This is a genomic window from Streptomyces sp. NPDC101181 (genome assembly GCF_044767975.1).
Lineage (GTDB): Bacteria > Actinomycetota > Actinomycetes > Streptomycetales > Streptomycetaceae > Streptomyces.
The window spans coordinates 1-46,067 of sequence record NZ_JBIWOX010000031.1 but is presented as its reverse complement, the minus strand read 5'-3'; the positions used below and the strand labels follow the sequence as shown (position 1 = coordinate 46,067).

At 73.1% G+C, this 46,067-nt stretch carries 37 protein-coding genes; 28 read left to right on the top strand and 9 right to left on the bottom strand.

Features of this window, described 5'->3' with window-relative positions; all coding sequences use genetic code 11:
* Window positions 1-195 precede the first annotated feature (195 nt).
* The 6 genes from ACIRRU_RS29640 to ACIRRU_RS29615 all read left to right on the top strand — a co-directional run bounded on the left by ACIRRU_RS29640 (window position 196) and on the right by ACIRRU_RS29615 (window position 5,318).
* On the top strand, window positions 196-1,455 hold the full coding sequence (locus tag ACIRRU_RS29640; protein ID WP_403685480.1) for a beta-ketoacyl-[acyl-carrier-protein] synthase family protein: 1,260 nt from the start codon (window positions 196-198) through the stop codon (window positions 1,453-1,455).
* A 104-nt stretch (window positions 1,456-1,559) separates the two neighbouring features.
* Window positions 1,560-1,955 carry a GntR family transcriptional regulator gene (locus ACIRRU_RS29635; protein WP_403685479.1) on the top strand — a complete coding sequence of 132 codons (396 nt, stop codon included), beginning with the start codon at window positions 1,560-1,562 and terminating at the stop codon, window positions 1,953-1,955.
* Window positions 1,952-2,839, top strand: coding sequence for an ATP-binding cassette domain-containing protein (locus ACIRRU_RS29630; RefSeq protein WP_403685477.1), 888 nt, complete (start codon window positions 1,952-1,954; stop codon window positions 2,837-2,839). Before ACIRRU_RS29635 ends, ACIRRU_RS29630 begins: the two co-directional genes overlap by 4 nt.
* A complete protein-coding gene (locus ACIRRU_RS29625) occupies window positions 2,836-3,552 on the top strand; it encodes a hypothetical protein (protein WP_403685476.1) in 717 nt (238 codons plus the stop codon). The genes ACIRRU_RS29630 and ACIRRU_RS29625 overlap by 4 nt, the downstream gene beginning before the upstream one ends.
* Window positions 3,553-3,633: 81 nt before the next feature.
* Entirely contained in the window at window positions 3,634-4,569 is a 936-nt protein-coding gene (locus tag ACIRRU_RS29620) for an ABC transporter ATP-binding protein (RefSeq protein ID WP_363205025.1), read from the top strand.
* Complete coding sequence (locus ACIRRU_RS29615) at window positions 4,566-5,318, top strand: ABC transporter permease (RefSeq protein WP_403685474.1); 753 nt, start codon at window positions 4,566-4,568, stop codon at window positions 5,316-5,318. Before ACIRRU_RS29620 ends, ACIRRU_RS29615 begins: the two co-directional genes overlap by 4 nt.
* Before the next feature lie 66 nt (window positions 5,319-5,384).
* Here ACIRRU_RS29615 and ACIRRU_RS29610 read toward each other — a convergent pair whose 3' ends face one another.
* Both ACIRRU_RS29610 and ACIRRU_RS29605 read right to left on the bottom strand, forming a co-directional pair.
* A complete protein-coding gene (locus tag ACIRRU_RS29610; protein ID WP_403685473.1) occupies window positions 5,385-6,611 on the bottom strand; it encodes a methyltransferase domain-containing protein in 1,227 nt (408 codons plus the stop codon).
* A 346-nt stretch (window positions 6,612-6,957) separates the two neighbouring features.
* The gene (locus ACIRRU_RS29605) at window positions 6,958-7,095 is read right to left on the bottom strand and encodes a hypothetical protein (protein ID WP_403685471.1); all 138 of its coding nucleotides are present in this window, start codon (window positions 7,093-7,095) and stop codon (window positions 6,958-6,960) included.
* A gap of 473 nt (window positions 7,096-7,568) precedes the next feature.
* Here ACIRRU_RS29605 and ACIRRU_RS29600 point away from each other — a divergent pair, with 473 nt between their 5' ends.
* Complete coding sequence (locus ACIRRU_RS29600; protein WP_403685470.1) at window positions 7,569-8,561, top strand: sigma-70 family RNA polymerase sigma factor; 993 nt, start codon at window positions 7,569-7,571, stop codon at window positions 8,559-8,561.
* Window positions 8,540-9,715: a hypothetical protein gene (locus tag ACIRRU_RS29595; protein ID WP_403685469.1), complete on the top strand. Its 1,176-nt coding sequence runs from the start codon at window positions 8,540-8,542 to the stop codon at window positions 9,713-9,715. The genes ACIRRU_RS29600 and ACIRRU_RS29595 overlap by 22 nt, the downstream gene beginning before the upstream one ends.
* Window positions 9,716-9,967: 252 nt before the next feature.
* Here ACIRRU_RS29595 and ACIRRU_RS29590 read toward each other — a convergent pair whose 3' ends face one another.
* On the bottom strand, window positions 9,968-10,882 hold the full coding sequence (locus ACIRRU_RS29590; protein WP_403685488.1) for a peptidoglycan-binding protein: 915 nt from the start codon (window positions 10,880-10,882) through the stop codon (window positions 9,968-9,970).
* A 433-nt stretch (window positions 10,883-11,315) separates the two neighbouring features.
* On the opposite strand from ACIRRU_RS29590, the gene leuE reads away from it, so the two are divergent.
* The 6 genes from leuE to ACIRRU_RS29560 all read left to right on the top strand — a co-directional run bounded on the left by leuE (window position 11,316) and on the right by ACIRRU_RS29560 (window position 19,966).
* Entirely contained in the window at window positions 11,316-11,981 is a 666-nt protein-coding gene (leuE, locus tag ACIRRU_RS29585) for a leucine efflux protein LeuE (protein ID WP_403685467.1), read from the top strand.
* 185 nt (window positions 11,982-12,166) lie between these two features.
* A complete protein-coding gene (locus ACIRRU_RS29580) occupies window positions 12,167-13,222 on the top strand; it encodes a glycosyltransferase family 2 protein (protein WP_403685466.1) in 1,056 nt (351 codons plus the stop codon).
* Window positions 13,223-13,225: 3 nt separating this feature from the next.
* Window positions 13,226-14,641: a polysialyltransferase family glycosyltransferase gene (locus ACIRRU_RS29575; RefSeq protein ID WP_403685465.1), complete on the top strand. Its 1,416-nt coding sequence runs from the start codon at window positions 13,226-13,228 to the stop codon at window positions 14,639-14,641.
* 50 nt (window positions 14,642-14,691) lie between these two features.
* On the top strand, window positions 14,692-16,227 hold the full coding sequence (locus tag ACIRRU_RS29570) for a tetratricopeptide repeat protein (protein ID WP_403685463.1): 1,536 nt from the start codon (window positions 14,692-14,694) through the stop codon (window positions 16,225-16,227).
* Window positions 16,224-18,815 (top strand): polysaccharide pyruvyl transferase family protein, encoded by a 2,592-nt coding sequence (locus ACIRRU_RS29565; protein ID WP_403685461.1) that lies wholly within the window; start codon window positions 16,224-16,226, stop codon window positions 18,813-18,815. Before ACIRRU_RS29570 ends, ACIRRU_RS29565 begins: the two co-directional genes overlap by 4 nt.
* Window positions 18,816-18,880: 65 nt before the next feature.
* Complete coding sequence (locus tag ACIRRU_RS29560; protein WP_403685459.1) at window positions 18,881-19,966, top strand: acyltransferase; 1,086 nt, start codon at window positions 18,881-18,883, stop codon at window positions 19,964-19,966.
* A gap of 155 nt (window positions 19,967-20,121) precedes the next feature.
* On the opposite strand, the gene ACIRRU_RS29555 is transcribed toward ACIRRU_RS29560, so the two are convergent.
* Both ACIRRU_RS29555 and ACIRRU_RS29550 read right to left on the bottom strand, forming a co-directional pair.
* Window positions 20,122-21,462 carry a polysialyltransferase family glycosyltransferase gene (locus ACIRRU_RS29555; protein WP_403685458.1) on the bottom strand — a complete coding sequence of 447 codons (1,341 nt, stop codon included), beginning with the start codon at window positions 21,460-21,462 and terminating at the stop codon, window positions 20,122-20,124.
* Window positions 21,459-22,442: a glycosyltransferase family 2 protein gene (locus ACIRRU_RS29550; protein ID WP_403685457.1), complete on the bottom strand. Its 984-nt coding sequence runs from the start codon at window positions 22,440-22,442 to the stop codon at window positions 21,459-21,461. Before ACIRRU_RS29550 ends, ACIRRU_RS29555 begins: the two co-directional genes overlap by 4 nt.
* A 208-nt stretch (window positions 22,443-22,650) precedes the next feature.
* On the opposite strand from ACIRRU_RS29550, the gene ACIRRU_RS29545 reads away from it, so the two are divergent.
* The 12 genes from ACIRRU_RS29545 (at window position 22,651) to ACIRRU_RS29490 (ending at window position 37,010) form a co-directional block, all read left to right on the top strand.
* The gene (locus tag ACIRRU_RS29545; RefSeq protein ID WP_363205004.1) at window positions 22,651-24,039 is read left to right on the top strand and encodes a DUF6716 putative glycosyltransferase; all 1,389 of its coding nucleotides are present in this window, start codon (window positions 22,651-22,653) and stop codon (window positions 24,037-24,039) included.
* Window positions 24,040-24,059: 20 nt separating this feature from the next.
* Complete coding sequence (locus tag ACIRRU_RS29540; RefSeq protein WP_403685456.1) at window positions 24,060-25,295, top strand: cytidylyltransferase domain-containing protein; 1,236 nt, start codon at window positions 24,060-24,062, stop codon at window positions 25,293-25,295.
* A 12-nt stretch (window positions 25,296-25,307) separates the two neighbouring features.
* A complete protein-coding gene (locus ACIRRU_RS29535) occupies window positions 25,308-26,237 on the top strand; it encodes an N-acetylneuraminate synthase family protein (protein ID WP_363205002.1) in 930 nt (309 codons plus the stop codon).
* A gap of 10 nt (window positions 26,238-26,247) precedes the next feature.
* Window positions 26,248-27,279, top strand: a complete 1,032-nt coding sequence (locus ACIRRU_RS29530; protein WP_403685454.1) for a hypothetical protein — start codon at window positions 26,248-26,250, stop codon at window positions 27,277-27,279.
* Between the two features lie 352 nt (window positions 27,280-27,631).
* On the top strand, window positions 27,632-28,876 hold the full coding sequence (locus ACIRRU_RS29525; RefSeq protein WP_363205032.1) for an amidohydrolase: 1,245 nt from the start codon (window positions 27,632-27,634) through the stop codon (window positions 28,874-28,876).
* A 181-nt stretch (window positions 28,877-29,057) separates the two neighbouring features.
* Window positions 29,058-30,104, top strand: coding sequence for a BMP family protein (locus ACIRRU_RS29520; protein ID WP_403685452.1), 1,047 nt, complete (start codon window positions 29,058-29,060; stop codon window positions 30,102-30,104).
* Window positions 30,105-30,540: 436 nt separating this feature from the next.
* Window positions 30,541-32,124 (top strand): ABC transporter ATP-binding protein, encoded by a 1,584-nt coding sequence (locus tag ACIRRU_RS29515; RefSeq protein ID WP_403685487.1) that lies wholly within the window; start codon window positions 30,541-30,543, stop codon window positions 32,122-32,124.
* Window positions 32,121-33,239: an ABC transporter permease gene (locus ACIRRU_RS29510; RefSeq protein WP_363204999.1), complete on the top strand. Its 1,119-nt coding sequence runs from the start codon at window positions 32,121-32,123 to the stop codon at window positions 33,237-33,239. Before ACIRRU_RS29515 ends, ACIRRU_RS29510 begins: the two co-directional genes overlap by 4 nt.
* A complete protein-coding gene (locus tag ACIRRU_RS29505; RefSeq protein WP_403685451.1) occupies window positions 33,236-34,501 on the top strand; it encodes an ABC transporter permease in 1,266 nt (421 codons plus the stop codon). The genes ACIRRU_RS29510 and ACIRRU_RS29505 overlap by 4 nt, the downstream gene beginning before the upstream one ends.
* Window positions 34,498-34,920, top strand: coding sequence for a cytidine deaminase (locus tag ACIRRU_RS29500; RefSeq protein ID WP_403685449.1), 423 nt, complete (start codon window positions 34,498-34,500; stop codon window positions 34,918-34,920). Before ACIRRU_RS29505 ends, ACIRRU_RS29500 begins: the two co-directional genes overlap by 4 nt.
* Window positions 34,921-35,043: 123 nt before the next feature.
* On the top strand, window positions 35,044-36,321 hold the full coding sequence (locus ACIRRU_RS29495) for a thymidine phosphorylase (RefSeq protein ID WP_403685448.1): 1,278 nt from the start codon (window positions 35,044-35,046) through the stop codon (window positions 36,319-36,321).
* Window positions 36,322-36,419: 98 nt separating this feature from the next.
* A complete protein-coding gene (locus ACIRRU_RS29490; RefSeq protein ID WP_403685486.1) occupies window positions 36,420-37,010 on the top strand; it encodes a Uma2 family endonuclease in 591 nt (196 codons plus the stop codon).
* A gap of 81 nt (window positions 37,011-37,091) precedes the next feature.
* On the opposite strand, the gene ACIRRU_RS29485 is transcribed toward ACIRRU_RS29490, so the two are convergent.
* Window positions 37,092-40,376, bottom strand: a complete 3,285-nt coding sequence (locus ACIRRU_RS29485) for a S8 family peptidase (RefSeq protein WP_403685484.1) — start codon at window positions 40,374-40,376, stop codon at window positions 37,092-37,094.
* A gap of 257 nt (window positions 40,377-40,633) precedes the next feature.
* Between ACIRRU_RS29485 and ACIRRU_RS29480 the strand changes: the two genes are divergently transcribed.
* Window positions 40,634-41,065, top strand: a complete 432-nt coding sequence (locus tag ACIRRU_RS29480) for an STAS domain-containing protein (protein ID WP_403685482.1) — start codon at window positions 40,634-40,636, stop codon at window positions 41,063-41,065.
* A gap of 267 nt (window positions 41,066-41,332) precedes the next feature.
* Here the strand turns inward: ACIRRU_RS29480 and ACIRRU_RS29475 are convergent, their stop codons facing one another.
* The 3 genes from ACIRRU_RS29475 to ACIRRU_RS29465 form a co-directional block, all read right to left on the bottom strand.
* The gene (locus ACIRRU_RS29475) at window positions 41,333-42,382 is read right to left on the bottom strand and encodes a sigma-70 family RNA polymerase sigma factor (protein WP_403685446.1); all 1,050 of its coding nucleotides are present in this window, start codon (window positions 42,380-42,382) and stop codon (window positions 41,333-41,335) included.
* A gap of 166 nt (window positions 42,383-42,548) precedes the next feature.
* On the bottom strand, window positions 42,549-43,265 hold the full coding sequence (locus tag ACIRRU_RS29470) for a L,D-transpeptidase family protein (protein ID WP_403685445.1): 717 nt from the start codon (window positions 43,263-43,265) through the stop codon (window positions 42,549-42,551).
* A gap of 257 nt (window positions 43,266-43,522) precedes the next feature.
* Window positions 43,523-44,827, bottom strand: coding sequence for an MFS transporter (locus ACIRRU_RS29465; RefSeq protein ID WP_403685444.1), 1,305 nt, complete (start codon window positions 44,825-44,827; stop codon window positions 43,523-43,525).
* Between the two features lie 62 nt (window positions 44,828-44,889).
* On the opposite strand from ACIRRU_RS29465, the gene ACIRRU_RS29460 reads away from it, so the two are divergent.
* On the top strand, window positions 44,890-45,843 hold the full coding sequence (locus ACIRRU_RS29460) for a LysR family transcriptional regulator (RefSeq protein ID WP_403685443.1): 954 nt from the start codon (window positions 44,890-44,892) through the stop codon (window positions 45,841-45,843).
* Window positions 45,844-46,067 lie beyond the last annotated feature (224 nt).

Genomic DNA, 46,067 nt, shown 5'->3' with positions numbered 1-46,067 from the left:
CTGGCGGACCCCTCGTTCACGGCCGGGGCCCGGCGGCTCCAGGCGGACCTGCACGCGATGCCCTCCCCGGCCGACGCCGTGCAGCGGATCGTCCACCTCACCGCACAGCACCGCGCGAGACCGGCCGCCGCGGCCTGACCCGGCGGAAGGACCCGGCCGAGGCGTGACAGGCAGAGAGCAGAGAGGGGACCAGCTGTGAACGGTGACCGGACGGACGGTGCGCACGGCCGGCGCGTGGTGGTGACGGGCCGGGGAGCGGTGACACCGCTCGGGCCCGACTGGGCGGCCACCTGGGAGGGGCTGCTCGCGGGCCGGAGCGGGGTCGGCGAGGTCACCGGCTTCGAGGTCGACGACCTGCCCGTGCGCATCGGGGCGGAGGTGCGCGGCTTCGACCCCCTCGCCCATGTGCCCCGGCCCACCGTGCGGCGTACCGACTGGACGATCCAGGCGGGGATCGCGGCGGCCCGTATGGCCCTGGCGGAGGCGGGACTCGAACTGGACGACGCGCTCGCCCCGCGCGTCGGGGTCGCGGTCGGCTCGATCATCGGCTCGACCCGTATCGCGTCCGGCAACGCGGCGGCGATGGCGGCGGAGGGGTACGGGGGAGTCAGCCCCCACGTGTTCCCGACGATGGGCATCAGCGCGGCCGCCGAACTCGCCCTCGCCCTCGGCGCCCGGGGGCCTTCCGCCGAGATGGTCGCCGCCTGCGCCACGGGCACCATGTGCCTGGGCGAGGCGGCCCGCTGGATCCGGGAGGGCCGGGCGGACGTGGCCGTCGCCGGGGGCATGGACGCCTTCGGGAGGCTGGAGCTGGCCGCCGCGGCCCGCGCCCGGGTGCTCTCCCGCCGCACCGGCGAACCCGCCGCCGCCTCCCGCCCCTTCGACCGGGACCGGGACGGGTTCGTCATCGGGGCCGGGGCGGGCGTGCTCGTCCTGGAGAGCGCGGAGCACGCCGTGCGGCGCGGCGCCCCCGTCCGCGCCGAAGTCGTGGGGTACGCCGCCACCACCGACGCCCACCACCTGACGGCCCCCGCGCCCGACGGGGCACAGATGGACCGCGCCATGCGGGAGTCGCTGGCGGCGGCCCGCCTGACCACCGCCGAGGTCGGGTACGTCAACGCGCACGGCACCGGGACCCAGCTCAACGACGCCAGTGAGGTGGCGGCGCTGCGCCGGGTCTACGGGGAGCGGGCCGGGCAGGTGCCGGTCAGCTCCACCAAGAGCATGACCGGCCACCTGCTCGCGGCGGGCGGGGCGGTGGAGGCGGCCGTGATCAGCGAGGTGCTGGGCACGGGCCTGGTGCCGCCGACCATCAACTGCGACGACCCCGAGTTCCCCGGGATCAACTTCGTACCGCACACGCCCCAGGAGCACCCCGTCGAGGTGGCGGTCAGTCACTCGTTCGGTTTCGGCGGCCACAACGCGGTCCTGGTGATGCGCCGATGGAACGGATGACCGACCGTCAGGCCGCCTGATCCGCGGTCCTCTTGACAGTGGGGCCACCCCCGTCCCTATGGTTCATTAGTCGAGTAGTGGACCACAGAGGTAGGGAGGGCGGCATGTTCGACGAGAGGTCACCGATCTACCTCCAGGTCGCCGAGCGCGTGCGCGCCGACATCGTCAACGGCGCGCTGAGCGACGACGAGCCGGTCACGTCCACCACGCAGTACGCCACGTTCCACCGGATCAACCCGGCGACGGTCGCCAAGGCGTACCAGCAGCTCGTGGACGAGGGCCTGCTCTACAAGAAGAGGGGAATCGGCATGTTCGTCACACCGGCCGCCCGGTCGGTCCTGCTGGGGCAGCGCCGGGAGCGTTTCTTCACCGAGGTCGTCGACGCGATGGTGGCGGAGGCGCGGACCATCGGCGTACCGCTCGACGAGGTCGTCGAGCGGCTGCGGCGGGCCGAGGACGCCGAAGCGGCGCACGGCGCCGCGCGGCGGGGCGAGAGATGAGCACCGCGGTCTCGGTGCGGGACCTGCGGCTCACCATCGGGCGCCGGGTGGTCCTGGACAACCTCTCGCTGCACCTGGGCGGGGGCCGGATCTACGGCCTGATCGGCCGCAACGGCTCGGGCAAGAGCAGCCTGATGTCCGTCCTGGCGGGGCTGCGCCGCCCCGACTCGGGCACCGTACGCGTCGGTGGCGAGCCGGTCTTCGAGAACGAGACCGCCGCGGCCAAGGTCTGCCTGGTGCGCGGCCGGTTCCACTTCCCCGACGAGCTGGGCCGGGTGCGGGACGCGCTGGGCTTCGCCTCCGCGTTACGCCCCGACTGGGACAGCGACTACGCCGAGCATCTGACCGAACGTTTCCGCATAGCCCCGGACAAGCGCATCAGGGCCCTCTCGGAAGGCGAGCGCGCCGCCGTCGGCGTCATCGCGGGACTCGCCTCCCAGGCCCCGGTGACCATGTTCGACGAGGTCCACGCCGTCATGGACGTCCCCGCCCGCCACGTCTTCTACGACGAACTGCTCGCCGACTACATGGCCCGCCCGCGCACCGTGATCGTCTCGACCCACCTGGTGGAGGAGCTCGGCTCCGTCTTCGAGGAGGTGGTGATGCTCGACGCGGGCAGGCTGGTGGCCCGCGGCGAGACCGAGGCGCTCCGGGCGCAGGGCTGCCAGGTCACCGGCCCCGCCGACCTGGTGGACACCTTCGTCCAGGGCCTCCAGGTCCTGGACGAGCGGCTGCTCGGCTACACCAAGTCGGTCGTGATCTTCGGGGAGCTGGGCGCCGACCGCCACGCCCGCGCCTGGTCCATGAACCTGGACCTGGGCCCCATCGGCCTCCAGGACCTCTTCAGCCACCTCATCCGTGACATGGGGGAGCGCGACCGATGAGCACCGCTCCCGCACCGCCCTGGCGGGGGACGGCGCTGCGCCTGCTCCTGCGCTACTGGACGCGGGTCAGCTGTGTCGCCTGGTGCGTGCTGAGCGTGGTGGTCCTCGCCATGACCATCTCGTCCGCGCTGCTGACCGAGCAGGGCCCGGACGCCGACGGCGTCATGCCCTCCTACGACGCCTGGGTACGGACGTACTGCCTGGTGATCGGCGCCCACCTGACGTGGCACAGCCTGCCGCTCTACGTGTCCAACTCCATAACCCGCAGGGCCTTCAGCCGGCAGGCGCTCGTGTTCGCGGTCGCCATCGCCGGCGTCACCGCGGCGCTGTTCACCGCCGGGCTCGGTCTGGAGGTCATGGTCTACACCGTGGCCGACCAGCCGCACGACTGGGGCTTCGGCTCCCTGCCCTCCTACCTGCTGGAGAGCTGGCTGGCGCACCTGGTGTGGCTGGTGGGCGGCGCGTTCGCCGCCGCCTGCGTCTACCGCTTCTCCGCCCGGGGCCTGCTGGTGGTGCCGTTCGCCACGCTGCTGATCTTCCCGGGGGACGTCCTGCTGGGCCGCGGCAGCGTCGCCCTCGGGGCCCTCCCGGCCTTCGCCGACCGACTGCCGCTCGCCTGGGCGGTCCTGGGCCTGCTGTGCATAGCCGCCGTCGGGGCGCTGCTGACCTGGTACCTGGTACGCGACGTCCCCATCCGCCCGCCGATCCGCTGACGCGCCACCCCACCCGGTGGCGGCCGGGCGGCCGTCGAAGCGTACGAACAACGACCGACAACGAGTGAGGAGAACGAGGCGATGGCCCTCATCGAAGTGGCCGGACTGACCAAGTCCTACGGCGCGACCCAGGCCGTGAAGGGAGTGGACTTCGAGGTGGCGGAGGGCGAGATCTTCGGCATCCTCGGTCCCAACGGCGCGGGCAAGACCACCACCGTCGAGTGTGTCGCGGGCATCCGCACCCCCGACGCGGGCCACGTCCGGGTCCTGGGACTCGACCCCCGCACCGAACGGACGGAACTGCGCCAGGTGCTCGGTGTCCAGTTGCAGGAGAGCAGACTCCCCGAACGCCTCCGGGTCGCCGAGGCACTGGACCTGTACGCCTCCTTCTACCGCGACCCCGCCGACCCCGGGCGGCTGCTGCACGACTTCGACCTGGAGGCCAAGCGCAAGACCGCCGTCAAGGCGCTCTCCGGCGGCCAGCAGCAGCGCCTGTCGATCGCCCTGGCCCTGGTGGGCAACCCGAAGGTCGCCATCCTCGACGAGCTCACCACCGGCCTCGACCCGCGGGCCCGCCGGGACACCTGGCAAGTGGTCGAGCAGGTCCGCGACCGGGGCGTCACGGTGGTGCTGGTCACCCACTTCATGGAGGAGGCCGAGCGCCTGTGCGACCGGATCGCCCTCATCGACCAGGGCCGGATCGCCGCGCTCGACACCCCGGCCGCCCTCATCTCCGACGTGTCCGGCGGCCGGCGGCTGCGCTTCCGCAGCGCCGACCCGGTGGACCGGGCGGCCCTGTCGGCCCTGGACGAGGTGGCCGACGTCGTCGTCGAGGGCCGGACGGTCACGGTCACCGGGCGCGACGGTCTCACCGGCGCGGTGGAGGCCGAGCTGGCACGCCAGGGCGTGAGCACCGACGGGGTACGGACCGAGGCCACGACCCTGGAGGACGCCTACCTCAGCCTGACCGGACGGCCGCTCGGGGGCCACCCCGACAGCGAAGGAGCGGACGCATGAGCAGCACGAACGGATTCATCCGGCTGACCAGGATGCAGGCACTGCTCGACCTGCGGGACAGCGCGCAGCTGCTGCTGCCGCTCGGCCTGCCGCTGCTGATCCTCACGATGAACGCCATGGGGGACTCGGCCGACCGGCCCTCCCGGGACCACAGCGGACGCTCCTTCCTGGACGTCACGCTGATGCCGATGACCCTGCTGATGATCGTCAGCATGCTGGCCCTGATCTTCCTGCCGACGAACATGGCCCAGTCTCGCCAGCTCGGCGTCCTGCGCCGCCTCTCGGTCACCCCGGTCCGGCCCATCGCCCTGCTCGTCGCGCAGACGGTGACCAACCTGCTGACCTCCGTCCTGGGCATTTGCCTGGCCCTGATCGTCGGGGCCACCGCGTTCGACGCGGGGATGCCCGAGAACGTCCTCACCTCGCTGCTGGTCTTCCTCCTGGTGGCGTTCGCCATGTACGGCGTGGGCCTGCTGGTGGCCGCCGTGGCCCCGTCGCCCAACGTGGTGGTCGCGGCGGGCTTCGTGCTGTTCTTCGGCACGATGGCCGTCGGGGGCGGCCTGGGCGACCCCGACAGCCTCCCGTCCGCCCTGCGGACCGTGGGGGAGTACCTGCCCTACGGAGCGGGCCTCAAGGCGCTGGGGGCGACCTGGGCCGGGGCGACCCCGGAACTGGCGCACCTGGTCAGCCTCCTGGTGGCGGGGGTGGCCGGTTCGGTGGTGGCCGCCCTCACCTTCCGCTGGGAGTGAGCGCGAAAGGGGGGCGCGGAGCCGGACACCGGCGCCGCGCCCCCCTCGCCGTCCGGCGAGCCGCCGTCACACCACGTGGACGCGGGGCACGTAACCGATCCACTGGCCGCCCGCGGCCCGGAACTCCTCCTCGTTCGCCATGATCTCCTCGGCGTGGTTCCAGGCGAAGAGCACCGCGTAGTCCGGGTAGCGGGAGCGGAACCGCTCGGGAGGCAGCACCGGGATGTGCGAACCGGGCGTCAGACGGCCCTGCTTGGCCGGGGTGCTGTCGCTGACGTACGCGAGCAGGTCCTCGCCGATCCCGCAGTAGTTCAGCACGGTGGCGCTCTTGGCCGTCGCCCCGTAGCCCACCACGTGGCGGCCCTCGTCCCGCAGTCGGCGCAGCAGGGCGACCAGTTCGTCCCGGCGCTCCTCCACCGCCGCGGCGAACCGCTCCAGGGTGGCGAACTCGGTCAGCCCCTGGGCGTCCTCCTCGGCGAGCAGCCGCGCCACCTCCGCGGACGGCTGCCGCGCCCCGGCCCTGGCCAGGGTGTACCGGACCTCGCCCCCGTGCACCGGCAGCCGCTCGGCGTCGACCAGTTCGAGGCCGTGCCGGGCGGCCATCGCGCGCACCGAGCGCAGGGTGAAGAAGTAGAAGTGCTCGTCGTAGATCTGGTCGAAGGACGTACGGGCCACGATGTCGGCGAAATAGGGGTCCTCGAAGACGAAGACACCGTCCGGCGCCAGCAGGGTGTGGACTCCGCGCAGCACGGAATCCATATAGGGGATGTGGCAGAGGGTGTTGGCGGCGTAAATGACATCCGCCGGACCTTCCTCGGACAGGATCGCGGCGGCCGTCGCGTCCTCGAAGAAGTCCTTACGGACCCGGATTCCACTGGCCGCGGCGACATCCGCGACACTCCCCGACGGCTCGACCCCCAGATGCCGGACCCCGGATGCGGAGACGGTCCTCAGCATGACTCCGTCATTGCACCCCAACTCCACGATGAAGGGGTCCGGTCCCTTCAGTTCCGTATCGAGGAACGTCCGGGCGACCTGAGTGAAATGCTCCTGCATCACCCGCGAACCGGAGGAGTGGTAGGGGTACTCCGCGTGGAACATCTCGTCCCGCGGCACCTCCTCCATGAGCTGCACCATCGTGCACTCCTCGCACATGCCCACGGCCAGCCGGTAGAAGAACTCCGGAGCCGCGGAACCGGGTGCGACGAAGCGGTCGGAGAGCGGCTGCCTGCCGAAGTCGAAGAACTCGCGGACGGTCCCGCCGCATATCTGACACAAAGGCTTCTGCTGCATTCTGGTCTCCTCGTCCGATGAACGGTTCGGTGGAAAGGGGCGGTCCGATCGGGCTGCGCACCTGGATGAAACCATGGGGCCGCCCCGCCCGCCGGGGAATGACTGCCGTCCCGAATTCTGTGACCGCGCGCGGAGGAAAGGGTGAGAACGTCCGCGCGTCAGCCCATGCCGGTCAGCGCGAAGTCTCTCTTCGCGCTGCGGAAAAGCCTGTTCCGAATCACCATGGCGACGGACGCGGAGCGGGCCGCGTGGATTCCTGGGATCGGACGCGAGTTTATACCGGATCCCCAATCGCCACTACGGGCCGGCGCGATTCGGCTCGCCACGCGGCGGGCGCGCGCCGCGGTCACGTCGAGACGATGGCCGGGGCGGCCGCTTCGGCGAGGCCGTCGGCGGCGACGCTGTCCAGCGCGTCGTCCAGCGCCTGGACGTCGTTGAGGTAGGCGGCCCACCGCCTCGCCGACACCTTCACCCGGCACGTCACAGCGGCCGGCTGACCTTCCGGGGGAGGCCGGTCCGTTACGGCGCGGCGGCCGGCCGCCGGTGTGCGTACGCGCGCAGTTCGCCGCGTGGACACGGCAGGTGAGCATGACGGCGGCGCGTTGAGCCGAGTCGATCGGGTGAACGCCCCGACGCGTTGGGCCCGCCGGTGGTCACATGGCGGTGCCGGGGTCGGGCATCCCTGGTGGGCGAGGGTGGAGAGGAGCGACGACCGGGGCCGCCACCCCCCACAGGAGAGGCCCCGGCCGTCTTCCACGGGGTCGCAGCACGACCCCGTACTCATCTCTGCGCCATGACTGCGTTTTCTGTCACACCGAGCGGCCGGAAACCGAATTGTTGCGAGTTGTACAAGTCATGGACGTGGCCCCCGCCGAGCACGTAGCGTGCTGAGGCGCGCAGAGTGGCGCAGCAGTGGTGACCAGCTGCGATGACGAAGACAGCAGGACGGGTTGGGGAGTGCTCGGGGACGACGCGGAGCTGACCGCCGCGGTGCTCGCGGCGCAGGACGGGGACGAGGACGCCTTCCGTGCTGTGTACCGCGCGGTGCAGCCACGGCTGTTGGGCTACATACGGACGCTGGTCGGGGACCCGGACGCCGAGGACGTGGCGTCCGAGGCGTGGCTGCAGATAGCCCGCGACCTCGGCCGGTTCAGCGGTGATGCCGACCGCTTCCGCGGCTGGGCCGCCCGTATCGCCCGCAACCGCGCTCTGGACCACCTGCGGATGCGCAGCCGCCGCCCCGCGATCGGCGGCGACGAGACCGAGCTGACCGGTCGGGCCGCCGAGTCGGACACCGCCGGCGACGCCATCGAGGCGCTGGCCACCGACCGCACCATGTCCCTCATCTCCCAGCTCCCCCAGGACCAGGCCGAGGCCGTCGTCCTGCGCGTGGTCGTCGGGCTCGACGCGAAGAGCGCGGCGCGGACCCTGGGCAAGCGCCCCGGCGCCGTACGCACCGCCGCCCACCGCGGCCTCAAGCGGCTGGCCGAACTCCTCGGCGCGGAGCACCCCCAGGAGTCCGTTCTCGTTCCCGTTCCGCTTCCCGGCGCCAGGGCAGGGGCTGTAGGAGCGGGAGGGGCCGGTGGCGCGGTCGTCCCGGACGGGGTGGCGCGAACGGAACGGGAAACGGAACCGGAACAGGCACCGGAAGTGGAACCCGAGCGGGTACGGGGGACGGAGCCCGAGCGGGCACGGCGCACGGAGCCCGAGCGGGTACGGGGCACGGAACCGAAGCGGGCGCGGGAGACCGAACCGGAGCGGGTGCCGGAGACGGGCCCCGTTCCCGGTCCCGTGTCGGGCGCGCTCGCGGGCCCCGGACAGGACGACGGCAGCGACGCCGGGCTCCGCGCCGTGCCCGCGCAGCGGCCCGGTCGGGGCGGTCCGGCGGCGGCCGCCGGGGCCACTCCCGGTGTGACGCATTCGCCGTCATGGACGCAGAGGGACATGTGATGGCCAACGAGCACGACGAGTGGCTTGACAAGGACGCGGCGGAGAAACTGCTCCGCGGCGAGCCGGTCGCGCCCGTCGGCGACCGGGCCCGTGACGACGCCCTCCGGCTCGCCGAGGCCCTCGACGCGGCCCGCGGCGGCGGCCCCGCGGGCGGCCCGCTCCCCGGTGAGGACGCCGTGCTCGCCGCCTTCCGGCAGGCCGCCCACGGTGACGGCGCCGTCGACCGCCTGGCCGGGCGCACCGCCGGTGCCGCCCTTCCCGGGCAGCCCGGAATGCTGTACTCCGTCCACCTCGGCCAGGCCCCCGCGGCGCAGGCCCGCCGCCCGCGCCGGAGCCGCCCGGTCCGCTTCGGCCTGGCCGTCTCGCTCGCCGGGGTCACGCTCGGCGGGGTGGCGGTCGCCACCGGTACGGGCATGTTCAGCGGTTCGTTCGGCGGCCAGGGCGCCCCCGCGCCCGCCACGTCCGTATCGGCCGCCGTCACCCCCGAGCCGCTGACGTCCGACCTGCCGACCGAGGACCCGCCGTCCCCGGCCGACCCGTCCCCGCCCGACGGCCCGGAGGTCTCCTCCTCGCCCGCGCCGAGCGAGTCCGCCGGGTCCGGGGAGGACTCCGGAGACCCGAGCGGCGAGGCCACCGGCCCCGAGCGCGGCGGCGATCCCACCGGCGGCGCGGACCGGCCGGGCGGCTCCGGCGGTGAGGACACCTCCGGCTCCACCCTCGGCGGTGAGGACCGGCCCGACGGGCGCGGCGACGACACGTCGCGCAACTGGTACGAGAAGTCCGTCAAGGCCTGCAAGGCCTTCCGCGACGGCACCCTGGACGAGCGGAGCCGCCGCCAGCTCATCGAGATGGCGAAGGGCGATCGGAACCTGGAGCGCTTCTGCGACCGCCTCCTCGGCGAGCACGGCGGAGGCGGCGGGAACGGCGGAGGGTCCGGCGGTTCGGGCGGTTCCGGCGGGGACGACGACGGCGACCACAACGGTCCGGGCAACGGCGGTGGCGGTCAACTGCCGCCCGTCTCCTTCCACCCCGTCCCGCGCCCGACCGCCCCGGAGGCCGGGGACCGGTTCGGCGCGGACACGGTGGACGCGGTCGCTCCCGCCGTCCCGCTCGCCCCGGCGAACGCCGCCGCGCCGCCCGTAGCGGCCCGCTGACCCGGTCTTCCGCCCGCGCGTGACGGTCGTGCGCAACCGGGTGTGACGTTTTCCGGTGGCCCGGCGCAGTACAGAGTGAGCCGACTGGTCATCGGCCGCGCGACGAGCCGGGGTTCCCCCCGTACCTTCGGCTCGGCGCATCGGCGCGGGCGGGACACGTTCCCCCGGTCCCGCCCGCGCCCTCTCCCTCCCACGCGCATGACCCCTGCCCGTACGGGCCCGTCGTGGACGGCACGGCTCCCGCGCCGCCGGTCACCAGTAGATGACGACCTTGTCGTCCTTGCGCACCTGGTCGAAGAGGGCCGCCACCTTCTTCTCGTCCCGTACGTTCACGCAGCCGTGCGAGGCGCCGCCGTACCCGTTCGCCGCGAAGTCGGCGGAGTAGTGCACGGCCTGGCCGCCGCTGAAGAACAACGCGTACGGCATCGGGGTGTCGTAGAGCGTCGACACGTGGTCCCGGGACTTCCAGTACACCGGGAACTCCCCCTCACGCGTGGGCGTGTACTCCGAGCCGAACCGGACGTCCATCGCGGAGACGACCTTGCCGTCGATCATCCACGCCAGCGTCCGGCTCTTCTTGCTGATGCACAGGACCCGCCCCTTGAGGCACCGTTCGTCCGGCGCGGCCACCGGCCGTTCCGTCGGCGGGTCCAGCTCGTCGGCCGTGGGGTTCCGGCTCATCGTGAGCAGCCGCTGCCAGGTGACCACGTCCGCGCGGCCGGTGACCGGCAGCTTCCGCCGGTCCTGGAAGGACCGCACGGCGTCGGCGGTGACGGTGCCGTAGTAGCCGGTGGGGTTACGCCCGAAGTGGCCGGTCTGCCGCAACCGCGCCTGGAGTTCTCGCACTTGGCCGCCCTCGGACCCGACGCGCATCAGGACCCGCGGCGCTGGGGCGGTGCTCGGACCGGTGGTGGGCCGGGCGGGCCGGGTGGTCGCCGGGACCGGCGCGGCCGAGGACGCCGAAGGGCTCGGAGGCGGCTCGGTGCTCGGCTCGGCGTCCTCCAGGGCGGCGGGGGAGGGCGGCGGCGTGGTCGGGTCCGGGGCGGGCTGGGCGGCCCGCGTCGGGGGCGGGGCACCGTCCGCTCCGGTGCCGGGCCCGCAGCCCGTCGCGACGGCGGCCAGCGCCAGCGCGGAGACCGCCGCGAGCCGCGCGGACCTGGGCACCACCCCGGCGGTCGCCCGGACGCCCGCCCCGCAGCTGGCAGGTATGCCGGTATCCACACGGACCGTGCCCGTACGTCCCGTTTCCGCACGGCCCGTGGCCGAACGTCCAGTTTCCGCGCAGCCCGTGTCTGTACGTCCCGTACCCCCGCCGCCCGCTCCGTTCGCGCGGCCCGCTCCGTCCGCGTCTGCCGATGTCATCCGCGCCACCCCCGCCACCCTCGGCCCCTCGGCCGCGTGATCCGTCCTGAGTTCCACTGGACGGATGCCCGCCCGACCCGGTGGTCAAATCCTGCCCGGGGCGGCCGCCTCGCGTCACGGCACTCCGACGGCGGTCCCGGGACGGCCGCGCCGCCCCGGGCGGTGTGTGACGTACGACGCTGTATTGCCTGGTGAAACGGGTGGACGGGCATCGGTTCGCCCGTGCGAGACTCCGTCCATGCTGGGTGTCACCGATCTTCCGACCTATCTCGCCGGCCTGGTGCTGATCGTCCTGCTGCCGGGACCGAACTCGCTCTACGTGCTCTCCGTCGCCGCCCGGCGCGGCGTACGCACCGGCTACCGTTCCGCCGCCGGTGTCTGGACCGGGGACACCGTCCTCATGACGCTCGCCGCGCTGGGGGCCGCGTCGCTGCTCCAGACCACGCCCCTGCTCTTCGCGATCGTCAAGTACGCGGGCGCGGGCTATCTGGTCTGGCTGGCGATCGGGATGCTGCGGGCCGCGGTGTCCCTGTGGCGCGAGCGGCACCGGCGTACCGCCGAGCTGATGGATACGGCCGGGACGCCCGAGACGCACCAGGCGACGGAGAACCCCTACCGCCGGGCCCTGTTGGTCAGTCTGATCAACCCGAAGGCGATCCTGTTCCTGATCTCGTTCTTCGTCCAGTTCGTCGACCCCGGCTACGCCTACCCGGCGCTGTCGTTCCTTGTGCTGGGCACGCTGCTCCAGCTCGCGAGCTTCCTCTACCTGTCGGTGCTGATCTTCGGTGGCACCCGCCTCTCCGCCGCCTTCCGCCGCCGTAAGCGGCTGTCCGCCGGAGCTACTTCGGCCGCGGGCGTGCTGTTCCTCGGGTTCGCGGCGAAGCTCTCGCTCAGCAGCGTGTAGAGGCCGCGCGTACGCCGTTCCGCGCCGCGTCTCCCCGCGCCCGGACACCGTCGCCCCGGCACCCCGGTCCCGTACACGGACACTCCACCGACGCACAGTGTTCACCCGCCGTCGTGCCGGGTGTCACCCGCTCCTTCCGCCGCGTCACTAGGTTGTCCGGACCATGATCGAAGGTGAGGGCACGCGTGCCGAAACTGTCCGTCGTCGTCCCGTTCCACAATGTCGCGGCCTACGCCCCGGCCACGCTGGGCAGTCTGGCCCGCAACACGGAACCGGACATCGAGTTCCTGCTGGTCGATGACGCCTCCACGGACGGCACGCAGGACATCGTCGACCACTGGGCCGACCGGCTGCCGGGCGCCCGGGTGATCAGACACGGGACGAACCGGGGCATCGCCGCTGCCCGCAACAGCGGCATCGACGCGGCACGGGGCGACTACCTCACCTTCCTCGACGGCGACGACTGGTACGCTCCCGGCCACCTCGCCCGGCTGCTGACCGCCGCCCAGGACCTCGACTGCGACTTCGCCCGCACCGACCACGTCCAGTCCACCGGGATCACCCGCGTCGTGCGGCGCGCCCCCGCCCCGCTCCGCAACACCGTGCTCGACCCGCGCGCGGGGATCGGCGCGCCGGAGCGCGAGACCATGGTCGACTACCCCTTCGTGTGGGCCGGGATCTACCACCGGCGGCTCTTCGCGGACGGCGCCCAGCGCTTCGCCACCGAACTGCGCACCGCCGAGGACCGGTTGTGGATCTGGCAGCTTCACCTGCGGGCCCGCAGCTACGCGGCGCTCGGGCTGTACGGCATCTTCTACCGGCGCGGGGTCACCACCTCCCTCACCCAGATCAAGGACGCCCGCCAGCTCGACTTCTTCCCCGCCTACGACGCGCTGCTCGACCAGCTCCGCGCCGACCGGGACGCGGATGCGCTGCTGCCCAAGGCGGTCCGCACGTACTGCGCGATGATCGCCTTCCACAACGAGAAGGCCGACGACTACGAGCCCGCCACCGCCCGGCGGTTGCGCGCCGAGTCCGCCGCCGCGCTGGGCCGGATGCCGCAGGACGTGCTGGACCGCACCCTGACGACGATCGACGACCGCCGCGGCGCGCTGCTCCGGCGTCTGCGTGCCAAGCAGCCCAAGCAGCCCGCCAAGCAGCCCACCGGACACTCCGCCGAGCAGCCCGCCGCCGGGTCCGCCGAGCAGACCACCGAGCAGCCCGACCAGAAGGCCGCCTGACCCATGTCCCCCTCGCCGTCCCCCTCCTCCTCCCTGTCGCCGTCCGCGCCCTTGCCCACGTCCGCGTCCCGGCCCGTACGCACCCAGATCTTCCAGGTGTCCACGCTGTACGGAGCGGCCACCCTCGCCGCCGCGCTGGACGCCGGACAGTTCGGCCGGTCCGCCGACAGCCACCGCATCCTGCTGGTCTCCAACAACGCGGCCGTCCCCGAAACCGCCCTCCTCCTGGAGGAGATGCGCGGTTACGGCTCCCTCGCCGCCCGCTTCGACGCCGTCGTCGACTGGAACGAGGCGATCAGCCCGCACCACCCCAGCGGCTGGGGCCCCCGCTCCGAGGAGACCGTCCTGTGGCAGCGGGCCTTCCGCCTCGCCTGGGACATCCACCCCGACGCCCCCGTCGACCTCGCCGTGGAGTCCATCCAGGTCAACCCGGCCCGCGCGCTCGCCGCGATCTTCTCCGAGAGCGCCGTCCACGTGTACGCCGACGGGCTGATGAGCTACGGCCCCACCCGCAACCGGCTGCCGCAGTCCATCGCCTGCCGCATCCAGCGCGTCCTCCACCTGGACCTGGTCACCGGACTGCGCCCGCTCCTCCTCGCCGAGGCGGGCGTCGAACCCGAACTCGTCCCGGACGAAGCCTTCCTGGCCGTCCTCGCCGAGATCTCCGCCGCCGCCGAGGGGGACCGGGGGCTCGCCGCCGCCGAGGCCGCCGCGCCCACCGCGATGCTGCTCGGCCAGTACCTCGCCGCCCTCTCCATCCTCACCCCGGAGGAGGAAGAGGACCTGCACGTGAGGATGTTGCGGGGAGCCGCCCGCGCCGGACACACCTCGGTCCTCTTCAAGCCGCACCCCACCGCACCGGCCAGCTACTCCCGCGCCCTGGACGAGACGGCCGCCCAGCTCGGCGTCCGACTGACCACGCTGGACAGCCCGTTGCTCGCCGAGACGCTGTACGAGCGGTGCGCGCCGACCCTCGTCGTCGGCTGCTTCTCCACCGCGATGTTCACCGCCGCCGCGTACTACGGCATCCCCGTCGCCCGCGTCGGCACCCGGCTGGTCCTCGACCGCATCACCCCGTACGAGAACAGCAACCGGATCCCGCTGACGATCACCGACCACCTCGTGCCGGACCTGGACGCCGTGGGCGCCGGGACCCTGGTCCCGCGCCTGCCCCGCACCGCGCCGGACACCCTCGCCCCGCTGGTGCGGACCGTCGGCTACTGCATGCAGGCCAAGCTCAACCCGGACCTGCGCCCCGAGGCCGAAGCCTGGCTGCGGGACCGCCTCGACCCCACCACCCAGCACTACTTCAAGCGCCGCCGCCTCCAGAGCCTCACCCTGCCCGGCGGCGGCCCCCGGGGAGCCGCGGTCCGGCTGCGCCGCACCGTGCGGCGCACCCGCAGCAGCCTGGGCCTCTGACCCCGGCCGCGTTCCTCTCGCAGCCCGACTCACAGAACGGCGGAACGAGCATGGGCCAGACCCTCACCGGGCTGCTCACGTCAGTACGCGCGCTGGCGGGACGGCCGGGGTCCCCGGCACCGCGCCGGCCCGGTGGCGGCCCGGACCCGGCACTGGGGGCCGCCCTGCGGCTCTGCGGCGACCACCTCGCCGCCCTCGCCGCGTCCGGCCCCCTCACCGACGCCCGCCGCACCCGGCTCATCGCGTCGATCGGCGCCCTGACCACGGCGTGCTCCACTCCCGGCGCCGACGCGTTCGACGCGCTGCTGCGCACCGGTCAGGACGCCCTGGACACCGGCGGCGACGCCGAAACGCGGCTCGCCCTGGCCCTCGCCGACGAGGCGGTCGCCCTGCGCGCCCGTTCCAAGGGGGCCTGGCGGCTGCGCGGGCGCGCCCTGGACGCGCTCGGCCGGGGGGAGGAGGCGATCACGGCGTACGAACGCCACCTCGCGCTCCAGCAGAACCCGACCGCCTCGTACGACGCCGAACGCCGGATCGCCACCCTGCGCGCCGCCGGTGACCGCGTCGACCAGGCGCTGGCCCTGTTCCCGGCGGAGACCGGCACGCTGACGGCGGCGGCCCCGGAGGCGGGTGCCTCGGCTCCGGCGGGGGCGGCGGGCGACCCGGCTCCGGAGGCGGGTGACCCGGTGCGGAAGGCGGGTGCCTCGGCTCCGGCGGAGGGCGACCCCGGCGTCCGGCTCTCGCGGCAGCTGCCCGCCGCCGAGGCCCGCACCGCCTTCACCGACCTCGTCCGCCGCCGCACCGCCGAACTCGGCACCGCTCACCCGGCGGTGCGGCGGCTCGCCGCCCTGTACACCGAGCACCGCCGCCTCACCGAACGCGACCCGATGGCCGATCCGCTGCTCGGCGGGGCCGAACCCATCGGCGTACCCGGCCTGCGCCGCCTCGTCGCGGGCCGGACCGTGTGCCTGGTCGCGGACACGCCCCGCACCGCCGCGCAGGAGCACCGCCCCGGCAGCCGGCTGGCCGCCCTGATCGACGGCTACGACCTCGTCGTCCGCTGCGACACCCCGCGCCACAGCCCCCCCGCCGCCCGCACCGACCTGCACGCCCTCACCCTGCTCGGCGACACCCCGTGGCAGGGCCCCCGCTGGGACCGGCGGGCGGGCACCCGGCTGGTGTTCGGCGACCCGCTCGCGCACTGGCGGCTCGCCCTGCGCGGGCGGCTCGTACCCGGCGCCCAGGACCGCATCGGTGACGCCTCGCTGCGCCGCCCGCTGCACGACCCGGCGCTGCTCGGACTCGCCCCGCAGGATGCGGACCCCGGGAAACCGGCGAGCACCGCCTACACCGTGCTGCGGCTCCTCGACTTCCTGGGCACACCGGCCCGGGTGGACCTCATCGGCTTCGACGGCCCGGCGGCCCTGTCGCCGCGCGAGCGGGAGTGGGTCGCCACCCGCACCGGCGACGGGAACGGGAACGGAGACGGAGACAACCGGGACGACGGAAGCGCCGGAATCCCCGACGGCACCGACACCGGCACCGACACCGGTGCCGTCTCCGGAGTGAGGATCACCCTGAGATGACGCTCTCCGGCCCCGCCACCCCCGACCCCACCGCTCCCGCGGCCCCCTCCGCTCCTGCGGCCCCCTCCGTTCCCGCGACCGCCGAGTCCGCCGACGACCGTCGCGCCGTCACCGGCAAGCGCCGTATCGCCTTCGCCGTGCACGTCGCCGACGCGGCGGACCTCCCCGGACTCCTGACCCTCCTGCGCAGCCTGGTCCTGAGCAACCCGGCGCTCTGCGAGGACGTCGTCGTCCTGCACCCCGGTCTGCCCGACACCGCCTTCGCGGCCGCGCACCGGCTGCACCCCCGGCTCCTGCCGCGCCCGGCCGCCGGACGCCACGAGGTGTTCCGCCTCGACGGCTACGACACCGTGCTCGCCCTCTCCCCGGAGATGGTCGTCCTGGGCCCGCTCGACCCCCTGTTGCGACTCCGTACGGGCGTGGCCGCCGTGGTGCGGCCGGGCCAACGGCCCACCCGGAACGGCCTGTTGGTGATCCAGCGTCAGGACGTCGCCGCGATGCCGCCCGGTGGTGAGGACGCGGTGACCGAGATCGGGGACGACGTCCTCGTACCCCTCGACTCCCGGCACGACTTCCGGGCGCGGCGGCTGTACGACGACCTCCCGGTCCCCGAGGGCGTCACCATCCTGAACTTCGCGGACCCGGATGCCGACACCGTCTCAGCCGACACCGCGTCAGCGGACAACCCACCGGCGGACACTTCCCCGACCGACACCCCTCGGACCGGCACTCCTCCGGCCGGCACTCCTCCGGCCGACACCGCCCCCGCGCACGCCGCCCGGGACCGCTTCGACCTGGACGACACGGCGTTCCGGGCCGCCTTCCTCGCCCTGTCCGGCGCCAAGCACCCCGATCTGCTGCTGCACCTCGCGCTGCCGCTGCCCGCCGGGTCCCGTCCGCCGATCGACCTCGTACGGCAGCTCGCCGAGGTCCACCGGCAGCGCGGCCGCCACGACGAGGCCGTCGCCCTGCTAGGACCGGCCGTCGGGGACCGGCCCGATCTGCCGCGCTGCCACGAGACGCTCGGCGTCTGCCTGATGGCGCTGTCCCGGTACGAGGAGGCCGAGACGCATCTGCTGCTGGCGACCGCCTCACCGGACTTCGCCCCGCGCGCCTTCGGCCAACTCGCCCGGCTCGCCTGGCTGCTGGGCCGCACCGAGGACGCCCGCGCCTATGCCCTGGCCGGTCTCGACGCCGACCCCACCGACAGCAACTGCCGGGCCTGGTACGCCCGCACGACTCCCCGGACAGCGGCGTCGGCCCCGGCCCCCTCCACCGCCCCGGGCCCTTCCGCCACTCCGGACCCGGGCCCCTCCGCCGCTCCGAGCCTGGGCCACGAGCCGGCCCCGGCCCCCTCCACCGCTCCCGACCAGCAACTGGCCCACGTCGCCCTCTTCGCCGACGGGGACGAGAACGCGGGGGACAAGGTGCTCCCCGAGGCGGTCCGCCGCTGCTTCACCTCCGACACCGGCCCGGACCGCTGGTACCAGCAGCACGCGCACCTCCTGGTCGACGACGCCGCCCTGGACGAGCTGAACGCGCGGCGCGCGGTCGTCGTGGGCGGCGGCGGTCTCTTCCTCCCCGACACCGCGCCCAACGGCCACAGCGGCTGGCAGTGGAACATCCCCGACGACGTGCTCGCCCGGATCACCGCCCCGCTGGCGGTCTTCGCCGTCGGCTACAACGTGTTCGACGGCCAGCGCTACCGCCGGGAGCGGTTCGCGGCCTCGCTGCGGGCCCTGGTCGAACGGTCCGCCTTCTTCGGCCTGCGCAACCACGGCTCCGTGGCCCGGGTCCGGGAGCTGCTGCCCGCCTCCCTCCGGGACCAGGTGCGCTACCAGCCCTGCCCCACCACGGTCGCCCGGTACCTCGACGCGCGCCTCGCGCGACCGGCGGCGCGCACGGACACCGTGCTGATCAACTGTGCCTACGACCGGGCCGGGCTCCGCTTCGGCCACGACTACGGGCACTTCCTCGCCGAGATGGCGGCGGCGGTCCGGGCGCTCTCCGGCTCGGCGGAGGTCCGCTACGCCGCCCACATGCCCGCCGACGAACGCTTCGTGGACGACCTGCGCCGGGAGCACGGTCTCGTCCTTCCCGTCGAACCGCTCTACCGGTTCACCAACGACGAGATCCGCGACCTCTACCGGAGCACCCGGCTGGTGATCGGGATGCGCGGGCACGCCGGGATGATCCCCTTCGGCTGCGGCACGCCCGTCATCAGCCTGGTTTCCCACCCCAAACTGGCCTACTTCCTGGCCGACATCGACCGGCCCGAGTGGGGCGTCTCCGTCCACGAGCGGGACCTCGGCGCGCGGCTCGCGGAGCGGGCGCACGCGATGCTGGGCGACCACGCGGCGGCGGTGGCCGACGTGCACGACCGGCAGCGGGCGCTGTGGGAGGTGACCCGGGAGAACCTCGCCCGGCTCCGTGAACTCACCGGCCTCCCGGACCCGTTCACCCCTGAACCCGCAGCCGAACCCTCAGCCGCAGCCGAACCCGCAGCCGAACCCGCCACCGGCCCCGCGCTCCCCACCCAGCGATCCGCCGCCGAGGGCCGCGCCCCCCGGCTCCCGGACCGCGCGTAGGAGCCGCCCGCCACCCCCGTACACCTCCCCGACCCCCGCCCAGGCCCACCACCCCCCCGAGGACCATGTCGACCCCACCGCCCGCCCCCGTACCCGCCCCGGCGACGACGGCCGCCGGGACGCCGCGCCCCGTCCGTGAGCACCGCTACGACATCGACCTGCTCCGGCTGCTCTGCTCGGTCGGGGTGATCGTCTGCCATACCGGTTCCGCGTTCGTGAACACCGTGGGCCGTACGGCCGACAACGGGTCCGGCACCTACTGGGCCGGGCTGGCCGCCGACTCGGCGGGACGCTTCGCCGTGCCGCTCTTCTTCGCCATCGCGGGCTGGGTGGTCCTGGTCGGGGCGCCGCCCAAGGACGGCGCGACGCTGCGGCGGCGCGTCGTGCGGATCGTGGTGCCGCTCGCCGTCTGGACGGCCCTCTACCTGGCCTGGGGGCGCCTGCGCGGGACCAACGAGGACCCGGTCCGACAGCTCGGCCTGGACGCGGTGTTCGCCTCGGTCCGCCCGGCCTACCACCTCTGGTATCTGTACGCGTACCTCCCGGTGGTCCTGCTCCTGGCCTTCGTCGTCCTCGTCCGGGCGGGCAAGCGGCCCTGGGGGCTCGGGCTGGTCCTGCTGGTGCTGGCGGCGGGTCCGTCGCTCTTCGGCGACCTGGCCGAGGCCACCGGCCGCGAACTGCCGCGCTTCGGCTGGGGCTTCGGGCCCTACCAGCTGATCTACGCGGTGCTCGGCGCGCTGGTGCTCGCCGCCCCGGCCGGTACGTTCGGGCGCGGGCGGTTCGCGTGGCCGCTGCTCGCGGCGGCCGGTCTGGCGGGGGTGATCGCCTATCAGCACGAGGTGCACTACGCGATCCCGTACGCCCACGTCCTGGTGGCCCTGTTCAGCTGCGGTGTGCTGGTCACCCTGCACGGAGTACGGGTCCCCGAACGGATGCGCCCCGCCCTGACCCGGCTGGCCGACGCGTCGTTCGGGGCCTACCTCGTCCACGTCCTGGTCCTCGGCCTGCTCACGGACGCCTTCGTCCGCGCGGACCTGGCCGGACCGGTGGCGGCGGCCCTGGCGGTGGGCGTCGCCCTGGCCACCACGGCGCTGTCGTTCGGCGCGGCCCTGCTGTGGGGGCGGGCGGGGGCGAGCCGGGTGCTGGGCTGAGCCCGGCCCCGGCCCCGACCCCGGGTCCCCCCCCGGGTGCCCCCCACGGGGGTGGGCCCGGGGTCGGGCCCCCGTGCCGCCCCCCTACGGTCCACGCCCGGGCCGCCCCCCTACGGCCCACCCCCGGGTCGGCCACCCCTACCCGCCCGTCCCGCTCAGCGCCTCCCGCGCTTCAACTGCCGCGCACGCCGCGCCACTCGGCGCAGCGTCGCGTTGCGGCGCAGGAACGCGAGCCGCGCGGGGACGGCGCCCGGAAGGGCGAGGGAGGCCAGGCGGCGGCGCTTGAAGTAGCGCCAGGTGTGCGCGTCCAGCCGGCCGGTCAGATACCGCTCGGCGGCGGCCCGCAGGTCCGGGCGCACCCGCGGCCGCATCGCGAACGCGACCGCTGCCAGCAGGCCGTCCAACTCCGCTTCGCTGCGGGGGCGTTGAGCGGCGACCGCGTCCGCGTCGGCCAGGTCCGGCAGCAGGGCGTCAGCGAGGGTCACCGCCGTCCGCTCGGGGTTCTCGTACGGGGCCAGCCGCTCCAGGAGCAGCCCGGTGCCCGCCGCCGCCACCGGCAGTCCGTGGAGGCGGGTGGCGCGCAGGAGCGCCCCCGAGGAGCAGCCGACGACCAGCGCGGGCCGCAGGCGGTGCAGGAGCACGTCGTCGGCGACGCGCGACGCGGGGCCGGACAACACGGCCAGCTCGACTCCGGCGCGCTCCGCCTCCGCCCGGAGCCCCGCCGGGTCCTCCAGCCGTCCGTAGGGGCCGGGCGCGAACACCAGCCGGGTGTGGCCCAGGGTCGCGGCCCCGCGCACCATGTCCCGCTCCAGCTCCGCCTCCTCGGCCGCCGGAAGCACCCCCGAGGCTGCGAGGTCCTGCCCGAGCAGCAGCACGGGGGCGTCGCCGAAGTCCGGCAACTCGCTTCCCGCGTCAGCCAGTTCGGCGATGACCTTCATCTGTGCCTCGGCCGGTACGGTCTGCGGCTCCGCCCCGTACTCGGCCAGCAGCAACGGCCGTACCCCGGGCACCAGGTCCGGGTGGAGCAGCCGCCGCACCCGGGTCCCGGTCAGCGGGGGGACCTTGTCGCCGGTCGGGCCGTAGCCGCCCGGTCCCTCGGCGTAGACGTCGACCGGTACGCCGGTGAAGACCTGGGCCAGGGCTCGCGCGGGGCCCGTGTGCGGGGAGTCCACGACCAGCTCCACCGCCGACCCGCCGAGTCCCCAGGCGCGCCGGAAGTGGCGTTCCCACAGGGGGACGTCGTCGGGCCGGGGCAGCCAGCCGTCCGGGTGGAAGGGGTCGATCGCCGCGTTCCACGAGACCACCTCGTCGAACCGGGTGCGCAAGCGGTCGAAACCGGCGGTCTCCGAGACGTCGGGCACGGTCTCCGGGGCGGGCCCGGTCCGCGACAGCAGCAGGATCCGGCGGTCGGGTTCGGTGAAGCACCCCGCGTCGATCGCGGCGGCGAGCAGGATCACCGCGGCGGGGGAGGAGGCGTGGAAGATCCGGGTGGTCATACGGCCGAGGCCCCCTTCGTGGCGGCCGGGCGGCGGCGCAGCCGGCGCAGCCGGGTCGCCCGGGTCGTGTCCATGGCGTCGACGGCCTCGTCCAGGAGCGGTTGCGGCAGGCGCCGCAGGGCCGCCGCACCGCGCGATCTCAGTTCCCGCGCGACGGCCGGTTCGAATTTCTCCGCTGTGCCCAGGTGGTGGGCGAGGATCGCGCAGTAGGTCCGTACGGCCTTCGGCAGCAGGGTGTCCGCGTCGCGGTCGGCCGCCGTCTCGGCGACGACCTGGTCGAAGGCGCGCAGGAAGTCGAGCTGGCGGCTGTCGCCGATCCGGGTCAGCGAGGTGGAGACCCCGCGCCGGTAGAAGTGGCCGAGCAGCCCCAGGACGGCGAAGGACTCCGCCTCCCGGTGCAGCCGCCAGATCCACGGCCGGTCCTCGGCCGTGCGGAGCCCGTCGGTGAAGTGCAGCAGCCCACGATCGAGCAGCCGCCGGTGGTAGAGGCCCGCCCAGGCGAACGCGTAATCCACCGACGTGGTGCGCGAGGCGGGCAGGATCGCCGCCCGGGGGTCGCTCACCACCTCGTGCGGGCCGTGCGGAACGCGGTGCACGGTCCGGGTCCTGCCGTCCGCCCGGACGTGGTCCGTACGGACGAAGTCGCAGCCCAGCGCCTCGGTCCTGGCCACCAGCCGCTCGAAGTGGCCGGGCGCCAGCCAGTCGTCGCCGTCCAGGAACGCGATGTACTGCCCGCGCGCGGCGTCCAGACCGGTGTTGCGCGCGGTCGCGAGGCCCTGGTTGGCCGCATGGCGCAGGAGCACCGCCCCGGGGATCTCGTCCGCGGCCCGGTCCAGCAGCCGCTCCGTCCCGTCGGTCGAACAGTCGTCGACGAGAAGGAATTCGAAGTCCTCACGGGCGTTGGCCCGGAGACTTCTGAGGGTGTCGGGCGCGTATGTCCGCACGTTGAAGAACGGCACGATGACGGAGAGCTTAACCACGCGCATCACGTTAGGTGCGGCTCTGGCCCATTCCTTTTCCTGAACGCGCCCAGCAGGTGAACAGCGTCCGTCGGAGAGGTGAACCGCCTTCCGGGAAGGTGGAATTGCGGCCGCATCCGGGGGTGGTCCCCAACAGTCGGCCCGCTGTTAACCATCTGTTGCCATCGCGTTGGGCCCCGGCTCGAAAAGCCTTCCTAACTTCTAGGACGTGCCCCCACGTACCAGCCATGAGGCCGACCCGGCCGAAGCCCCCGCCGCCCCCCGCCAGGCGCTGCGGGTCGCCGTGCTCGCCGACTCCGACACCCGGTGGAAATGGGGCGCGCTCACCGCGCGCCGCCTGACCGCCGAGGCCGCCGGGGACGGACGGGACGCGCGCCCCGTCGAGGTCAGCGGGCTGCTGCTGCGGGGCCGTGCCACCCCGACGCCCCGCCAGCTCGCCGAGGTCGGCGAGGTCGGGATCGACGCCGGGCGGGTCCGCGAGGTCACCGCGGTCGAGTTCCTGCACACCGTGCGCGACGAGGGCTTCGACCTCGTCGTCCTGGCCCTCGTCGGCGGCGGCGTCCAGGCCATGCTGCACGGACTGGCCGCACTGGACCTCCCGCGCCGCCCGGTCGTCGTCACCGGTTACGTCGGCGTCGTCTACGAGAAGCTGGCCGACGGTCTCCTCCTGCGCCACGGCGCGGACGTCGTCCTCGCCAACTCGGCGCACGACGCGGGGCGTTTCCGCGCGCTGTACGAAGGGGTCGGCGCCGACGCCTCGGCCGTCACCGAAGCCGCCCTCCCCTTCCTCGGCGGAGCCCCGTACGCACCCGAAGAGGGCCGCGACACCGTGGTGTTCGCCGCCCAGCCCTCCGTACCGGCCTCCCGCGCCGACCGGACGTACCTGCTGCGCAGGCTCGTCGAGCACGCCCGGCTGCATCCGAGCCGCGAGGTGCTGCTCAAGCTCCGCTCCAAGCCCGGCGAGCACACCACGCACATCGAGGAACTGCCCTACCAGAAGCTGGCGCAGCGGCTGCCCGGCGGTCTGCCGCCCAACTTCCGCCTGGTGTACGGGCACATGGGCGAGGTCCTGGACCGCACCGACCTGCTGGTCACCGTCTCCTCCACCGCCGCCCTGGAGTCCCTGCACCGCAACATCCCGACCGCGGTCCTCACCGACCTCGGCGTCCGCGAACCCCTCGGCAACCACCACTTCGTCGGCTCCGGGCTCCTCACCTCCTGGGACAAGCTCGACGGCGGGTTCCGCCCGCGCCCCGACACCGCGTGGCTGGCCGGACAGGGCGTCGCCGCCGACGGCTCGTACGACACCGCCTACGACGCGGCCCGCGCCCGGGTCGCCGCGCTGCTGGCGGGCGACCGACTCCCGCCCCTCGCGCCCTACTACACCCCCGCCACCGCCCCCGGATACCTCCCCGGCATCCTCGCCCGCCACCACCTGGCCCCCGACGGCGCCCCGCTGCCCGGAGCCGCCGCACCCCAGGAGCCCGGCCGGGTCCGGGGCGCGGTGCGGGAGACCGTCCGCAACGCGGCGCGCGGCGCCTACCGGCACGGCGTCCAGCGCGTCGCCCCGGTGATCCGCCGGATGGGGGAGCTGTGACCACCACCTCAGGAGCCTCGATGACACCGACCGTCCTCGCCGTGATCCCCGCGCGCGGCGGATCCAAGGGCGTCCCCGCCAAGAACCTCGCCGAGGTCGGCGGCATCCCCCTGGTCGCCCGCGCCGTCCGGGCCGCGCTCGGCGCGCCCGAGGTCACCGACGTCCTCGTCACCACCGACGACGGGGCCATCGCCCAGGCCGCCCGCGCCGCCGCCCTCGACCTCGGCGCCGCCCACCGGCTGCACTGCGTGGAGCGCCCCGCCGCCATCGCGGGCGACACAGCGACCAGCGAGGCGGCCGTGCTGCACGCCCTGGACGTGTACGAGGCCGAGCGCGCCAGGAGCGTCGACGTCGTCCTCCTCGTCCAGTGCACCAGCCCCTTCGTCTCCCGCGAGGACATCGACGGGGTGGCGCGGGCGGTCGCCCACGAGGGCGCGGACACCGCGGTCACCGTCGCCACGTTCCACGGCTTCGTCTGGCGCGACGGGCACGCGGTCGAGGAGGGCACGTACGGCGTCAACCACGACAAGTCCGTACGCCCCCGCCGCCAGGACCGCCCCCAGGACTACCTGGAGACCGGCGCCGCCTACGCCATGGACGCGGCGGGCTTCCGTACCCACCGCCACCGCTTCTTCGGCCACACCGCGCTGGTGCCCACCGACCCGGCCCGGGTGCTGGAGATCGACGACCCGCACGACCTGGCCCGCGCCCGCGCCCTCGCCCCGCTCCTGGACCCCGCGCCGCTGCCCACCCGGGCCGACGTGGACGCGGTCGTCCTGGACTTCGACGGCACCCAGACCGACGACCGGGTCATGGTCGACTCCGAGGGCCGCGAGACCGTCGCCGTCCACCGGGGCGACGGACTCGGCATCGCGGCCCTGCGCAAGGCCGGGATCCCCCTCCTGATCCTCTCCACCGAGCAGAACCCGGTCGTCGCCGCCCGCGCCCGCAAGCTCCAGATCCCCGTCCTGCACGGCATCGACCGCAAGGACGAGGCGCTGAAGCGGTGGTGCGACGAGCAGAACATCGCGGCCGACCGGGTCCTCTACGTCGGCAACGACGTCAACGACCTGGGCTGCTTCGCCCTCGCGGGCTGGCCCGTCGCCGTCGCCAGCGCCCACGACTCGGTACGCGCCGCGGCGCGCGCCGTCACGACCACCCCCGGCGGTTACGGCGCCATCCGCGAGATCGCGGCCTGGCTGCTGGGCCCCACCCTCACCGCTGACACCTCAGCCCCCACTGTCCCCACCACGTAAGGAAGCACCACCATGACCAGCACCTCCCGCCTGCGCACCTTCGGCACCCGCACCGCCGGTCCCGGCCAGCCCGTCTACATCACCGGTGAGATCGGCATCAACCACAACGGCGACCTCGACAACGCGATCGCCCTGATCGACGCTGCCGCCGAAGCGGGCTGCGACGCCGTCAAGTTCCAGAAGCGCACCCCGGAGATCTGCACCCCGCGCGACCAGTGGGACATCGAGCGCGACACCCCCTGGGGCCGGATGACGTACATCGACTACCGCCACCGCGTCGAGTTCGGCGAGGACGAGTACACCGCCATCGCCGAGCACTGCGCCAAGCGCGGCATCGACTGGTTCGCCTCCCCGTGGGACACCGAGGCCGTCGCCTTCCTGGAGAAGTTCGACGTCCCCGCCCACAAGGTGGCCTCCGCCTCGCTCACCGACGACGAGCTGCTGCGCGCCCTGCGCGCCACCGGCCGCACGGTCATCCTCTCCACCGGGATGTCCACCCCGAAGCAGATCCGCCACGCGGTGGAGGTCCTCGGCTCGGACAACATCCTGCTCTGCCACGCCACTTCCACCTACCCGGCGAAGGCGGAGGAGCTGAACCTGCGGGTCATCAACACCCTCCAGCAGGAGTACCCGAACGTCCCGATCGGCTACTCCGGCCACGAGACCGGCCTCCAGACCACCCTCGCGGCCGTCGCGCTCGGCGCCACGTTCGTCGAGCGCCACATCACCCTGGACCGCGCCATGTGGGGCTCCGACCAGGCCGCCTCCGTCGAGCCGGGTGGCCTCGCCCGCCTGGTCCGCGACATCCGCACCATCGAGCAGTCGCTCGGCGACGGCGTCAAGAAGGTGTACGAGTCCGAGCTGGGCCCGATGAAGAAGCTCCGCCGGGTCGCGGGCGTCGTCGCCGAGAACACCCCGGCCGCCGAGCCGGCCGCGGTCTGAGCGCCGACCGGTGAACCTCGCCTTCGTCGAGAGCCCGGTCCAGCTCCTGAACGTCCTGGAGTGGGTTCACACTGCGGGGGGAGACGACCCGGCCGCCACCACGGTCGTCGTCCTCCCCCCGGTCGACCCGATGTCGCGCGGTCAGCTGCGCCGGATGGCGGAGCTGGCCCGCGACGAGGGCATCACGGTCCGCTGGCAGGAGGCGCGCGGCGAGTCCGGCGCCCCCCTGAAGGCGCTGCGCGCCCTGACCGGCCTGGTCAGGCGCGCGGACCACATCGTCATCGGTGACCCTTTCTCCCGTTACGTCCAGCTCCTGCTGACCCTGGTCCGGGCCGACCGCCTCACGGTGGTCGACGACGGCACGGCCACCATGGAGTTCGTCGCGCAGCTGGCCCGGGGCGAGCGGCTGACCCGCTGGCACCGCCGGGGCCGTACGGGCCCCCGCGAACTGGTCCTGGCCCCGGTCACCGCCTCGGCCCGCCGCCGCTTCACCCCGACGGCGAAACACTCGGTCGAGGTGTTCACCGCGATGCCGGTCGAGGCTCCGCCCGGCATCGCGGTCACCCGGAACACCTTCGCCTGGACCCGCGCCCGCTTCGGCCCGCCGACCATCTGCAAGGGCGCGGACCTGGTCGGCACCTCCCTGGTCGAGACGGGCGTCGTCGACCCCGTCCCGTACCAGGAGGCGGTGGCCTCCCTCGCCCGCGCTCACGGCGCCACCCGCTACTTCGCCCACCGCCGCGAGTCCGCCGAGAAGCTCCACGCCCTGGCGGCCGCGACGGGCCTGGAGATAGTCCGCCCGGACCTCCCCCTCGAACTCATCGCCCGCCGCGGCCCCATCGGCCGCACGATCGTCAGCTTCCCCTCCACGGTCGTCCACACCCTCCCCCTCGCCCTCACCGGCACCGGCGTCAACGTCGCGGTCTGCGACATCGCCCCGGAATGGCTCCGCGCCACCGCCTCCCCCCGCGCCCAGGGCTTCCTGAGCGGCGTCACGGAGACGGCCCGGGGGGTGCAGCGGCTGCCGTCGGTGGTGACGTGAGGCGCCGCCCCGCGCCGGACCCGGACTGGACACCGCCGGACTGGACACCGCCGGACCGGACACCCCCGGACTGGACACCGCCGGACCGGCCGCCCCCGGACCGGTCGGCCTGAACGGGCCCGCCGTCCCGGTGAGGGTGATGTCCAGGTGAACGCCTGGTTCTCCCGGGGCGCGGGAGCTCCGACCCGCCCCCCGGTCGCCCTCTCACCTGCCGGAAGGGGCAGTCGGTATACCCATCGCCACCCTCCGTCACACGTCCTCACACCGACTTTGTTCCCCTGCACGGCTGAAATTTCCTAGATCCCTGGCCAGTTGACGGGTCAAGGGGCCTACCCTTCACAAGGTGAACCACGTGAAGTCCCGCGCCATCCGCCTGCACGACCTGCCCGATGCCGAGCAGCCGGGGGGAGGCGGCCTGCCGGGGCGGCTCCCGGACGAGCTCCGGGCCGAGCTGATCGCCTTCCGGCGGGATCTGCACATGCATCCCGAGCTGGGCAACCAGGAGTTCCGTACCACCGCGGCCATCAAGGACCGGCTGGAGCAGGCCGGGCTGAGGCCCCAGGTGCTCGCCTGCGGGACCGGGCTCATGTGCGACGTGGGGGAGTGGGACGGCGTGACGCCGATGCTGGCGTTGCGGGCCGACATCGACGCGCTGCCGATCCCGGACACCAAGGCGGGCGTGCCCTACCGGTCCACCGTGCCCGACCGGGCCCACGCCTGCGGGCACGACGTGCACACCACCACCGTGCTCGGGGCGGGGCTCGTGCTCGCCGCGCTGGACCGGCGGGGGCTCCTGCCCAACGCCGTGCGGCTGGTCTTCCAGCCCGCCGAGGAGGTGCTGCCCGGAGGCGCGGTCGACGCGATCGCGTCCGGGGTGCTGGAGGGCGTCGGGCGGATCATCGGCGTGCACTGCGACCCGAAGGTCGACGTCGGGCGGATCGGGCTGCGGGTGGGGGCCATCACCTCGGCCTGCGACCGGCTGGAGATCACCCTCGACGGACCCGGCGGGCACACCGCCCGCCCGCATCTGACCACCGACCTGGTCACCGCCGCCGCCCGGATCGCCGTCGACGTGCCCGCGCTGCTCGCCCGCCGGGTCGACGCCCGCTCCGGGCTGGCCCTCACCTGGGGGCGCCTGGAGACCGGGCACGCCCCCAACGTCATCCCGCAGCACGCGGAGCTCTCCGGCACCGTCCGCTGCTTGAACCTGGACGCCTGGCGCGAGGCGCCCGACCTGGTGCACGCCGCCATCGACGAGGTGGCCGGAATGCACCGGGCCAAGAGCGTGATCAACTACGTGCGCGGTGTGCCGCCCGTGGTCAACGACGCCGAGTCCATCGGCCTGCTCGACGCGGCGATGACCGAGCGCCGCGGATCGTATGCGATCGAGGACACCGAGCAGAGCCTCGGTGGCGAGGACTTCTCCTGGTACCTGGAGCGGGTGCCGGGAGCGATGGCCCGTCTGGGGGTCCGCACGCCCGGCGACACGCGCGGCCTCGACCTGCACCGCGGCAACTTCGACGTGGACGAGGAGGCCATCACCGTGGGCGTCGAGCTGTTCACCGCCGCGGCGCTGCTGGACGGCAAGCGTTCGTGAAGCGTTGACGCGATCTTCTTGGTCCATTCGTGGACACCGATGCACCCGGTGGGCCGGTTCTGTTCGCGACGATCCGATAACGGCTTCCGTACGTGCTCTTATCTGACATCTACGCGCGTTACGATCGCGGCGAAACCAGCGCCGGAAGAGGCGCTTCGGTCAGGTTTGAAGGAGCCTCCCCTTGCGCCGGATCACCAGGATCACCACCGTGGGCGTCGCGTCCGCGGCGCTCGCGCTCAGCGTCACCGCGTGTGGCGGAAACTCGTCGGACGCCGGTTCCGGCTCCGACGGTGACAAGGCCGCCATCGCGTACGACATCGGCGGCCGCGGCGACCAGTCGTTCAACGACGCCGCCTACGCCGGTCTCGCCAAGGCGGAGAAGGACCTCGACATCAAGGGCAGCGAGGCCGAGCCCTCCGACGGCGAAGGGGACGCGGACAAGGTCCAGCGCCTCACCGAGCTGGCCCGCTCCGGCAACAACCCGGTGATCGGCGTCGGCTTCGCCTACGCGCCCGCCATCAAGAAAGTCGCGCCGAAGTTCCCGAAGACCACCTTCGGCATCATCGACGACGCCTCGGTGACCGGCGAGAACATCGCCAACATCGTCTTCAACGAGGAGCAGGGCTCCTACCTCGCCGGCGTCGCCGCCGCCAAGGTCTCCAAGACGAAGACGGTCGGCTTCATCGGCGGTGTCGAGACCCCGCTGATCAAGAAGTTCGAGGCGGGCTTCGTCCAGGGCGTGAAGGACACGGACGCCTCGGTCAACGTGCTTCCGCAGTACCTGACGCAGCCGCCGGACTTCGGTGGCTTCTCCAAGCCCGACCTCGGCAAGGCCGCCGCCCAGGGCCAGCTCGACAAGAAGGCCGACGTGATCTACTCGGCCGCCGGTCTGGCCGGCTCCGGCGCCATCGAGGCCGTCTCCAAGGCCAAGAAGTGGAACATCGGCGTCGACTCCGACCAGTACCAGCAGAAGGGTCTCGCGCCCTACAAGGCGTCCATCCTGACCTCGGTCACGAAGGACATCGAGGACGCGGTCTTCAACCTGATCAAGTCGGTCAAGGACGACAAGCCGCAGACCGGTGAGATCCGCTACGGCCTCGACAAGAACGGCGTCGCCCTGTCGATGTCCAACCCGGCCTTCGCCGAGATGAAGGACGTCGTCGCCGCCGTCGACAAGGCCAAGCAGGAGATCATCGACGGCAAGATCACCGTCAAGACCGCTCCGTAAGCTCCACAGGCTCCACAGGCTCCGCAAGGACGGTCTGAGCCCCACGGCCCGGGGGAGCACCCCGGACCGTCGGGCCCCGCGGCCCCGCGATGCCCCCCGGCTGGTTTCCCCGGCCCTGTCCGTACGCACCCGCCGCCGTCCGGCCTCCGGGCCGCCCGCGCCGTCGCGACGTACGGACAGGGCCACGGGCCCCGTCGACCGGGGCTTCGGCCGGGGCTCCGGCGCACCGCGGCGGAAGCCGCCAACCGAAGAAGATCCGCCTCTCGCCGCGCTCTCCCACCCACCCTGGACCCGCGTCCGGGGTGTGATGTGCACCCCGTGTTTCACGATTCGGCAGCGCTACGCGTGTAGACAGCCCTCCGGCGCGATACCTTCACCCCCGCCCCAGGGGGCCTCCGACAGCCCCTCAGCCCCCTCAGCCCCTCCGCCCCCGCTCCTGTCCGGCCAAGGAGAGTGCGTCATCAACGCGTCCAGCAGCCCCCCCGCCGTAGAACTGCACGGCATCACCAAGCGCTTCCCCGGTGTCGTCGCCAACCACGACATCGACATCACCATCGGCAAGGGCACCGTGCACGCCCTCGTCGGGGAGAACGGCGCCGGCAAGTCCACCCTGATGAAGATCCTCTACGGCATGCAGAAGCCGGACGAGGGCACCATCGCGATCGACGGCGAGCAGGTCTCGTTCTCCAACCCGGGCGACGCCATCGGGCGCGGCATCGGCATGGTGCACCAGCACTTCATGCTCGCCGACAACCTCACCGTCCTGGAGAACGTCGTCCTCGGCGGCGAGAAGCTGCACGGCATCGGCGCCGGGGCCCGGCAGAAGATCAGGGAGATCTCCGACGCGTACGGGCTCGGCATCCGGCCCGACGCGCTCGTGGAGGACCTCGGGGTCGCCGACCGGCAGCGCGTGGAGATCCTCAAGGTCCTCTACCGGGGCGCCCGCATCCTGATCCTGGACGAGCCGACCGCGGTCCTCGTGCCGCAGGAGGTCGACGCGCTCTTCGCCAACCTGCGCGAGCTGAAGGCCGAGGGCCTGACCGTCATCTTCATCTCGCACAAGCTGGGCGAGGTCCTCTCGGTCGCCGACGAGATCACCGTGATCCGCCGCGGTACGACGGTGGGCACCGCCGACCCGGCCACCACCACGACCAAGCAGCTCGCCGAGCTGATGGTCGGCAGCGAACTGCCCTCGCCGGAGACCCGCGAGTCCACCGTCACCGACGTGCCCGTGCTGCGCGTCCGGCACCTCGCGCTCACCGTCACCGACCCCGACGGCACCGTCCGCGACGTGCTCGCGGGCATCGACCTCACCATCCACCAGGGCGAGGTCCTGGGGATCGCGGGCGTCGAGGGCAACGGGCAGACCGAGCTGATCGAGGCCCTGATGGGCATGCGCGACCCGGACGCCGGGGTCATCACCCTCGGCTCCGACGACATCTCGCGCGTCCCCACCCGCAAGCGCCGCGAGTCCGGCATCGGTTACATCCCCGAGGACCGCCACCGCCACGGCGTCCTGCTGGACGCCCCGCTGTGGGAGAACCGCATCCTCGGCCACGTCACCGAGAAGCCCAACAGCCGCGGCTGGCTGCTGGACAACAAGGCCGCCCGCGCCGACACCGAGCGCATCGTGCGCGAGTACGACGTGCGCACCCCCGGCATCGACGTCACCGCGGCCTCGCTCTCCGGCGGCAACCAGCAGAAGCTGATCGTCGGCCGCGAGATGAGCCACGCCCCGAAGTTCCTCATCGCCGCCCACCCCACCCGCGGGGTGGACGTCGGCGCGCAGGCCCAGATCTGGGACCAGATCCGCGAGGCCCGCCGTGAGGGCCTGGCCGTGCTGCTGATCTCGGCCGACCTGGACGAGCTGATCGGGCTCTCCGACACCCTGCGCGTCATGTACCGCGGACGGCTCGTCGCCGACGCCGACCCGGCCACCATCACCCCGGAGGAACTGGGCTCGGCCATGACCGGCGCCGCCACCGGTCACCTCGAAAGCCCGGAGGACGAGGCCCGATGAAGAAACTCGACAAGGACCGGCTGATCCTGGGCTTCGCCGGCCCGGTGCTCGCCCTGGTCGTGGCCCTCGCGCTGACGACCGTGGTGCTGCTCGCGTCCGGGCAGAACCCCTTCGAGCCGTACCGGATCATGTTCGAGTCGGCCTCCTACGCCGACGTCCAGGTCCTGATCATCAACCAGGCCGGTACGTACTACCTCGCCGCCCTCGCCGTGGCCGTCGGCTTCCGGATGAACCTCTTCAACATCGGGGTCGACGGGCAGTACCGCCTCGCCGCGATGGTGGCCGCGCTGGTCGGCGCGAGCGTCAACCTGCCGGGGCCGCTGCACATCGCGCTGATCGTGATCGTCGCGATGCTGGTGGGCGCGTTCTGGTCCGGTATCGCGGGCTTCCTCAAGACGACCCGCGGGGTGAGCGAGGTCGTCTCGACGATCATGCTCAACTCGATCGCCACCGCGCTGGTCGCCTGGCTGATCCTGCCGAAGAACTTCGGCGAGCAGCCCGCGGGCTCCAACAACCTGACCACCGGGGAGATCCCGGAGTCCGGCTGGTTCCCGGGGCTGCCGATGGCCGACGGGGCCGGGGAGATCTACGGCTTCACCTTCGTCGCCGTCGGCTTCGGCGTCCTGTACTGGTTCGCCCTCAACCGCACCCGGTTCGGCTTCGACCTGCGCGCCACCGGCGCCAGCGAGAGCGCCGCCCAGGCCTCCGGTGTGGACGCCAAGAAGATGGTCCTCACCTCGATGCTGATCTCCGGCGCGGTCGCGGGCCTCGCCGGGATGCCGACCCTGCTCGGCGACACGCACACCTACAGCCTCGACTTCCCCACGGGTATCGGCTTCACCGGCATCACCATCGCGCTGCTGGGCCGCAACAACCCCCTGGGCATCGCCCTCAGCGCCCTGCTGATCGCGTTCCTGGACAAGTCCTCGGCCTCGCTCGACCAGTACGGGTACGAGAAGGAGATCGCCACGATCATGCAGGGCCTGATCGTGATCTCGGTCGTCGTCTCCTACGAGCTGGTCCGCCGTTACGGCATCCGCCGCCAGCAGCAGAAGGTCGGCGAGGAACTCGCCGCCGGACACGCCCTCACGACCGAGAAGGAGGCGGCCCTGTGAGCACCAGCGAAACCACCGCCGCGCGCCCCGCCCCCCGGAAGGGCACCGGCCGCCGGCGGCTCACCCTGCCCGTCGTCCTGCTGATCATCGCGGGCGGCCTCGCCCTGATCTCGCTGGTCCGCCTGATCAGCGGCGCCGAGGACATCACCTCGGTCGGCCAGGTCGCCGGCGCCCTGGAACTCGCCGTGCCGATCGGTCTGGCCGGACTCGGCGGACTGTGGGCCGAGCGCGCGGGCGTCATCAACATCGGCCTCGAAGGCATGATGATCCTCGGCACCTGGTTCGGCGCCTGGGCCGGGTTCCAGTGGGGCCCCTGGATGGGCGTCCTGTTCGGCATCATCGGCGGCTGCGTCGGCGGTCTGCTGCACGCGGTCATCACCGTCACCTTCGGCGTGAACCACATCGTCTCCGGTGTGGCCATCAACATCCTCGCCGTCGGCGTCACCCGCTACCTCTCCAACTTCGCCTTCGACGGCGTCCAGGGCGGCTCCTCCAAGCAGTCCCCGCGCATCGACCAGATCGACAAGATCACCATTCCCGGGCTCTCGGACTGGCTCCAGGACCTCCAGCAGCACCACTGGTTCCTGGTCTCCGACATCGCGGGCATCGTCGGCGGCCTGATCACCGGTCTGTCCCTGCTCACCGTCGTCGCCCTGCTGCTGATCCCCGCCACCTGGTGGATCCTGTGGCGCACCCCGTTCGGGCTGCGGCTGCGCTCCTGCGGCGAGTCCCCGGTGGCGGCCGAGACCCTCGGCGTCAACGTGTACAAGTACAAGTACATCGCCGTCACGGTCTCCGGCGGCCTCGCGGGCCTCGGCGGCGCGTTCCTCGCCATCGTCGCCACCGGCATCTACCAGGAGGGCCAGACCGGCGGCCGCGGCTACATCGGCCTCGCCGCGATGATCTTCGGCAACTGGATGCCGGGCGGTATGGCGCTGGGCGCGGGCCTCTTCGGCTTCACCGACAGCCTCAAGCTGCGCGGCGGCGCCGAGAACGTCCACGCGATGCTGCTCCTGCTGGCGATCCTGCTGGTCATCGCGGTGTTCTGGCAGCTGTACAAGAAGAAGTACGTCTCCGCTGCGGTCGCCGCGCTCGTCTCGGCGCTGCTGTTCACCTGGTACTTCCTCACCGACCAGGTGCCGAGCCAGTTCGTCGACGCGGCCCCCTACGTCACCACGCTGCTGGTCCTCTCGCTCTCCGCGCAGCGGCTGCGGATGCCGAAGGCCAACGGTGTGGCGTACCGCAAGGGCGAGGGCAAGTGACACCCCCGTCCGCCGCCGGGCGGGCGCCCTTCGGCGAGGCCGACTGGGAGGCCCTGCGGGAGGCGGCCCGGGACGCCATGTCCCGGGCGTACGCCCCCTACTCGGGCTTCCCGGTCGGGGTCGCCGCCCGGGTGGACGACGGCCGCACGGTCACCGGCTGCAACGTCGAGAACGCCTCCTACGGCCTCTCGCTCTGCGCCGAGTGCGGCCTCATCTCCACCCTCCAGGCCACCGGTGGCGGCCGGCTGACCCACTTCACCTGCGTGGACGGCACCGGGGCGATCCTGGTGCCGTGCGGCCGGTGCAGACAGCTGCTGTACGAGTTCGGCGGCCCGGAACTCCTCCTGGAGACGCCGGACGGCCGGCGCACGCTCGACGCGATGCTGCCGCAGTCGTTCGGCCCGCAGCACCTCGGCTGAACCCGCATCCCGCACGTTCCGGCGGTGGCCCTTCCCTTCGCGGAAGGGCCACCGCTCTTTCCCCTCTCTATGCGCGTAGAGTCATCGAGGACCGCGCGTACGCACCCGGCCGGAAGGATTCCCATGGACGTCATCTCCGTCATCCGCACCAAGCGGGACCGAGGCGAGCTGACCCCCGAGCAGATCGACTGGGTCATCGACGCCTACACCCGCGGCGAGGTCGCCGACGAGCAGATGTCCGCCCTGGCCATGGCGATCCTGCTCAACGGCATGAACCGCACCGAAATCGCCCGCTGGACCGCCGCGATGATCGCCTCCGGCGAGCGGATGAACTTCGACCAGCTCTCGCGCCCCACCACCGACAAGCACTCCACCGGCGGCGTCGGCGACAAGATCACCCTGCCGCTCGCCCCGCTCGTCGCCGCCTGCGGCGCGGCCGTGCCGCAGCTCAGCGGCCGGGGCCTCGGCCACACCGGAGGCACCCTGGACAAGCTGGAGTCCATCCCCGGCTGGCGGGCCCACCTCTCCAACCAGGAGATGCTGAACGTGCTGGACACCACCGGCGCGGTCATCTGCGCCGCCGGTGACGGACTCGCCCCGGCCGACAAGAAGCTGTACGCGCTGCGCGACGTCACCGGCACCGTCGAGGCGATCCCGCTCATCGCCAGTTCGATCATGTCCAAGAAGATCGCCGAGGGTACCGGCGCCCTCGTCCTGGACGTGAAGGTCGGCTCCGGCGCCTTCATGAAGACCATCGACGACGCCCGCGAACTGGCCTCCACCATGGTCGCCCTCGGCACCGACAGCGGGGTGCGCACGGTCGCCCTGCTCACCGACATGTCCACCCCGCTCGGCCTCACCGCGGGCAACGCCCTGGAGGTACGGGAGTCGGTCGAGGTCCTGGCGGGCGGCGGCCCGCGGGACGTCATCGACCTCACCCTCGCGCTCGCCCGCGAGATGCTGGACGCCGCCGGGCTCAAGGACGCCGACCCGGAGAAGGCCCTGGCCGACGGCTCCGCGATGGACGTCTGGCGCCGCATGATCTCCGCCCAGGGCGGCGACCCGGACGCCACGCTCCCCACCGCCCGCGAACAGCACGTGGTCACCGCCCCCTCCTCCGGCGTCCTGACCCGCCTGGACGCCTACGACGTCGGCGTCGCCGCCTGGCGCCTAGGTGCGGGCCGGGCCCGCAAGGAGGACCCGGTGCAGGCGGGCGCGGGCGTCGAACTCCACGCCAAGCCCGGCGACACCGTCACCGAGGGCCAGCCCCTGATGACGCTGCACACGGACACCCCGGAGAAGTTCGACTACGCGCTGAAGGCCCTCCCGGACGCGTACGACATCGCCCCGGCGGGCACGTCGTTCGCCTCCCTGCCGGTGGTGCGGGAACGTATCGCCTGACCTGCGGTTTCCTCGTACGGATGAACGGGACCGGTGGACTGCCGCCGGTCCCGTTCGGCATGCCGGACGTCGGTGACGCACCGCTGGAGGAGACCGCCATGAGCGCACTCACCGTCGACCCCGCGCCGGGCCCTGGCCAGGACTGGGGCGACCTCGTCCGGATCTGGGAGGAGACGGACGCACCCGAGGGCTGCAAGGTGGAGATCATCGAGGAGATCGTCACCGTGTCGCCGCCACCGTCCAAGGACCACGACACCACCGTTGCACTGCTCCAGCGCAGGCTCTACACGGTGATCCCCGAGGGCTGGGGGATCTACCAGACCCTCGGCCTCTCCCTTCCGGGGCGGGGCGGGATCTGCATCCCCGACCTCGTCGTCGTGGACCGCGTCACCGCCACCGGGCCGGGCAACACCGTCCCCGCCGAAGAAGCCCGCCTCGTCGTGGAGATCACCTCCCGCGCCAACGCCAACCACGACCGCGTCAGCAAGGTCAACGGCTACGCCAAGGCCGGCGTGGAACTGTTCCTGCTCCTCGACCCCTGGCACTCCGGCCGCCCCACCGCGACGCTCTACGGAGAGCCGGAGGACGGTACGTACCGGGTGCTGGAGACGGTCGAGTACGGGCGGGAGCTGACCCTGCCCGAGCCGTTCGGGCTGGTCCTGGACACCGGCCTCCTCCCCATCAGCTGACAGACAGGCGGCCCGCCGCACGGATGCTCTCCGTGCGGCGGGCCGCCGTCATGCGTGGAGTGAACTACCCGCGAGCGCCCGTCACTTGCCCAGGTACGCGCTGTAGATCCGCACCGACGAGGTGTTGCCCTTCTTGTCGGTGACCTTGGCGGCGAAGGAGATGGCCTTGCCCTTCGCAGGGTTCTTGACGGTGATCTTGCCCTTCTTGACCGTGACCTTCTTCCAGGTCTTGCCGCCGTTGTAACTGACGTACGTCGTCAGCGACTTCAGGTTCTTGCCCGCCGCCGCGCCGTGCACCTTCACCGGCACCGAGACGGTCCTGCCCGCCTCGGCCCGCCCGTCGGCGCCGATGGCCGGGGTGAACCGGACGGTGGATACCGGCAGTTGTGCGAACTCGGCCTTCTTCGAACGGAACGTCCAGGAGGCGTCCACCCGGGTGGAGAGCGGACTGATCCGCGCGCTGTGCCTCACCGAGGCCGACAGCTTGTAGGCCGCCGGTCCGGCGGGGACCTTGAACGCCCCGTCACCGCTCAGCGGGTCGTTGTTCTGGCCGATCTTCTTGCCGTCGCGGTGCAGGACGGTGGTGGCCGACGAGAGTTCCATCCCGCCCGCGTTGCCCTTGCCGTCCGCCAGCAGCGGCAGCATCCCGGTGATCTCGTCGCCCTGGCGGAAGACGCCGAACTCACCGTCGACCAGCGGGCCGAAGACTCCGGTGTTCACGGACCTGCTGTACGTCCTGCCCGCCTTGTACGCGGCCTCCTCGGCGACCCGGTAGCCCGCCTCGTAGGCCGGGAAGCCGTCCGCGTCCGGCGCGCCGAACTGGCTGAACTCCAGGCCCCAGCGCACCTGGTCGGCCGTGGAGAGGTACAGCGTGCGGGTGCCGGGCAGCTTCTGCTCGACGGACGCGATCCAGCCGCCGCCCGAGGTGGGCAGGGTGCCCGAGGCGGAGACCGACCCGGTCTTCTTCGGCGCGGCGGCGCCCATGCCCACCGTCACCCTGGCCAGCTGGCCGGTGGTGAACTTCCGCTCGTAGCCGGTCGCCAGCTTCTTGACCGTGCCGCCGACCGCGATGTCGTACTGGGTCGACGCGCCCCTGGTCCAGGTGCCCGTCCAGTGCTGGGCGAGCGAACCGTCGGTGACCTGCGGACCCGCGTGCAGCGTGCGGAAGCCCGCCGTCGAGTCCAGCAGCCAGCCGAAGGTCACCCCGCCGGCCTTCGAGTCCACCGTGAAGTCTGGTGTGAACAGCTCCGCCTCGGCCTTCGCGTCCGGCAGGGCGATCTTCACCGGCTTCGCCTTGCGGGCGTCGAACGTCAGCGAGGTGTTCTTGGTGACGGCGACCTTCGGCTGGGCGATCCAGTCGATGCCCTTGGAGAAGTCCTCCGGGTGGCCGTAGACCGTGGAGTTGACGGCGTAGGTGCCCCTGGGCACCCGGATCTTCGCCGTACCGTCGACGACCGGCGGGGTCAGGAACGAGCCGCCCTCCTTGTCGTCGAAGCCGAAGAGCGTGCTGTCCGCGTAGGGCGCGGGACGGCCCTTGCGGTCGAGGTGCCTGACGGTCAGGTCGTAGCTCTCCACCTCACGCTCGACGGCGGCCGCCGTACGCACGGTCTGCCCGCCGCCGGTCGCCACCAGGTACGCCGAGTAGGTGCCGTCCGCCGTGCCGCCGACGCGGGTGTCGGCGGTCAGCTCCGCCTCGGCGGTGCCGCCCGCGGGGACGGTGACCTCGTCCGTGCCGAGGGTGAAGAAGCCGGCCGGGGCGGGCTTGCCCGTCGGGCCGGTGCCGCTCACCTTCAGCCCCAGGGTGACGTCGGTCGAACCGAGGTTGCGGTACGTCACCTTCTTGGTGACCGGGACGTCGTCGGTGTGCGGCCACTGCTGCACGCCGAAGCTGACCGAGACCGGTTCCGCGACGACGCTCTGGGCGATCGCGCGGTCCACCTGGATGCGTCCGGAGCCCTGCTGGAACGGGTTGTACGCGCCGGGCTTCGTGGACGCGGTCAGCGCCCCCTTCAGCTCGGAGGACTTCCAGTCGGGGTGCTGCTGCTTGAGCAGGGCGGCCGCGCCCGCGACATGCGGGGTGGCCATCGACGTACCGGAGATCGTGGCGTAACCGGCGGGCTTCTCGCCCACCTCCTGGGCGATCTGCGAACCGGGCGGGATGGCCGCCGTGGTGTCCACGCCCGGGGCCGTCACATCCGGCTTGACCGCACCGTCGCCGATCCGCGGGCCGCGGCTGGAGAAGTCCGCCAGCCGGTCCTTGTCGTCGACCGCGCCGACGGTCAGGGCCGCGTCCGCGCTGCCCGGGGAGCCGACCGTGCCCGCGCCGTCGCCCTCGTTGCCCGCGGCGATGGCGAACAGGACGCCCTTGTCGGCCGACAGCTTGTCGACCGCCGCCTCCAGCGGGTCCACCTCGGGGTTGTCGGGGCCGCCGAGACTCAGATTGACGATGTCGGCGCCCTGGGCGACCGCCCACTCCATCCCGGCCAGGATGCCGGAGTCGTCCCCGAAGCCCTCGTCGTCCAGCACCTTGCCCGCGAGCAGCTTCGCGTCCGGGGCGACCCCCTTGAACTTCCCGCCCGACTTCGCCCCGGTGCCCGCCGCGATCGAAGCGACGTGCGTGCCGTGGCCGACCCGGTCCTTCAGGTCCTTGGAGGCGCTGAAGTTCTTCTCGGCGACGACCTGCCCCTTGAGATCGGGGTGGGTGGTGTCCGTGCCGGTGTCCAGGACGGCGATCTTGACGCCCTTGCCGGTGAACCCGGCCTTCCAGGCCGCCGGGGCGCCGATCTGCGGGACGCTCTTGTCGAGGCTCGCCCTGCGCACCCCGTCCAGCCAGACCCGGTCGATGCCCGCGGCGGTGGTCACCCGGTCGCCTCCGCCGCGACGCTCGGTGAGCGCCTGCCAGATCTGCGGTGCGTCGGCCGTCGGCGTGGTCAGCGACTCGGCGTTCAGCGACGTCAGGCTCCGGCGGACCTCGGTGCTGCCCGCGTCGCGGACCTGCGCCTTCGCGGCGGAGGCCTGCTTGCCCCGGTAGCCGACGATCAGCTTCAGACCGTCCCGCTGGGCCCGCAGGTTCTCCGGGCGGCTCAGTCCGGTGACGTCGAACAGCCGCCGGTCGAGCTTCCCCGAGACGATGAGCCGGTGGGCGTCGGCCGGGACGACGAGGGTGTGCCCCTGGTCGCTCATCCTCTGGACCGGGATGTGCTCCCGGCCCTTCGCCGGCCGGAAGGCGACCGGCGTGCCCTCGGCGTCCACGGTCACCCGGTCGCCGGTGATCAGCGTCAGGTGGCGCAGGTCCCGGTCCTGGGCCCGCACCCGGTCGCCGGACGCCCCCCTCGGGTCCGGCTGGGCGACGGCAGGGCTGACCATCCCGGCCGCCAGCGCCACGGCGGCCGCTGTCGCGACCGCGGATATGCACGCGCTTCTCACGTGTCTGCGCAACTCTCCCCCTGGAGACTTGGTGGTTCTCACGACGTCGGTGCGCAGGCTCACGCTGGTGACGGCTGCGCCCTCCGGTTCACCGAACTAGAGCGGGAACAGCGCGTGTTGGTTCACAGGATCCGCACAGGAATCCGGAGATGACGCAAAAGCGACCCCGCGCGCAGGCGCCCGCGCCGCCGGGGCCGATGAGTTTCGCCCGCGGGGGCGGTCTGCCTGATGTGGATGGAGAGAATCCGATCGCCCTGACCGTCACGGGGCGGCTCAGCCGTGCCGTCGTACCCGACCTCTGCGCCGAGCTGGAGCGCGCGCTCGCCGGACCCCGGGGGGCCGCCCTCGCTCCCGGGGCGGCGGTGGACTGCGACGTGGGCGGCGTGCTCCGCCCCGACCTGACCGCCGTCGAGGCGGTGGCCCGGCTGGGCCTGGTCGCCCGCCGCGCCGGACACCCTCTGCGGCTACGCCGGGCGGAACCCGAATTCCGGGCGCTGCTCGACCTGGTGGGGCTGGCCGATGTGGTGAGCCTGGTGGAGGAGGCGCCGGAGAGGGGGAGGGCGCGGGGCGACGGGCCGGAGGGCGGGGCGGCCGATGGCCGGCGGGAGAGGGTGCCGGAGGGCTACTGACCGCCGGGGCCGCAGGCGTACACCCGTAGCTCCGACCAGCCCCACGTCCCGTCCGGGCCTGGCCGCGCCCCGTCCGGCGGGTGGCCCGGGGCCTTCCAGGCGGGGACAGGTGACCGGAGACGCCGAGCTCTCCCCCCGCGCAGGAGTGAGCCGGGGCTGGGGATCCGACATCGCGGCGGGCTCACCCAGAGCCTGGGCGGCCCCCCAGCCGCCCGAGGCGAGCCCCACCCGGGCGGCGAGAGCGCTACGACGCGTCTTCGGCCGCCCTCACGCGTCCGCCGGGAGCCGGTCCGGCAGCCCGAACAGCGGGAACCAGCGCGGCACGTCCAGGAAGCAGTGCATCCCGGTGATCGCCCCGTCCCGTACGTCGATGACCTGCACCGCCCACGGCACGAAGCCGTCCCCGTCCGCGTCCGGCTTGTAGTGCGCGAAGGCTGGGGAGCCGTTGGCCGAGACGGGCACCAGCCGGGAGCCCGCGCAGGCCGCGCCGATCGAGGTCATGAAGCCGGTGATGTCCCCGGTGCCCTGGAGCCACAGGTCGAACGGCGGCATCGTCATCACCGCGTCCTCGTGGAGCAGGGCGGTCAGGGCGGCCATGTCGTACCCCTCGAACGCCTTCACATAGCGCTCCAGCAGCTTCTGCTGCTCCTCGTCGAGCGGGTCCGCCGCGTCGCCCGCCCGGACCTCCGTCTCGGTCAGGGTGGCGCGGGCCCGCTGAAGGGCGCTGTTGACCGAGGCGACGGAGGTCTCCAGCAGCTCGGCGACCTCCGCGGCCTTCCAGGCGAGGACCTCGCGGAGGATCAGCACGGCCCGTTGCTTGGGCGGCAGGTGCTGGAGCGCGGCGACGAACGCCAGGCGCACCGACTCGCGGGCCACGGCCGCCTCCGCCGGGTCCTGGACGGAGGGCAGGATGCGGCCGTCGGGCATCGGCTCCAGCCAGACGTTCTCCGGGCGGGGGGTCAGCGCGGCCTGGGCGAGCGGGGTCGGGCCGGTCAGGTCCACCGGGCGGGCGCGCTTGTTGCCCGCGTTCAGCATGTCCAGGCAGACGTTGGTGGCGATCCGGTAGAGCCAGGAGCGCAGCGAGGAACGGCCCTCGAACTTGTCGTAGTTGCGCCAGGCGCGCACCAGGGTGTCCTGCACCGCGTCCTCGGCCTCGAAGGCCGAGCCGAGCATCCGGTAGCAGTATCCGGTGAGCTCGGTGCGGTGCCCCTCCAGACGGCTGTCGATCCCGGCTCCGTCGCCCGCGTCGGTGTCCCCGGCCCCCGTCGGTACGCCCGCCCCGGCCCCCGTGGCCGCCGTCGTGGTCAGATCGCTCATCGCTCCACCCCTGTCGCGCGCGGACACGCCGCGGCATCCGTCTCCCGGTACGTCGGAAGCTACCGCAGGCCACTGACAACGGGGGCGGAAAGCGAACAAGGGGTGCCGGATCCCGTGACCGCGGCCACGGCGTCCGGCACCCCTCGGGATGCTCCCGGCGCCCCGATCAGGTCCCGGGCTTGCGCCCGTACACGTACACGTCGTCGCCGTTCTTCAGCAGTTTCCAGTATGCCTTCGCGTCGGCGGGGCGCATGTTGACGCAACCGCCCGAGCCCGGCGGGTTGTACATGGACTTGCTGACCGAGTGGAAGGCCTGGCCCCCGTCGAAGAACTGGGAGTAGGGCATCCACACCTTGTAGAGCGTCGACCAGTGGTTGATGGCGCGCCAGTAGACCTTCGTGGCCCCGGTCCGGGTCTCCGCACCGTCCCGGCCGGTCCGCACCGGCACCGGCCCGTACGCGAGCTTCTTGCCGTCCTGGATCCAGCTCAGCTGCCGGGTCAGGTCGACGCAGGCGATGCGGCCCTTGTTGGTGGGGCACTTGCCGGCCTTGTTGGGGTTCTTCCCGGCCGCCTTCTGGGCGAGCATCGTGTTCATCGTGCGCCAGGTCAGCGGACCGGCGTAGCCGATGGTGGGGGTGATCCCGTGGGCCTTCTGGAACGACTGGATCGCCTTGCAGTCCGCGCTGGACTGCCTGCCGTCCACGGGCCGCTTCAGGAACTTCTCGACCTGCTTCTGGTGCGGCCCGGCCGACGTGGTGCAGGACGCCGCCTGGGCGGTGGTGCCGGTGCCCAGGACCAGGGCCGGTGCGGCCACCAGACCGGCCACGGACAGCGCCGCCCCGCGCCGCAGCCGTCTGCCGGAAATCTTCGCCGTGTCTCCCATGTGCGCAACTCCCCTTCGCCCACAGTGGTTTCGTGGTTACGCCTGGTAGACGCGCGAAGGGGGTCGGAGGTTGCACGGGACAGGTCTCGGTTGCGTCGCGGTCCCGCGCAGCCGGAATCACGGCCTCCGGACAAGCGGCCGACCGGACAAGCGGCCGACCGGCCGGGCGGCTGTACGGGACGCCCGGCGCCCCAGCCGTACGGGCGAGGGGCGGACAGCCCGGTACGTACGGCTCAGGCGCGGTGCGTGCGTACGGCTCAGCGGGCGGCCGGAACCAGCGCCCGCCGCTCGGCCCGCGCCACCCGGGTCCCGTACAGCGTGATCGAGACGACGCCGACGACCGCCAGCAGCCCGAGTGCCACCGTCGCCGCCCAGCCCCCGGTGTGGAAGGCGATCGCGCCGAGCGTGCCGCCCGCGCTGGAGCCCAGGTAGTACGCCGACTGGTAGAGCGCGGACGCCTGCGCCCGGCCCTCCGTCGCCGTCCGGCTCACCGAGGACGAGGCCACCGCGTGCCCGGCGAAGAACCCGGCCGTGATCAGCACCAGGCCCGCCAGCACCGCGGCCAGGGAGTCCGCCAGCGAGAGCAGCAGTCCGGCGGCCGTGGTGGAGACCGCCAGGTACAGCGCGCCCCGGCGGCCGAGCCGGGCCACCAGCCGGCCGGCCGCGGCCGAGGAGACCGTACCCACCAGGTAGACCAGGAAGATCGAGCCGATGACGCCTTGCGGCAGGCTGAACGGCTCCTCGACCAGCCGGTAGCCGATCACGGTGTAGACCGCGCCGAACACCGTCATGAACAGCGCGCCGATCGCGTACAGCCGCACCAGCAGCGGATTGCCCAGGTGCGTGGCGACGGTCCTGGCCAGTGCCTTCGGGTTCAGCGAACCGGGGCGGAAGTTGCGGGCCCGCGGGATCAGGACGTGGAAGGTGATGGCGCACGCCAGCGCGAGCAGGCCGACCGCCGCGAGCGCCGCGCGCCAGCCCCAGGCCTGGGCGACCCACCCGGTGAGGATGCGGCCGCTCATGCCGCCGATGCTGTTGCCCGCGACGAACAGCCCGATCGCGGCGATCAGCGCCTTGGGCCGCACCTCCTCCGCGAGGTAGGCCATCGCGGAGGCCGGAAGTCCGGCGAGCGCGGCCCCCTGCACCGCCCGCAGCGCGATCAGCCAGCCGATCGAGGGGGCGAACGGCACCAGCAGCCCGACCAGCACCGCGACCGCCAGCGACACCGTCATCAGCTGCCGCCGCCCGAACCGCTCCGAGAGCGCGCTCAGCGGCAGGACGAACAGGGCCAGGGCGCCGGTCGCGGCGGAGACCGTCCAGCTCGCCTGCCCGGCGCTCGCGCCGTACGCGGTGGAGATCGCGGGCAGCAGCGCCTGCGTGGAGTAGAGGAGGGCGAAGGCCGCGACCCCGGCGGCGAAGAGCGCGAAGCTCATCCGGCGGTAGCCGGGGCGGCCGGGCTCCAGCCGCTCGGAGGCGGCGGGCGCGGTGGTGGTGGAGACGGGGGACGACGGAGCAGAGGCATCCGCCACGACGGCGGACGCCCCGGTATCAGCGGGAGGCATACGTCGAAAGTAGAGGCCCGCGTTTCATGCGTCCAATGCACGAAACTGCGATAATCAATCCCATGGTGCATGAACGCAGCTCAGGGCCTCGGCTGTCACCGAGCAGTTACGAAGAAGACATCCGGGCGGTTCTCGCGCCGCGCCTCGCGTACTTCGAGGCGGTCGCCCGTCACGAACACGTCACCCGCGCCGCCCAGGAGCTCGGCGTCCCGCAGTCCACGCTCTCGCGGGCGATGGTGCGACTCGAAGCGGACCTGGGCATCGCCCTGTTCGCCCGCAAGGGCCGTACGGTCTCGCTGACCCCGGCGGGCCGCACCTTCCTCGGCTCGGCGGAACGGGCCCTGGGCGAGGTGGAGAAGGCCGCCGACTCGGTCCGGGCGGACGCCGACCCGGCGGCGGGCCGGGTCTCCTTCGGCTTCCTGCACACCATGGGCTCCGAGACCGTGCCCGCCCTGATCCGCGCCTTCCGGGCCGACCACCCCCGGGTCCGCTTCCAGCTCGTGCAGAACTACGGCGAGGCGATGATCGAACGGCTCCGCGCGGGCGGCCTCGACCTGTGCCTGACCTCGCCCGTGCCCGACGACCCCGACCTGGTCACCCGCCGCCTGGACGAACAGCGGCTGCGCCTGGTCGTCCCGGACGACCACCGGCTCGCCTCCCGGCGCCGCGTCCGCCTCGCGGAGGCCGCCGACGAGACGTTCGTGACCCTGGAGCCCGGTTACGGGCTGCGCCGAATCACCGACGACCTCTGCGCCCAGGCGGGCTTCACGCCCCGGGTCGCCTTCGAGGGCGAGGAGGCGGAGACCCTGCGCGGACTGGTCGCGGCCGGGCTCGGGGTGGCCCTGCTCCCGCCGCCCGCCGTGGCCCGCCCCGGGGTCGTCGAGCTGACGGTGACGGCCCCGCGCGCGGCGCGGGAGATCGGGGTCGCCTGGCTGGACGGCCACCCGGACACCCCGCCGGTGGCCGCCTTCAAGCGCTTCCTGCTCTCGCGCCGGGGGAATCTGCTGCCGGACTGATGACGGCCGGTGGGACCCGGCCGTACGAAATCCTCCCACGACGCCCGTACGACACCCATGAGCCGGACAGTGAGCGGGATATCCACGAAATGCGGGCGGAGAAATGCGGGCGGGGGGGGGGGGGGGGCGCGCGGGGGGCCCCCCCCCCCCGGGCGCCCGGGGCCCCCCCCCGGGGGGGGGGGGGGGCCGGGCCCGCCGGGGGGGGGGGGCGGGGGGCCCCCCCG

What these genes read in the sequence shown, in the direction of transcription:
- ACIRRU_RS29470 (WP_403685445.1), bottom strand. Translation starts at nt 43,265, where the DNA reads ATGGGAGACACGGCGAAGATTTCCGGCAGACGGCTGCGGCGCGGGGCG.
- ACIRRU_RS29465 (WP_403685444.1), bottom strand. Translation starts at nt 44,827, where the DNA reads ATGCCTCCCGCTGATACCGGGGCGTCCGCCGTCGTGGCGGATGCCTCT.
- ACIRRU_RS29620 (WP_363205025.1), top strand. Translation starts at nt 3,634, where the DNA reads ATGGCCCTCATCGAAGTGGCCGGACTGACCAAGTCCTACGGCGCGACC.
- ACIRRU_RS29555 (WP_403685458.1), bottom strand. Translation starts at nt 21,462, where the DNA reads ATGACCACCCGGATCTTCCACGCCTCCTCCCCCGCCGCGGTGATCCTG.
- ACIRRU_RS29560 (WP_403685459.1), top strand. Translation starts at nt 18,881, where the DNA reads ATGTCGACCCCACCGCCCGCCCCCGTACCCGCCCCGGCGACGACGGCC.
- ACIRRU_RS29635 (WP_403685479.1), top strand. Translation starts at nt 1,560, where the DNA reads ATGTTCGACGAGAGGTCACCGATCTACCTCCAGGTCGCCGAGCGCGTG.
- ACIRRU_RS29510 (WP_363204999.1), top strand. Translation starts at nt 32,121, where the DNA reads ATGAAGAAACTCGACAAGGACCGGCTGATCCTGGGCTTCGCCGGCCCG.
- ACIRRU_RS29565 (WP_403685461.1), top strand. Translation starts at nt 16,224, where the DNA reads ATGACGCTCTCCGGCCCCGCCACCCCCGACCCCACCGCTCCCGCGGCC.
- ACIRRU_RS29475 (WP_403685446.1), bottom strand. Translation starts at nt 42,382, where the DNA reads ATGAGCGATCTGACCACGACGGCGGCCACGGGGGCCGGGGCGGGCGTA.
- ACIRRU_RS29615 (WP_403685474.1), top strand. Translation starts at nt 4,566, where the DNA reads ATGAGCAGCACGAACGGATTCATCCGGCTGACCAGGATGCAGGCACTG.
- ACIRRU_RS29595 (WP_403685469.1), top strand. Translation starts at nt 8,540, where the DNA reads ATGGACGCAGAGGGACATGTGATGGCCAACGAGCACGACGAGTGGCTT.
- ACIRRU_RS29540 (WP_403685456.1), top strand. Translation starts at nt 24,060, where the DNA reads ATGACACCGACCGTCCTCGCCGTGATCCCCGCGCGCGGCGGATCCAAG.
- ACIRRU_RS29610 (WP_403685473.1), bottom strand. Translation starts at nt 6,611, where the DNA reads ATGCAGCAGAAGCCTTTGTGTCAGATATGCGGCGGGACCGTCCGCGAG.
- ACIRRU_RS29630 (WP_403685477.1), top strand. Translation starts at nt 1,952, where the DNA reads ATGAGCACCGCGGTCTCGGTGCGGGACCTGCGGCTCACCATCGGGCGC.
- ACIRRU_RS29460 (WP_403685443.1), top strand. Translation starts at nt 44,890, where the DNA reads ATGGTGCATGAACGCAGCTCAGGGCCTCGGCTGTCACCGAGCAGTTAC.
- ACIRRU_RS29485 (WP_403685484.1), bottom strand. Translation starts at nt 40,376, where the DNA reads ATGGTCAGCCCTGCCGTCGCCCAGCCGGACCCGAGGGGGGCGTCCGGC.
- ACIRRU_RS29495 (WP_403685448.1), top strand. Translation starts at nt 35,044, where the DNA reads ATGGACGTCATCTCCGTCATCCGCACCAAGCGGGACCGAGGCGAGCTG.
- ACIRRU_RS29480 (WP_403685482.1), top strand. Translation starts at nt 40,634, where the DNA reads ATGAGTTTCGCCCGCGGGGGCGGTCTGCCTGATGTGGATGGAGAGAAT.
- ACIRRU_RS29575 (WP_403685465.1), top strand. Translation starts at nt 13,226, where the DNA reads ATGTCCCCCTCGCCGTCCCCCTCCTCCTCCCTGTCGCCGTCCGCGCCC.
- leuE (WP_403685467.1), top strand. Translation starts at nt 11,316, where the DNA reads ATGCTGGGTGTCACCGATCTTCCGACCTATCTCGCCGGCCTGGTGCTG.
- ACIRRU_RS29570 (WP_403685463.1), top strand. Translation starts at nt 14,692, where the DNA reads ATGGGCCAGACCCTCACCGGGCTGCTCACGTCAGTACGCGCGCTGGCG.
- ACIRRU_RS29535 (WP_363205002.1), top strand. Translation starts at nt 25,308, where the DNA reads ATGACCAGCACCTCCCGCCTGCGCACCTTCGGCACCCGCACCGCCGGT.
- ACIRRU_RS29490 (WP_403685486.1), top strand. Translation starts at nt 36,420, where the DNA reads ATGAGCGCACTCACCGTCGACCCCGCGCCGGGCCCTGGCCAGGACTGG.
- ACIRRU_RS29625 (WP_403685476.1), top strand. Translation starts at nt 2,836, where the DNA reads ATGAGCACCGCTCCCGCACCGCCCTGGCGGGGGACGGCGCTGCGCCTG.